The 57,671-nt window shown below is 42.6% G+C and carries 25 protein-coding genes, 1 pseudogene and 1 riboswitch (2 of these 27 running past the window's edge); of the genes and pseudogenes, 20 read left to right on the top strand and 6 right to left on the bottom strand.

Annotated features, from left to right (window positions below):
* From AC5FX4_RS12290 to AC5FX4_RS12235, 12 genes are all read left to right on the top strand, one after another.
* A protein-coding gene (locus AC5FX4_RS12290) for a S9 family peptidase (protein ID WP_493606673.1) crosses the window boundary here: on the top strand, positions 1 to 110 show its end. 2,377 nt of this gene lie to the left of the window's left edge; the window shows 110 of its 2,487 coding nt (coding positions 2,378-2,487); its start codon lies beyond the left edge, outside the window; the stop codon is at positions 108 to 110.
* A 154-nt stretch (positions 111 to 264) separates the two neighbouring features.
* Complete coding sequence (locus AC5FX4_RS12285) at positions 265 to 1,665, top strand: metallophosphoesterase (protein WP_493606672.1); 1,401 nt, start codon at positions 265 to 267, stop codon at positions 1,663 to 1,665.
* 815 nt (positions 1,666 to 2,480) lie between these two features.
* Positions 2,481 to 12,419 (top strand): amino acid adenylation domain-containing protein, encoded by a 9,939-nt coding sequence (locus AC5FX4_RS12280; protein WP_493606671.1) that lies wholly within the window; start codon positions 2,481 to 2,483, stop codon positions 12,417 to 12,419.
* A gap of 2 nt (positions 12,420 to 12,421) precedes the next feature.
* On the top strand, positions 12,422 to 22,297 hold the full coding sequence (locus tag AC5FX4_RS12275; RefSeq protein ID WP_493606670.1) for an amino acid adenylation domain-containing protein: 9,876 nt from the start codon (positions 12,422 to 12,424) through the stop codon (positions 22,295 to 22,297).
* Entirely contained in the window at positions 22,297 to 34,392 is a 12,096-nt protein-coding gene (locus tag AC5FX4_RS12270) for an amino acid adenylation domain-containing protein (protein WP_493606669.1), read from the top strand. The genes AC5FX4_RS12275 and AC5FX4_RS12270 overlap by 1 nt, the downstream gene beginning before the upstream one ends.
* A 59-nt stretch (positions 34,393 to 34,451) precedes the next feature.
* On the top strand, positions 34,452 to 35,420 hold the full coding sequence (locus tag AC5FX4_RS12265; RefSeq protein WP_493606668.1) for a TauD/TfdA family dioxygenase: 969 nt from the start codon (positions 34,452 to 34,454) through the stop codon (positions 35,418 to 35,420).
* A gap of 87 nt (positions 35,421 to 35,507) precedes the next feature.
* A complete protein-coding gene (locus AC5FX4_RS12260) occupies positions 35,508 to 36,887 on the top strand; it encodes a serine hydrolase domain-containing protein (RefSeq protein WP_493606667.1) in 1,380 nt (459 codons plus the stop codon).
* Positions 36,888 to 37,091: 204 nt separating this feature from the next.
* Positions 37,092 to 37,631, top strand: a complete 540-nt coding sequence (locus AC5FX4_RS12255) for a YcjF family protein (protein WP_493606666.1) — start codon at positions 37,092 to 37,094, stop codon at positions 37,629 to 37,631.
* A gap of 71 nt (positions 37,632 to 37,702) precedes the next feature.
* On the top strand, positions 37,703 to 37,879 hold the full coding sequence (locus tag AC5FX4_RS12250; protein WP_493606665.1) for a hypothetical protein: 177 nt from the start codon (positions 37,703 to 37,705) through the stop codon (positions 37,877 to 37,879).
* Positions 37,880 to 37,990: 111 nt separating this feature from the next.
* Positions 37,991 to 39,658 carry a cyclic peptide export ABC transporter gene (locus AC5FX4_RS12245; protein ID WP_493606664.1) on the top strand — a complete coding sequence of 556 codons (1,668 nt, stop codon included), beginning with the start codon at positions 37,991 to 37,993 and terminating at the stop codon, positions 39,656 to 39,658.
* Entirely contained in the window at positions 39,655 to 40,764 is a 1,110-nt protein-coding gene (locus AC5FX4_RS12240; protein ID WP_493606663.1) for a prohibitin family protein, read from the top strand. The genes AC5FX4_RS12245 and AC5FX4_RS12240 overlap by 4 nt, the downstream gene beginning before the upstream one ends.
* Positions 40,765 to 40,889: 125 nt before the next feature.
* Positions 40,890 to 42,848, top strand: coding sequence for a YHYH protein (locus AC5FX4_RS12235; RefSeq protein WP_493606662.1), 1,959 nt, complete (start codon positions 40,890 to 40,892; stop codon positions 42,846 to 42,848).
* Between the two features lie 57 nt (positions 42,849 to 42,905).
* On the opposite strand, the gene AC5FX4_RS12230 is transcribed toward AC5FX4_RS12235, so the two are convergent.
* Entirely contained in the window at positions 42,906 to 44,189 is a 1,284-nt protein-coding gene (locus AC5FX4_RS12230) for a hypothetical protein (protein WP_493606661.1), read from the bottom strand.
* A 158-nt stretch (positions 44,190 to 44,347) separates the two neighbouring features.
* On the opposite strand from AC5FX4_RS12230, the gene AC5FX4_RS12225 reads away from it, so the two are divergent.
* On the top strand, positions 44,348 to 44,989 hold the full coding sequence (locus AC5FX4_RS12225; protein ID WP_493606660.1) for a hypothetical protein: 642 nt from the start codon (positions 44,348 to 44,350) through the stop codon (positions 44,987 to 44,989).
* A 4-nt stretch (positions 44,990 to 44,993) separates the two neighbouring features.
* Here AC5FX4_RS12225 and AC5FX4_RS12220 read toward each other — a convergent pair whose 3' ends face one another.
* On the bottom strand, positions 44,994 to 46,115 hold the full coding sequence (locus tag AC5FX4_RS12220) for an ISAs1 family transposase (protein WP_493606659.1): 1,122 nt from the start codon (positions 46,113 to 46,115) through the stop codon (positions 44,994 to 44,996).
* A 350-nt stretch (positions 46,116 to 46,465) separates the two neighbouring features.
* Here AC5FX4_RS12220 and AC5FX4_RS12215 point away from each other — a divergent pair, with 350 nt between their 5' ends.
* The 3 genes from AC5FX4_RS12215 (at position 46,466) to AC5FX4_RS12205 (ending at position 47,927) form a co-directional block, all read left to right on the top strand.
* On the top strand, positions 46,466 to 46,750 hold the full coding sequence (locus AC5FX4_RS12215; RefSeq protein WP_493606658.1) for a hypothetical protein: 285 nt from the start codon (positions 46,466 to 46,468) through the stop codon (positions 46,748 to 46,750).
* Between the two features lie 142 nt (positions 46,751 to 46,892).
* Complete coding sequence (locus AC5FX4_RS12210; protein ID WP_493606657.1) at positions 46,893 to 47,573, top strand: hypothetical protein; 681 nt, start codon at positions 46,893 to 46,895, stop codon at positions 47,571 to 47,573.
* A gap of 102 nt (positions 47,574 to 47,675) precedes the next feature.
* Positions 47,676 to 47,927: a YkgJ family cysteine cluster protein gene (locus AC5FX4_RS12205; protein WP_493607815.1), complete on the top strand. Its 252-nt coding sequence runs from the start codon at positions 47,676 to 47,678 to the stop codon at positions 47,925 to 47,927.
* 45 nt (positions 47,928 to 47,972) lie between these two features.
* Here the strand turns inward: AC5FX4_RS12205 and AC5FX4_RS12200 are convergent, their stop codons facing one another.
* From AC5FX4_RS12200 to AC5FX4_RS12185, 4 genes are read right to left on the bottom strand one after another with little or no spacing between them, the layout of a single operon-like run.
* The gene (locus AC5FX4_RS12200) at positions 47,973 to 48,521 is read right to left on the bottom strand and encodes a DUF4136 domain-containing protein (protein WP_493607814.1); all 549 of its coding nucleotides are present in this window, start codon (positions 48,519 to 48,521) and stop codon (positions 47,973 to 47,975) included.
* A 46-nt stretch (positions 48,522 to 48,567) separates the two neighbouring features.
* A complete protein-coding gene (locus AC5FX4_RS12195) occupies positions 48,568 to 51,360 on the bottom strand; it encodes an Mks condensin complex protein MksF (protein WP_493606656.1) in 2,793 nt (930 codons plus the stop codon).
* Complete coding sequence (locus AC5FX4_RS12190; protein WP_493606655.1) at positions 51,357 to 51,908, bottom strand: condensin complex protein MksE; 552 nt, start codon at positions 51,906 to 51,908, stop codon at positions 51,357 to 51,359. Before AC5FX4_RS12190 ends, AC5FX4_RS12195 begins: the two co-directional genes overlap by 4 nt.
* Positions 51,895 to 53,169, bottom strand: coding sequence for an MksB family condensin complex protein (locus AC5FX4_RS12185; RefSeq protein ID WP_493606654.1), 1,275 nt, complete (start codon positions 53,167 to 53,169; stop codon positions 51,895 to 51,897). The genes AC5FX4_RS12190 and AC5FX4_RS12185 overlap by 14 nt, the downstream gene beginning before the upstream one ends.
* A gap of 146 nt (positions 53,170 to 53,315) precedes the next feature.
* Here AC5FX4_RS12185 and nhaD point away from each other — a divergent pair, with 146 nt between their 5' ends.
* The 4 genes and pseudogenes from nhaD to AC5FX4_RS12165 form a co-directional block, all read left to right on the top strand.
* Positions 53,316 to 54,563, top strand: a complete 1,248-nt coding sequence (nhaD, locus tag AC5FX4_RS12180) for a sodium:proton antiporter NhaD (protein WP_493606653.1) — start codon at positions 53,316 to 53,318, stop codon at positions 54,561 to 54,563.
* 118 nt (positions 54,564 to 54,681) lie between these two features.
* A riboswitch (Lysine riboswitch) is annotated at positions 54,682 to 54,854 on the top strand.
* Between the two features lie 83 nt (positions 54,855 to 54,937).
* Positions 54,938 to 56,284, top strand: coding sequence for a lysine-sensitive aspartokinase 3 (gene lysC / locus AC5FX4_RS12175; protein ID WP_493606652.1), 1,347 nt, complete (start codon positions 54,938 to 54,940; stop codon positions 56,282 to 56,284).
* A 94-nt stretch (positions 56,285 to 56,378) separates the two neighbouring features.
* Positions 56,379 to 56,908 (top strand): annotated as a pseudogene (locus AC5FX4_RS12170) (DUF924 family protein).
* Positions 56,909 to 57,012: 104 nt separating this feature from the next.
* Positions 57,013 to 57,671, top strand: the 5' portion of a protein-coding gene (locus AC5FX4_RS12165; protein WP_493606651.1) for a sodium-dependent transporter. Its footprint extends 670 nt past the window's final position; only the first 659 of its 1,329 coding nucleotides appear in the window; it begins with the start codon at positions 57,013 to 57,015; the stop codon falls past the right edge of the window.

Below are 57,671 nucleotides of genomic sequence, written 5' to 3'. Positions count from 1 at the left end.
AAGATTTTGAAACAGCAATTTACCCAGTTGAACCACATGGCTTTAGGCAACCATCTAGTTGGCTAGATGAATACCGCCGAATTTATAAACTGTTTAAAGAAACACTTTAATATACAAGGGCCAGCGTTAAGCTGGCTTTTTTTATATTAAAAACGGGCAGTTATGTAAAACTCTATTACACTGTATAAAAAATTTAATTAAGGATAATGTTCAATGCGCTTGCTCAAATTTTTACCCCTTACATGTCTTGTTCTATCTGGATGTATGACTAACGGTTCACAACCCTCAGATCAGGAAAATAGTGTTGTTGGCGCCTACAGTATGCTAGCTCCAGCCAGCAGTGGCGGGTTTATTGTTTATGGACGTTTAATAATTAATGGCGTTTTAGCGTCGTCAGATCAATGTCCAAATTTGACTGATACTCATGGTAACGTAGTGAAAAGTACCATTCGTGCGCTCAGACCAGATGAAACGCTATTCCCAGTGACGGTTTGTGAATCAACACTAGCGCTAGACACGCAGTACCAAGTTGAAAACTCAGAATTTATGCTCTCGAGCGTATCTAATAATCCAATCAAGATACAAGTGTTTGGTGATACGGGTTGTAAAACTAAAGATTGTAACAGCGAGCCAGCACAGCCGTTCGCAAAGTTAGCTGAATTAGGCGCTAAAGCTGGTGCTCATGTTATTTTGCACATGGGCGATTACAACTATCGTGGCACCTCTGGCAGTATAGAAGGGGATACATACGCCTATGATGCGGGTGATGGGGGCTATGGTGGTCCGTCATGCGGCTTAGAGGAAACCTATTATAGTCAAAATGCAGTGGGTAGTCCGAAACCTGATTCGTGGCAAAGTTGGCAACAAGACTTTTTTGAGCCAGCAAAGCAGTTGATGCAGTCAGCACCCTTTGTATTTGCGCGAGGTAATCATGAACTGTGCTCGCGAGCGGGAATTGGTTGGTTTTATTTCTTCGGCCCAGGCTCCGAATTAGAAGGCGGTATTGAACAGCAAGTATGTCCTGCTCAAGGTAACTTTAATACACCACCTAAGGCTGCGAAAGATCACATAGTGATGATCAAACCCTACAATATTGGCTTTGATAATATGAATATTTGGGTGTTTGATTCAGCCAATGCCTGTGATGATAGAGATACAAATTCACTCACGGCACAATATACAAAACAGTTTAACGAAATCAATGCGTTTGCTAGTACATCATCAAAACCAACGTGGATAATGACACACAGGCCGATATGGGGGGTTATTGAAGGCACACCGTTAACCACTATCAATAAACAGTTACAAACCGCTTTAGCTAATACCAAGCAAGGTAAACTCTCTGAGAATATTGGCTTGTCTTTATCAGGGCATATGCATATTTACCAATCTGCGACTTTTAGTGCGGACTCTGGTCGCCCTCCACAATTAGTTGTTGGTAATAGTGGAGTGAGCTTAAGCGATAAAACCAAAAACGTGAGTTTTCCAATGCTAGTTGACGGACAAAAAGCACTGATGAATGTTGAAGGCAAGCATGGCTTTTTGAACATTGAATTGTCACCGGATGCACGTCAGTGGCAAGGGGAGTTTATTAATAAGAAAGGCAAGGTGTTTTTGAAGTGTGACACTAAAAATTTGGCCCAAGAAAAACGCCTGTGCGAGTAATAGGTTAAGTTGTCAGCTCTCAGAAGTTAGGTGTACTCATAGGCACTGAGTATATCTAACTCCTCTCTATCCAATTCCCCAAACTTTTGAATTAAAAATTGCAACTTATTAAGCACTGACAAATAGATGAAATACTGAAGTGTTAGCTTCCTTATCAAGTCACATGCTAATTGTGTTGTCGACAATGTAGTTTTTAGACATTGTTCACATATACTGATTCTGAAATTTTTTATGAATTAAATTTAGCAAAATAAATTAGTTAGACTAGACTCTTGTTGTAAACGAGGTGTTTCATGTATGTAGCTTTCTAGCTATCTATTTTGACCAGTCAAACGTGCAGAATATGGTGAGTTAGTGCTGGTTAAATTTTGTTCTTTTTATGTGTCATTGTCATGGCTCGTATTTTAGACCGTCCTAACACACAGGTTTGCAGCCAAGTAAAAATACGCAAAAGTTAAAAAAATGTATCTTTTTTGGTGTTTTTTGGATCTGAATGGTGATAGCATCGTTTTAAAAGCACTTATTGAAAATGAATATTTTACGATAGAAATTGTTTGAAGTTCTGTGGTCGTTAATTCGAGATTTTCGGTTTCTTACTAATGACTTTTAGATATTAATTATCAATTAAAAGTCAGTTGGTTGGGGCAGTTTTTTAGCGCGTGCTCTTGGCGCGTTGATTACCCATTTGGTTAGTGGTGTTGATGGTGTAGTTCAGCATCGCTTGGTTGATAAAAGAGTATTATTTCGCTTTTTCGACTATTTGGTGTATCAAAACGGTTCCTGTAAGGGCTGTGGTAATCGTTAATGGGCATGGAATGAAAAACAATATAGTGGCTTCTTTAGCCTTTTTGGCTGAAACTCGCGGCAATGACGTTGCATATCAATATTTCTTCGAAGATGACCAACCAGCAAAAGTGCTGACATATTCCCAACTTGACTCGAACGTTAAACAAATAGCTACTGAACTATCCACTCGTTTTGAACGAGGAGATAGAGCGTTGTTGTTGTTCAATTCTGGTTTTGAATTTATAGAGGCGTTTTTTGCTTGCTTGTACGCCGGCATCATTGCAGTCCCTGCATACCCGCCGAAGAAAAACCAAAATATCGATAGGCTTCGCGCCATCATTTTAGATGCAGGAGCGAAAGGCGCGTTAACAAGCGAGAAAATCAGCGAAATCGCCAGTCCTCTACTTGAAGCAGAACCAACCTTACGTGATTTACCCATTCTTACGACTGATAAATTTGTACGTCCTACAGAAGCAGTACCTGCGTGGCGGCATATCGCTATACACCAGCAAGATCTGGCATTTTTGCAATACACCTCTGGCTCAACGGGTAGCCCGAAAGGCGTTATGGTTAGTCATGGCAATATCATCGACAATGAAGAAATGATGAAGATTGCTTTTGAGCATGACAGCAATAGTAAAATTGTAAGTTGGTTACCGCACTTTCATGATATGGGTTTGATCTTTGGCATTATGCACCCGGTCTATATTGGTGCTCCTGCGACGTTGATGAATCCCACTTATTTCTTACAAAAACCGCTGAGATGGTTAAAGCTGTTGAGTGAAACTAAAGCGGTTACATCAAGCGCCCCCAATTTTGCATACGATTTATGTGTAGACACGATAAAAGACAGTGAACTTGCAGAGTTAGATTTATCAAACTGGCGTTCGGCACTCAACGGTGCTGAGCCTGTGCGCGCAAATACGCTAGAGCGCTTTTATCAAAAGTTTAAACAGTGCGGCTTGAGACGAAATAGTATTTCACCTTGCTACGGTATGGCCGAAACAACCTTGTTTGCTACAGGCCACAAGCTACTTGAGCGCACACCGGTGTTGAACCTCGATGCACAACAGCTGCAACGTGGCAAAGCAGTATTGCTTAAAGAACAGCAAGATGCATTTTGTTATGATGATAATGGTTATTACGCCGTATCTTGTGGCCAAAGTTGGCAAAATCATGAAGTAATAATCGTTGATCCACAAAACAAAGAACGCTGTTCTGATAGTACCGTTGGCGAGATTTGGGTTAAAGGTGCAAGTGTTGCACAAGGGTATTGGCAAAAAGAGCAACAAACAAAAGAAACATTCCATGCCTATACCGCCTGCGATAAGGCCGGGCCATTTTTGAGAACGGGTGATTTAGGTTTTGTTGCCAACGGTGAGTTATACGTTACTGGACGCTGTAAAGATGTGTTGATCTTTAAAGGCAAGAATTACTATCCGCAAGATATAGAACTCAGTGTCAGTGAATGTCACGAGGCGTTAGATAATAATGGCGGCGCTGCGTTTTCAATTCAGTTGCAAAATGGTGAAGAAGGCCTAGTGGTTGTGCAGCAAGTTAAACGCACATTTGTCAGAAAACTCGACGCTGAAGCTATTTTTGCTGCAATGAATGAAGCCATTGTTGAACACCATGGCGTTGTGCCATTTGAGTTGGTGTTGATTAAACCCGGCCGCATTTTAAAAACATCGAGTGGTAAGATCCAACGGCAAGAAAATAAACGCCATTATTTAGCCGATGAGTTTGAAATATTGGCGCGAAGTAGAGTTGTAGCAAGCACGGATGACCCGCAATCGGAGCAGCAAAATCAAGGGGACAATAGTGCGCTGTATACGCACCTTATTGCAATTGTTAAAGAGCATATCGCATTTGAGGTGGATAAAGACTCATCTTCACTCGATGCGAACGCATCTTTTGTGTCTCTAGGGGTAGACTCCGTCAAAGCCGTACGCATTTCCGGCGAATTGATGGAACACTTTGACATAGATCTCGAAGCGACCGTTTTGTACGAATATCCGTCCATTGCTCAGCTAGCAGCGTATTTGTGCCAAATTGATAAAATTCAGCAAGGATTTGAACAACAAGCCTCATCTAACGCTGATATTGAAAGCACTCAACAAAGTACGCATAGTGAGGCGAATAAACATCCCGATGGTGCCCACGATATTGCTGTGATTGGTATGGCTTGTCGTTACCCTGATACAGACAATGTCGATGAATTTTGGCAATTACTGGTTGACAAGGGAGATGCTATATCTCTGCCAAACACGAATCGTTTGGCACTTTGCCCAAGCATCGCGGCAACGAGAATGGGCGGTTATGTTAAAGACATTGCCAGTTTTGATGCACCTATGTTTTCAATATCGCCGACTGAGGCCAAGCACTTAGATCCCCAGCATCGCTTGTTGTTAGAAACGAGCTATCATGCAATACAATCTGCGGGATATCAGCCTTCAGAGCTTTCTGGTAATAACATCGGCGTATATGTCGGTATTTCTCAAAATGATTACTTTTTACTGTCAAAACAAGCAATAAAAGATAATCCATATTTAGGCACGGGCACGGCGCTGAGCATCGCTGCCAATCGGCTATCGTACACATACAATTTTACTGGACCGAGTGTGGCGATTGATACCGCATGTTCATCGTCACTGGTGGCCTTGCATCAAGCAGTACAAGCGATCCGTAATAATGAAACTGACGCGGCTTTAGTTGCTGGGGTTAATCTAATTCTCAGTGATGAAGTGACTAATGCCTGTGATAACGCGCAAATGCTCGCAGAAGATGGGCATTGTAAAACCTTTTCTGACTCTGCCAACGGCTATGTAAGAAGTGAGGGTATTGGCTGCATCTTACTGAAGCCTTTGGCAAGCGCGCTTGCTGACCAAGATCATATTTATGGTGTGATCAAAGGCAGTGCGGTTAATCAAGATGGCCGCAGTAATGGGATCACAGCACCAAATGGCCTCTCTCAACAAGCCGTGATCAAAGATGCCTTACAAAATGCGGGGGTTGCCGCGGCGGATGTTCAATATGTTGAGTGCCACGGCACGGGTACTGAGTTGGGCGACCCAATTGAAATTTCAGCGATAAATAAAACCTATGGACAAAGCAAAACGAAGCAAGCGCCATTGCTACTAGGGGCTGTTAAGGCCAATATTGGTCATTTGGAGTCAGGTGCTGGAATTGCTGGGGTGATTAAAACGCTGTTATGTTTGCAACACCAACAGATCCCAGGGCAGCGCTATGTTGAGCGCCTCAACGCACACGTGAAATGGTCGCAGCTACCATTAAGCGTGAAAGGCGAGTTACAACCTTGGCCTGAATCAAACAATGGGCAAATGGTTGCAGGTGTAAGCTCGTTTGGCTTTGGTGGCACAAATGCTCACGTTATTTGTGCGCAAACACCCGCTTCTTTTGACTCTCCAAAACTCAATATTGAAGCTAACAAAGCTTTGTATGTTTTGCCGTTATCGGCAAAAAAACCGGACAGTTTGAAAGCGCTCGCTGCAAGTTATGGGCAGTTGCTAGCAAACAAATCAGACGATGAGTTTGATGCGCTGATTTACAACAGTGCGCTAAAACCGCAATTTTCAGACTATCGTTCGGGCTACTTTGCCACTTCACGAAACGATTTAATTCAAGCGTTAAAAACTGCTTCACAACCTGCACAAAAAGCGGGAGACAAACCGCAAACATTAATATTTGCGTTTACAGGTCAAGGCGCTCAGTATGCAAAAATGGGTTTGAGCCTATACCAAACTCAGGGCGTTTTTAAATCGGTTATTGATGAATGTGACTGTTTGCTTGCACCTAGCTTCGGTGGTTCGCTAATTGATGCGCTGTTTGGCGAAAACTCTCAAGCGCTGTTAGAGCAAACACAATGGACTCAGGTCGCTTTATTTGCGCTTGAATATGCGCTGGGCAAATTGTGTTTGAGTTTAGGGCTTGAACCGAAAGTGGTGCTTGGTCACAGTGTTGGGGAATATGCCGCAGCTTGTTTGGCGGAAGTGTTTTCGCTGACAGATGCGATAACGCTTATTTGTGCGCGTGCTAAATTGATGCATGAGCTAGAAGCCGCTGGAAGCATGGTGTCAGCGCGTTGCGTTGAACAGTTAGCCAAACAACTAGTCGAAAAATATCGCAATGAAGCTACGGTTTCTGCTTACCATGGTCTCAGTGGGGTGGTGTTTTCAGGCAGTGACCAGGCTATTACCGCGATTTGCAAAGCGCTTGAAAGTCAGCAAATCAAATACAAGCAATTAAACACCGCGAAGGCTTTTCATTCACCGTTGATGCGTCCAATGCTTGAGCAATTCGCTCATGTTGCTCATTCCATTCAATATAATGTGCCGAAGATAGCATTTTTGTCGTCGGTAACGGGCGATATCGAAAGCAAACTCATTACCCAAGCGCAGTATTGGATAGATCAAATCATCCAGCCAGTGGAATTCGCAAAAGCGATGGATGAGTTGAAGTCAATAGATGCCATGTGTGTGTTGGAGCTTGGCCCTAAACCTGTTTTGTGCGCATTGTTAAAAGAAAATGTAGCACGTAGCAATGACGAATTGCTCAATATGCTGACGCATAAGCACACTGATAATAGTTGTTTTGCAAACGCACTGGCGCGTTTATATGAATTAGGTTTTGAGATTAATTGGCAAGCGTTGTATGGCAAATTTGATACGCCGAAAACACCTATGCCGCTTTATCCTTTTGCGAAAACACCATACTGGATAACTGACGCTGTCACTCATACATCGCAGCAAGCAATGGTCACGGTTGACAGTTCAGACAGAGTTGAGGCAATTCAGGGCTTTGTACTTAATACGCTTGCTAAGCAGTTATCAATGAGTGCCAGTGACATTCATCTGACTCAACCGCTATTGGAAATGGGCGTTGATTCGTTAATGATCATGCAAGCGGTTCGGTCATATGAAAAAGAGTTCAACATAGAGTTTAGCGTTAGGCAGTTCTACGAAGAGTTGAGTACCGTTGAGCGACTGGTTGAGTATATCGCTATTCACAGCGATTACTTACAGGGACACGGTGAGCCTGTCGCGCCAATCGTGCAAACAAATACAGTTAACATCGCACAACAACCTCTGTTAAGTAGTGATTTTGCACAAATTTTTAATGCACAATTACAAGCGGCAGCGAGCGTTACGCACGAACAAGCAAGACTCAGTGTAGATTCCGTAGTTGCGCAACAATTACGGGTGATGCATTCAGGCGGCACACAAAACGAGGCTTCACCTCATTTAAAAGTAAACGCCACTCATAATGCGCCTAGCACATTTAAACAACCAGCGACCAGTAAGCAAACCACCAGCGTATTACCTGGTTTCCAAGCTAAGCAAATTAGCGCGCTTCATATGTCAGCGCAGATAGCCGAACATCAAGCGCAGTTGGCTAAGAGATTTGTGGCAAAAACCAATAGCTCAAAAGCGCTGGTCGCTGAACATCGTGCTCATTTAGCTGATTGCAGAGCCTCCGCTGGATTTAGGCTTTCGAGTAAAGAGATGTTGTATCCAATTTACTCAAAGCGCTGCCATGGTTCGCGTATTTGGGATATTGATGACAATGAATATATTGATATCACCATGGACTTTGGCGTGAACTTGTTTGGCCACAAACCTGAGTTCATAACACAAGCACTCTACGAGCAAGTAGATGCGGGTTTGCAGTTGGGTTTAGCGAGTACCAATGCTTGTGAAGCAGCGAAACTGGTTAGCGAATTAACCGGACTTGAACGGGTTACTTTTTGTAATTCGGGCACTGAGGCGGTCATGACTGCCGTGCGTTTAGCGCGCAGTAAAACCAAGCGCGACAAAATAGTGCAGTTTAATGGCGCTTATCATGGCCATTACGATGGCACGCTGGCACATCCCAGTGAACAGGGCGTTGAGCCGATGTGCTCAGGGGTTAGACAGGGCGCGATCAGTGATAATTTGGTATTGGACTATGACGACGATGCGGCTTTAGAGATCATTCGAGGGAACGCCAGTTCAATCGCTGCGGTATTGGTTGAGCCTGTGCAAAGTCGCCACCCAGATCTACAACCTTGGTCATTCTTACACAAGCTAAGAGAGCTGACAGAAGAGCTAGATATTGCCCTGATATTCGATGAGATGATCACTGGCTTTAGAGCGCATCCAGGTGGCGTACAGGCGTTACTAGGCATTCAGGCCGATATGGCCACGTACGGAAAAATCGTCGGGGGCGGCTTACCAATAGGTGTGGTTGCGGGCAGTGCGAAATATCTAGACGGTATTGACGGAGGTGTATGGCAATACGGAGATACCTCATTCCCACAAGCCGACACGACGTTTTTTGCGGGTACATTTTGTAAACACCCCTTGGTGATGGCAACAGCCAAAGCGGTCCTGAGTGAAATTAAACACAGAGGTGCACGCCTGCAAGCCAGTATTGAAGATAAAACAACTTATCTGAGAGAGACACTCAATGACTTCTTCAAGCTAGAGCAGATCCCAATCACGATTGAGTCGTTTAGCTCTTTATTTAGATTCAAGTTTAATCAGAACTTAGACGTATTCTTTTATGAAATGCTGACGCGAGGCGTGTTTATTTGGGAAGGGCGCAACTGCTTTTTAAGCGATGCGCATTCTACTGAAGATGTTGAGCTGATCATTAAAGCGGTCAAAGACAGTGCGTTAACGTTGAAAAAGGCAGGGTACTTTGGCACTCCAACAGAGCCTAATCGCCAAGTGACGGAATTCCCGTTGACGCAAAGTCAACAGCAGTTACTAGCATTGGCGCTAAGCTCTGAGCAAGGCGCAAAGGCTTATCATCTTCAGGCAACACTCAAGTTAGGTGGACAACTTGATAAGGCCAAACTAAAAAATGCCATACAACAAGTACATGCCCAATTTGAACTGCTTAACTGCGGCATCGATACAGAGCGTTTAACGCATCAACTAACTAGTGCCAAGCATGAGCTGTGTGGTGAATTTACAATCACTGACACACAGGAGTTAATACCGTTATTGGATGAGTTGAGGTATCACCCTTTTAGCTTTGATAATGAACGCTTATGTCGATTTTCAGTTATCTCACTTACTGATCAAGAGCACTATTTAACCCTTGTTGCCCACCACGTTTTATATGATGGGATCTCTTTATCATTAGTTTTGGATGCGGTGGCCAACCAGTACAGTCAGTCAGCAAATATCGCTTCTGAGCAAGGTGTTGCGTTTAGCCAGTATGTTGCCGCTCTGGAGCGCTATCTTGCATCCGATAAATGTCTGGAAGACCAAGGTTATTGGCGTGAGCAGCTAGTTGATTGTGAGCAAGTATTACCACCGGTTATGTCAGCGCAAATTTCAAAAGACACCTTTGACGTTGAAAGTGTCAATATTCCGCTAAACGCTGATGTAATGGAAAATGTGTCAACGCTTGCAAAACAGCAAGGTTGTGGCCAATTTGCAACGATGCTGGCGCTGTATATGTTATGGCTGAATAAGTTAAGTCAAGAAGCAATTGTATCTGTGGCTATTCCATCTTCCGATAGGCAACTACCCAACTTGGTAAAAAGTGCGGGTGTTGATGTTGATAAACTGGACACACACTTGGTTGGCTATTGCACGAATTTACTATCAATCGTTGTGGATTTTAAAGAGATCACAACCATCGGCGCGCTAATCAAACGCGTTCAGAATACCTTGCTCAATGCGTTTGAACATCAGCATTATCCGTACGCCCAACTGGTAAATAGTGGCGAAAACACGCCTAGTACGCTGTTCAACTTAGATAGGGTGGCGACGTTACCGATTTTTGATGGGATGCGTACAAGCTCAATTACAAGCAAGGCGCGGTATGGTCAATTTAAGTTCAGCTTAAACGTACTGACAGTCAATGCGCAAAGTACCTTACAAGTTGAGTTTAATCGCAGTTCCTATGAGTTGGCACAAATACAAGGTTATCTCGATAGCTTAATTGGGTTGTTCGCTAATTTGCGAAGCGATGACGCAATTGATTCTGATGTTTGTTCGTTGTTGAGTAATGCTGATAGACAAGTCTTGGTATCGCAACAGCTTGAAAATACACACGGGATGTCGTTCAGTGAGAAAACCAGTTTTATCTCAGAGTTTGAACAGCAAACAAAAGCCAACTCTCAGAAAGTTGCACTTGTATGCGAGCAACAGCAACTGAGTTACTCAAGCCTGTTGTCAAAAGCCAATCGGCTTGCTCATTATCTAATAGCGCAAGGCGTAAAAGAGCATGATTTAGTGGCGATAGCGCTGCCTAGACGTGCCGAAATGCTCGTTGCATTGCTGGCCGTTATGAAAGCGGGCGCGGCTTATTTGCCAATTGACTTAGCTTATCCTGCTGCACGAGTAACTGACATTTTACAAGATGCCAATGTCACCATGGTGCTCTGCGATAGCACAAGCAATGACAGCGAGATACTGTCGCATGCCCCATTTAAAGTGTTAGATATTGACAATGAGGCACTTGAAATTGAAGCGCAAAATGATGACTCACCTAAGGTCAATTTGACCTCGAGTCATACCGCCTATGTAATTTATACGTCAGGCTCAACGGGTAAACCAAAGGGCGTTGCAATCAGCCACGGTAATTTACTTAATCTATTAAATGCAATGCAAAAGGCTCCAGGGATAACGGCGCAAGACAAGCTGTTAGCAATCACAACCATTGCTTTTGATATTGCGATGCTGGAGCTGTTCTTGCCATTGTGCGTGGGTGCTACGGTGATCTTGGCGAATGAGCAAGAATGTAGCGATCCAAGTGCGCTCATTGACGCTATGCAAACACAGCAAATAAGCATGATGCAAGCAACCCCGACGTTATGGCGACTTCTACTTAAGACCAACAGCGAATGTATGCAGGGTATTAAAGTGCTTTGTGGTGGTGAGCCATTAGATAAACCCCTTGCTGACGAAATTTTGTCGAATGGGGCGGAGCTTTGGAACATGTATGGCCCGACTGAAACCACGATTTGGTCTTCGGTTAAGCGGATCACAGACAAAGAAACTATTACGGTTGGTCAGGGCGTTGCCAATACTAGCTTGTTTGTAATGGCAAATGATGCGCAACAAAATTCGTTACCTCTTCCCATTGGTGTTTGGGGCGAGCTTTGGATTGGTGGTGCAGGCGTCGCGAAGGGTTACACGAACCGTGACGAGCTAACCGCAGAGCGCTTTATTGAACATCAATTTGCAAATTCAGCACATCATCGCGTTTATAAAACAGGTGATAGGGCTAGGCGTTTAGTGAGCGGCGATATTGAAATTCAAGGTCGATTAGATCAGCAAGTCAAATTGAATGGTCATCGTATCGAACTTGGGGAAATTGAAAGCCAGCTAACCAAGCTGATTGGCACGCAATATGTCAAAGCCTTGATTGTGCCAGTTAATAACGACGTACGTGCGTTAAGTATTTATTGTTTGAACGACAACCAACAAAAAGCGGACTGGACGCTAAGTCATTTGCGTCAAGCGCTTGCAAGCTTTTTACCTAATTACATGCTTCCAGAGCACGTATGTTGGTTGGATACATGGCCCACTACCGCCAATGGCAAGCTTAATGTCAAGGCTCTGCCAGCTGTTGAAGCCGAAGTACATATAGAAAACGACGTAATAGCGCCTTGTAATGAAACCGAGCAGACGCTGCTGCAATGCTACTTAGGTGTTTTAAACCGTAGTGTATTGAGTACACAGATGAGCTTTTTTGACGCCGGTGGTAATTCGGTGCTTGCGATGCAATTGGTCTCTAAAATTAATCGCACATTTGGCATACGCGTAACTGTGGCGGATATTTTCGATTACCCCAGTGTTATTCATTTAGCACAACGCATAGATGATTTAAATCAGGCGCATATGGCATCGGGTGGCGCACCGCGTGTACAACAAGTGAGTGATATAGCCAGTGGCCGTGATATTAGTGACGCGCTTAATGATCAATCCATGACTGAGATGGACTTATAAGAATGGATAATTCAGCAATTAAAAATCTGTTGGACGAGTTAGATAGTTTAGGCATTTATGTTTATCTGCAAGATGGACGTTTAAAGCTGCGAACCAAGTTAAGTGCAGTGCCCAGTGAGCAATTGGCGCGCATTAAAGCAAATAAAACGGCACTAATTGCTTATATGCAACAGCACGATCAAAAACAGGGTCCGCTATCAAGCGCCCAACAGCGCATCTGGTTTATCTCAGAATATGAAGAACACTCGTCTGCTTACAATATGTCTGGTCTCATTGAGTTTTCACAACCGCTAGACAAAGCGACCTTAGAGCTGGCACTTAATCGTTTATTGACGCGACATCAGATATTGAGAAGCAACTATGTCATGGCTGAAAACGGCCCAATGCAAAAGGTAAACGATGCACATCATCTTAGCCTGAATGTACTGGAAACAACGGATTCAGATTGCAAAGAAAACATCGCTAGCTTATTGCAAGATGAACTGACATACAGCTTTGATTTGAGTAAAGAGTTATTGCTTCGTGCGGTTTTAATCTCGGGGGAAAGGCAGGCACAGGGACGTTGGCTTTATATCGCGATGCACCACATCATCGCCGATGGTTGGTCTGTGGGGCTATTCGTACAAGCCTTACTTGATGAATTGGCAGAGTTATCACAGGATGACGATGGTGCGTTGCAATACTTAGATTATGTGCATTGGGAGCGACAATATCGCCAAAGCGATGAATATCAAGCCCAGCTAACTCATTGGCAAACATCGCTTTGTGGGATGAGCTTATTTGAATTACCCACTTGTTACCCAAGGCAATCAAACAAAACATATCACGGCAGTCACGTCAATTTTGCGCTTAATCAAGATTTACTCACACGTGTTGATACTGCCTGTGTCCATTTAGGTGTAACACGGTTTGTTGTGCTTATTAGCGCTTTTTATGGGTTGTTGCATCGCTATAGTCAACAATCTGACATTACGATTGGTGTGCCAGTTTTAAATCGTGCCCAACCCGAGTTCGAGTCGATGATTGGTTGTTTTATCAATACGTTACCTATGCGTCTTGAATTATCAAGCGAGCAGAACTTTGCACAACTCGTTGCGCTGACCCAGCATGTGGTAAAGCAATCGTTGGCAAACCATAATGTCGCCATAGAAGACATTATCAGCACGCTTAATTTACCCAAATCCAGTGCTCATTCAGCGCTGTTTCAAGTGTTGTTTAATTACAACGGGGTAACGCTTGATACCCTATCAGCCGATGGCTTATCGGCACGTTTACATCCACTCGATAATCAAACGGCTAAGTTTGATCTGACTTTGACTATCAGTGAAAACGTCCAAGGCTTGGAATGTGTGTTTGATTACAGTGCATCATTATTTGACGACGCATTAATAGGCCAAATGGCCAGAGACTATGAAGCTTTGGTTAAAGCCGTTTGCAGTGATACAAACTCAAACTTGGACGAACTTGTGCTGCCAAGTAGTCAATCACAGCAGATACAAACTCTCGAGCACGTGTTATTAACGCCTTTGCCAGAACTTATCACTGTTATTGCTCAGTCTAAGCCAAACCAAATTGCCCTAGTAGACGGGGATAAATCGCTAAATTACGCGCAACTTATATCGCAAAGTTCAGCATTAGCTAACAATGTTAATCAAAAGCGCTCATTTACCAATGAGCGCTTTATTGCCATTTTGGTTGATGGTCATAGTGAGTCAATTGTTGCCATGTTGGGCGTTATGCTCAGTGGCCGTGCATATTTACCTATTGATATAAACACACCGACTGAACGCATTATCGAGTTGCTCATGCAAGCCAATTGCAAAAACGTGATTACGTTAAACGAGTTTGCAATCAACCAACACATTCGGGTGGAGTTAGATGAAGTCGATGTCATTGTTCACGCATTGAACGAACTCGTTGCACATAACAATGGGCAAGCGCGTACAGAGGTAAATTTAAACAGCGATGATTGCGCGTATGTGATCTTTACCTCAGGTTCAACCGGCAAACCAAAAGGTGTCATGCTCTCGCATAATGCGCTATCGCACTATGTGTCGAGTATCTCGCAGGCCTTATCCTTCGACGAAAATACACGCTCAGCGGTCGTGACAGGGTTAGCAACGGACCTTTGCTTAACCGGTATTTACCCTGTGCTAGCAAGTGGCGGCACGGTCATACTAAACCAAACAAAATCAGGTCAATTAGAGCCTGATGATATGGTTGCACAACTGGCGCGAACACAAGCAAACTTTATAAAAATAACGCCATCGTTTGCGTCAGAGTTGTTGCCATTTTTACGCGATGCCGATGATTTACCACCAATAAAACAATGGGTGTTAGGTGGTGAGCCGCTAACTCAACAGGTCGTTACACAAATTCAATCGCTTTACCCTGATGCGGTGATCGCAAACCATTATGGCCCAACAGAGACTTGCATTGGCGTTACCTGTAATGTGCTGACCCCTAGCTCAACAACTAATTGGGGTAGCTTTAGCATAGGTAAGCCGCTCGCGCATGTGCAGATGCTAGTGCTAGATGTATCACAGCGGGTCGTCACACAGGGAATGCCGGGTGAGTTATACATTGGTGGTGCAAGCTTAGCGCTTGGTTACATTAACGAAGTAAAACTCAGTGAAGACGCATTTGTAACTTTAAGAGATAACAGCAATGAGCCGATGCGATTTTATCGCAGTGGTGACAAGGTGCGAGTTAATGCGTGTGGTGAGTTGGAGTATCTTGGTCGCTTGGATAACCAGCCCAAAATACGGGGTTTTAGAGTTGATATATTAGATGTCGAAGCCAAGCTAAAATCACTTGCTATGGTGGGCAATGCAGCCGTGACATGCCAATTCATTGCTGAGCAAGCCGTGTTAGTCGGTTTCGTTGTTACTGATGATAAAGACAGAAACGACACGCAATTGTCGCGTGACATCAAAATCGCGCTCAAAGCTTTGTTGCCAGAGCCCATGATCCCAAGCGTGTTGGTGCTCTGTGAGCAATTGCCGATGCTCAGTAATGGTAAAATTGACCGTAAAGCACTGGCGCAACGCACCGTTCAAGTAACCAATTCGGTTTATGTGGCGCCGACTACGCCACTGCAAACGCAGCTGACGGAAATATTTAAACAGCTCACGGAATGCGTCAATGTAGGAATTCAGGATGACTTTTTTGCCATTGGCGGTCATTCATTGTTGGCGATGAAGTTAATCAATCGTATTCGCGATGAATTGGGTTACGTAATGTCACTTAAAGCGGTATTTGCGAATCCTACAGTGGCTGAGATTGCACAATACCTCGAAGCTCAACCAACCCACGTTACCAACGACTCATTACATGTTGTGAGCAGTTTCGATGGTCAGTATCCGTTGTCTTTTTCACAACAGCGTTTATGGTTTGTGGATCAAATGCAAGGGCACAGTCGTCAATACAACTTACAAGGTGTGTTTACTTTGTCTGGCGTGGTCAATGTGCCAGCGCTGGAGAGCGCATTTTTAGATGTGATAGATGCTCATAAGGTCCTTGCTTTTAATTTTTCTACCGACGCCAATGGTGAGCCGACTCAGCGCTATAACCCACAATGGCAATTTAGTTTGAAGACGCAGTCATTGAGCGATTTGTCTGATACCGCACAGAAGCAAGCAATTGATGAAGTTATTGAGCAGGACTATCAACTCAGTTTTGATCTAAGCAAAGATTTACTGATAAGAGCTCAGCTTATTGAACTTGGTGATTTTAATCATTTACTCATTGTCACTATGCATCATATTGCGTCTGATGGCTGGTCGATTGCTTTGTGCTGTAATGCGCTTTCAGCGGCATATCAAAGGCGTTTACTCAATGAACATGCGCAAATAGCTAAATATTCACATAGCTATCTTGATTTCGCACTTTGGCAGCGGGAACAAGCACAAAAAGGAATGTGGCAAAGTGACCTTGGATATTGGAAGGAACAGTTAGCACAGCTTCCTAAAGTGCATGAATTACCGACCGATTTTGATCGTTGTAATGCCAAGCTTCAAGGCGGAGGGCTGCTAGTTCGTCATTTACCATCGTCGCTATCGTCTTTGCTTAAGCAGTATGTAGCACAGTCAGGGAACTCTTTATTTTTGGTGTTGCACAGTGTATTCAATATCTGGTTAAGCAGAGCCACAGGTCAATCATTTAGCATCATAGGCACGCCGGTATCGGGTCGAGTACGTAAACAGTTTGAAGGTGTTATTGGTAATTTCATCAATACCTTGGTGCTCAAAAATGAGTTTTCAGACGAGACAACATTTGAGCAAGCGTTGGCAAATTGCAAAACCACTTTATCGGATGCGTTCGATCATCAACAAATTCCTTTTGATTTACTTGTGGATGAACTATTGGGAGAGCGCAGTATTGCAATTCATCCGCTGATGCAAATTGTATTTCGTGTTAATAATCAAGTGAATGAAACGCTTAAACTCACTGGTTTAGAGGTCGACAATTACGACACGGCGATACGCCATGCGAAACTCGATTTAGAAGTTAGCATCATTGATGAAGGCGAGGAACTTAAAGCGGAATGGTTGTACGATAGCGCACTTTGGTCAGACTCAAGCATAGTGCGATTTTTTGAGCAGTACTGTTACGTACTTGAACAGTGTTTAGGCAATGTTCAGAAATCGTTTAATGAAATTCAGCTATGTCCAGTATATGAACGCAAACGTTTATTAGAGTTTGCGCAAACCCTGGATATTGAGTTGCCTAATGCTCAGCGTTGGGAGCAGAGGTTTTCGCAGGTAGCTGAATTGCATTCTCAGCAAGTGGCCGTGCAATGTAACGATACAAAGATAAGCTACTCGCGCTTAGAGGAGAGTGCAAATAGGCTTGCCCACTGTTTTATGGAAATGGAGTTTGAGCCGCAAAGTCGTATTGGTGTCTTGCTTCCATCATGCCCTGAAATGGTGGCTGCGGTGTTAGCGATATCAAAAGCGAACCATGTCTATGTACCGTTACATATGGATACGCCGGTCAATGGATTAGCGGCTATCGTTGACGACGCGCAAATGTCGATGATTTTGGCGTTTAGCGCAGACAGTGAAAAATTGATTGATAGCGGTACTGACTTTTTGTTGCTTGATGATTTATTCGACGAAGAGTCAAACTTTTCAGGTTATCCAACTACCGTTGTACAACATGATGCACCAACTGACTGCACGCAACTGTGTTATATCATTTATACCTCAGGCTCAACAGGGCGACCTAAGGGGGTCGCGATCAGTCATGATAATCTCAATACCTATCTAGAACATGCAATTGACCAATATTTACAAGGTGAGGCGCAGCTAAGTGCTTCCGTCGTCAGTACGCCTTTGGCATTTGATGCCACCGTGACCTCATTGATCCCACCATTAATTAAAGGTTTGACGGTGAATATCGTGCCTGCTGGTCCACAGCAAATGTCCAACTTGCAAGCGCTGTTGATGAATTCATCGCAACCTATGCTCTTTAAAGTCACGCCTGCACACTTGCGTATTATCAATCTACTTTCTACTGCAAAGCCGTGTATAAATGCGCACACGTTAGTCGTTGGTGGACAGGCCTTGATGAGTGAACTAGTTGTACAGCTAAGAAAGCGTTTTCCAAATTGTCGGATCATTAATGAATATGGGCCGACTGAAACAACGGTAGGCTCGAGTATTCATATTATTGAGCCATCGGTGCCAGTAGCGAAAATTAATTATTACACCGATGTGCCGATAGGTTTGCCCATAAATGGCGCGACGATGATGGTTGTTGATAAATTTGATAAACCAGTACCGATTAATGGTGTTGGTGAGCTACTCATTGGTGGCAGCGTCGTCAGCTCGGGGTATCTCAATCGAGATGATTTAAATGAACAGGCATTTATTGATTTTTCTTTAGACGGTCAAGACGTTAATCAGCGCTTTTATCGTACTGGTGATATGGTGAGATGGGCGCAAGATAGTCAAACTAGCGATGTATATTTAAGATATTGTGGTAGAAAGGATGAACAACTTAAGTTACGTGGCTATCGCATTGATGTTGGTGCCATATGTCATTATGCAAATTCATTTCCTACGATTAAAGACTCAGCAGTTACCCATGATAAAGAGCAAGAAACCTTGTGTTTGCACTTTTGCACTGAGGCCGAACGCTCGGTAGATGTAAAACACCTAAAAGCTTATTTAGATACTTGTTTACCCGCTTATATGATCCCCAATCGGTTTGAGCAAATTAGCGAGATCCCTATTAACCGTAACGGCAAGGTTGACCTAAAAGCACTGCAAGCTCGATTGACGGAAGAGGATCAACAAGTCTCTGAAAGAGTGGACTTGAGCACGCTAAGCCCTTTACAAGCGTACTTATTACATACCTACACAACGCTTTTAAATCGCCAAAACGTGACGCTCACGGACAGCTTTTTTGAACTTGGCGGCCATTCGTTACTTGCCATACGGCTGATCAATCAAATCCGTCTCGATAAGCATTATGACATTACCCTTGAGCAACTATTTAAAACGCCAAGTGTGAATACATTAGCGATGGCGCTCGAGTCGTGTGACCTCATTAAAGATGAGAGTTTAGTTGTTCCGGTATCACGAGCTCAGCGCTTACCACTTTCTTACGCTCAGCAACGAGTTTGGCTAATTGACCAGTTACAACAAGGTAGTAGTCAGTATCATATGCCAGCAACGTTTGAGATCTCTGGCAATCTTGATATTGACGCGATTTCCAAAGCGCTTAAAAAGATAATTCAGCGGCACGAAGTGCTGCGCACAATTATTCTGCCAGGAAGTAAAGGGGAAGAGCCTGAGCAAGTGGTGAACGATAAATTTGAAGTGCCGCTACTTGTCACCGATCTGCCAAATCTGAATACGTATGATCAACAGACGAAATTACAAGAGTTGATCCTTGCTTGTGAGTCTAGGCCCTTTGATTTAACGCGTGATGTACTGTTAAGAGTACACTTATTTTGCTTATCGCCACAGCGTTACTGTTTACACTTCAATATGCATCATATCGCCAGTGATGGATGGTCTATGTCCATATTGACGAGAGAGTTTATTGCTTTTTATCGTTATTACTCATCAGAGCCTAATTTTACGTTACCGCTAGAACAAGCTCATCCGCTGAATGTTCAGTATGCTGATTTTGCCTATTGGCAAAGAGGTGCGGCTCAGAACGCCAAAATACAATCTTCGCTCTCGTACTGGCAGCAACAACTTGCAGATTGTCCATCTCTACATCAATTACCCCTAGATCACGTAAGACCAAAAATACAATCATTGTCGGGTAAAAGTGATGTGCGCTTTATTCCTCGTGATGTACTGGCGGCAATTAATGAACAGTGCAAAACACATGATGTGACTTTATTTATGTGGCTGCAAAGTGTATTTGCGTTATTTGTAATGCGTTACAGCGGCATCAATGACGTGCTGATTGGTTCACCCGTTGCTGGGCGAGAGCAAAGTGAAGTGAAAGATTTAATCGGTTTTTTTGTCAACACGATTGTGATCCGCTCAAAAGCACACACGGACATGCGTTTTAGTCAATTTTTACAACAACAAAAACAAGTCATTATTGACGGCTTTACGCATCAATCCGCACCATTTGAAAAGTTGGTAGAGTTAATTCAGCCGCAACGTGATTTAAGTCATCAGCCACTTTTCCAAATATTGTTTGCGCTGCAAAACAATGAACAAACAGCATTTAAATTGCCAGAGATAGATATTTCCCTTATTCAATCAGAGCATCACCGTATGAAATTTGATTTAGAATTGAACGCGACTGAATGCGATAAGGGGATTGAGCTTAAATGGAACTATAGCACCGCGTTATTCGAGGCAGGTACTGTTAGCGCAATGGCTGATTCATTTGCCACTCTTGTTACTCATTTAGCTGATAACTGCGAACTGGCCGTACACGAAGTACCTTTGCTCAGCCCAAGCCAAGCAAATCAATTAATTAATGCACATCAAAAGCATAATCAATATGACACAGCGCCAATCCATGTTCGTTTTGAGGCTATAGCGACGAGCTGCCCCGATAAAATAGCGGTATCCGATGCCAAAGGGGTGCAGCTTACGTATCAACAGTTGCAACAAAAGGCAATTCAATTAGCAAGTTACCTTGTGACTCACAATGTAAAACAAGGTGATTATGTGGCCCTTTGTATTCCACCATCGAGTGAATCAATTATTGCTATGTTGGCTATTTTGCAACTTGGGGCCGCGTACATTCCCATCGATCCTAAGTTACCAAAATCGCGCTGTGCATACATTTTAGAAGATAGCCAAGCGCGCCTATTGCTCACTACTTCTGAATTATTAAGTGATACACCCAATATTAGTGCTATAGCGATGGATGAACCGTCTGTGTGGGAGAGCGCACCGTGCGTAACTTCTTGGTCAAAGGTAAGCTCAGAGCAACAAGCTTATGTTATTTATACGTCGGGGACCACAGGCCAGCCCAAAGGTGTAGCTATTACTCATGCAAATCTTGCACTTTATCTTAGTCATGCAATGACACAATATTTGCCGGATCATGTAACACGCAGTGTTGTGAGTACGCCCCTTGCGTTTGATGCAACGGTTACAGCAATTTGGGCGCCTTTGCTAAAAGGACTGTGTGTTGAAATGCTCAGTGATGGTGATGAACTCTTAGACGTACTGGCTAAAAACTTGTTTGATACGCGGCCCGCGTTATTCAAGCTAACACCAGCGCATTTACAAGGTATGTTGGAATACGCACCAAAAGAATGCGGCAAAGCGTGGCACCAGGTTGTTGTTGGTGGTGAAGCGTTTAGTATGCAGTTGCTCAACGAATTAGTAGAAAAACTGCCAAACTGTGATTGGTACAATGAATATGGTCCAACAGAAGCAACGGTTGGTACTAGCCTATTTCATTGTGACGCGGATAAACTCCCTGGGTTAAATTGCTTGGCTGACACTTCGGTCCCAATCGGTACACCTATTGCCAATACGCAGTTGTTAGTTTTAGACGAAAATCAGCAACTCGTTCCCATCGGTGTGGTTGGTGAGTTGTACATTGGTGGAGATAACCTTTCTTCTGGTTATCTTAACCAAAACACGTTGACCGACGACAAGTTCGTTATGTTACCGTTTGGCGATAACGGCAAGTTAAAGCGGTTTTATCGTAGTGGTGACAAGGTGAGTTGGGTAGCCGATAACAACCGAGAACCAGCATATCTGCAGTTTTTTGGACGTGTGGACCATCAGATTAAGCTACGAGGCTATCGCATTGAGCTAGCCGATATTGAAAGTCAGTTACATAAGCTTGCACAAATAGAGCAAGCTTATGTTGCGCTTGATGATAAGGGCGACAACCTTGAGGCCTTTGTGGTGCCAAGCGCGCAGTTCTTATCATCGCTTGAAAATAGCAGCATTGAGTTACCGCACGTTCTGACCACAGCAGAGGCTGAGCAAATCACCTCACTGCTATTACACTCGCTACCAAACTACATGCTGCCAAGTCGTTTTGTTGCACTAGACACGATGCCAATCACCAGTAACGGCAAAATAGATCTTCGAGCACTGAAAGCCGTATCGGCTCAGTGTTTACCGCCGACGCAAGACATAAGCCCTCGTAACGAGTTTGAGCAATCACTGCAAAGCATCTTTATCTCAGTGCTTAATGTGCACTCGGTGGGGATCACAGATAGCTTTTTTGCGTTGGGTGGGCATTCCTTACTGGCAACGCAATGCGTGGCACTCATTAAAGAGCAGCTTGATATTGATATGCCGACCAGGGTGTTATTTGAGCGCCCAACGATCATGGCGCTTTCCCAATGGTATGCCATCTCTCAAGCAGTCAATGAGGCAAACCCCAAAGACAGTGAAACGGACAATTCTGAAGAGATGTTTTTGTAATGAATGAACAAACTTTAATGATAGAAAGCTTGATAGCTGAGGCGCTCGATGCCGGTATTACGCTATACGAAAAAAATGGTGGGCTGGCATTTAAGCAAAAGCAGGACTTTCCTGAAGACTTAAAAGCGCGGGTTGTTGCTAACAAAGCGGATATTATTGAGTACTTTCAGAAGCAGCATTTTAATCATGCTAATAACAAAGTGAGCCAAGTCGAGCAGCTTAAAAAGGTCTCTAGACAAGCGCCTATTCCTTTAAGCTTTGCACAAGAAGGGCTGTGGTTTATTGAGCAGTTGCAGGGTACAAAGCAATATTACATGCCAGCCACGTTCAAACTGCAGGGCAAGTTAAATGTTGCTGGGTTTGAGCATGCGCTATCTAAGGTCATTGAACGCCATGAGATCTTAAGAACGAATTTCATTGAGGACGACAAAGGGTTACCGTGTCAGGTGATATCAGAGTCAATGCCAACGCCTTTTACTTGGCATGACATCAGCGATCTTGAGGAAACGGACAAACTTAGCATTTTAAATAAGCTTATGCAGTCGCAACTAGACGAGCCGTTTGATTTATCGACTGGTGCTTTGTTGCGTGTGTTACTTGTGTCGGATAATGAACAGCATTGGCTCGCTTTTAATATGCATCACATTATTTCAGATGGTGCATCTTTGGCGTGTTTAGTTGCCGAAATTGTTGCGTTTTACAGTGCTTTTTTAGCTGGAGAGCAAAGGCTTACTTTGCCAGAACTTGAGCTTCAATATGCGGACTACGCAAACTGGCAACGGGAAACTTTTACGCCACAGCGACTACAGGAAATCAGTGCATTTTGGCAAAAAAAGCTTGCCGATCTAGAGCCGATTCAATCTTTGCCCGGTGATAGAGCAAGGCCAGCAGTTCAACAGTTACAAGGTCAGATTTTCCGTCAACACGCCAGTTCTGTGTCTATCTTGGATTTACAAACACAAGCGGGCAAACTCGGTGTTACACCGTTTATGTGGGTGTTAAGCTGTTTTATGCTGTTTATTGGGCGGATTAGTCAAAGCGACAGCGTGGCTGTTGGTACCCCCGTCTTGGGCAGAAGCCAACCTGAGCTGGACAAGCTAATAGGTCTATTTGTAAATACACTCGTGTTACACGGTGATGTGCACGATGAGTTACCGTTTAATGAATGGCTAAAAATTCAAAAAGAGACCATTTTGCAGGCATTTGAGTATCAAGATATGCCGTTTGATAAATTGGTTGAAGGATTGAAATGCGAGCGAGACTTGAGCCACCATCCTTTGGTACAAATTCTATTCACGTTAGAGCAAAATCAAGAGCGTGCGTTTAACCTACCCGGTGTGGTAGTTGAGCCAATCGCGAGTTCCTCGACGCAAAGCTGTGCGATAAAATGTGATCTAGAGTTGAATGTTCAGTTAGACCACGATGGCGCAACGTTTAACTGGAAATTTGATAGTGCACTTTACGATTTAGAAACGATACAGCACTGGGCAAACAGTTTTGAAGTAATGCTGAGTCATACGCTGTTAAGCCCGGGCGCACTGTGCGCAAAAATCCCTTTGTTGAACGACCACCAGCGCGATGAACTATTGCTAAAAAGCAACGCTCAGAGTGCGCAATGGCCTCAAAACGAGACCCTTGTTAGCTTGTTTGATAAAGTCTGTAAAAAACATCCTAACAATATCGCCCTCATTGATGAGCAAACGCAGCTAACTTACAGTCAGTTGGCACTCAAAGTCGATCATCTCGCTGGTTTGTTGGTCGAGTATGGCGTCAAGCCTGGGCAATGTATTCCAATCAGCGTCAGTCGCACAAATGAGTTAGTTGTCTCCTTATTGGCCATTATTAAGGTAGGTGCAGTTTACGTACCGATTGATCCACAGTACCCGCCCGAGCGGATCAACTACATCATCAAAGACATTGATAGCGACATACTCATTTGCGATCAAACTTGCGCCGAAGAATTTTTGCAACTTGCTAATCAGGTTATCAATATTGATAACCTAGAGCGTCAACAAAACATCGTAAAAACTGCACTTGATGTTGATGTACAGCCCGAAGATCTGGCTTATATCATTTACACTTCTGGCACCACAGGCCAGCCAAAAGGTGTGCAGATTGAGCACCGTCATGTGGTGAGGTTACTGTTTACTGAGCCCAGTTTGTTTGATTTTAGTAGTTCAGATGTATGGACTCTATTTCATTCATTCTGTTTTGATTTTTCGGTATGGGAAATGTACGGCGCGTTGTTGTTTGGTGGCAAGTTGGTTGTAATAAGCCAAGAAACAAGTAAAGACTCGCAAGCATTTGCACAATGTTTGTTGGATAACCAAGTAACCGTATTAAATCAAACACCTAGTGCGTTTTATGTGCTGCAACAGAGCCTTTTGGCTATGCCTGAAGAAGCGCTGCTAGATTGCCATATTCGTTACGTTATTTTTGGTGGCGAAGCATTATTGCCATCGAAAATTAAGCCTTGGTCAGAACAGTTTGCGCAGTGTCAGCTCATTAACATGTATGGGATCACAGAAACGACAGTACATGTGACATACAAAAAAATCGCACAGCGAGAAATAGAGCAAGGGAGCAGCAACATCGGCAAGCCTATTCCGACAACATTTTGCTATGTGTTGGATAAATATCAGCAATTGCTGCCCGTAGGTGCAATAGGGGAGTTATATGTCGGTGGAGAGGGTGTTTGTAGAGGTTACTGGCAACGAGAAGAACTCAATCAAACACGCTTTATTGAGGACAAGTACTCTAATGGATCAGATAAAAAGCTGTATAAATCGGGTGACCTTGTACGTTATTTACCAAATGGTGAGCTTGTTTACATAGGGCGTGCGGATGATCAGGTTAAGGTGCGAGGATACCGCATTGAGCTTGGGGAAATTGAAAATCAGCTAAGAACGCACCCTTGGTTAGATGAAGTCGCTGTATTGCTAGATAAGACACATCATACTGGCGCGCGGATCTGTGCTTTTGTAGTGGTCAACAAACAAGCGCAATTTGATTCATTAAGCAGTCAGCTTAAACAATACCTGCGTTTAACACTGCCTGAATTTATGTTGCCAAGTGCTTTTGTGAGCGTAGAAAGCATACCTTTGACACACAATGGCAAAGTGAACAAAAAGGCACTATTGGCGCTGGATTTCAGTGATGATGAACAGGAGCAATTTTGTCCGCCTAGAAGCCCCATTGAACAAATTATCGCTGAGTGTTTTGAACAGGTTTTACAAGTATCAAAAGTCGGGCGAGAAGGTCATTTTTTCCGCTTGGGCGGTCACTCTTTATTAGCCACACAGCTAGTGACGCATTTACGTGAGCGAGCAAAGCTAAATATTTCTTTGAAGGATTTATTCCAGCAACCTAAAGTCAAAAGCCTTGCGCTTTATGCTCAGCAAAGTAACGATGCCCATGAGTTGGCAACTCAGATCCCTGAAGCATCAAGAGCGCAGCCATTGCCACTGTCATTTGCGCAACAGCGGTTGTGGAGCATAGATCAAATTCAACAAGGTAGCCTCGAGTATCATATGAGCGCTGCATTTGATATTGACGGCATTTTAAATGTGGATGCGTTTACACAGGCTTGGAACGCCATTGTAATGCGTCATGAAGTGCTAAGAACGAATATTGTGTGCTCGGACAATGGTGAGCCACGTCAGATCATTGCTGAGCAACCTTTAAACCCGGTGCAATATGTTGATGCGAGTGCGCTCAATGAAGTACAAACACACAGGCTGTGGTTAAAAGTATTACGAGATGACAGGCAAACACCGTTTGATTTAGAGCAAGATTTAATGCTCAGAGTGGTGTTGGTCAAGGTAAGTAGTGAGGCATACAAGCTACTGATAAATATGCACCATATCGCTTCTGACGCTAAGTCGTTAGATATTTTAGTTAAAGAATTCACGCACTATTATCAAAGCTTTGCTCATGAGCAAGCGTTACCTGAGTTTTTACGCGAGCCTCTAACCATACAATACGCTGACTACGCCTGTTGGCAGCGCGATAATTTAACCGGAAGAAGACTGGAGTCACATAGCCAATTCTGGCTAACCCATTTGAAAGGTGCGCCACCAATTCATCAATTACCTTTGGATAAACCTCGCGGCAAACAACTAAAAACCAATGGCGATGTCCATATTCAGTATTTTGATGAAACACTTACTGCGCAGCTCAGAGCGCATTGTCAGCGTTTGGATGTAACCGCATTTACGTGGTTACATAGCGCATATTCATTGCTGGTGGCACGTTTAAGTCAAACTAACGATGTGGTTATTGGCTCTCCTTTTTCTGGTCGAGAACTCGGTCAATTGGACGCCCTTATCGGTTTTTTTGTGAATACGCTACCTGTAAGAACACAGTTTAGTGACTCTATGAGCTTTGAAGCTTTGTTGTTGCAGCAAAAGGCGATTTTGCAGGAAATACATCTGCACCATGCCATGCCCTTTGAGCAAATAGTAGAACGCTTAGCGCTTAATCGTGACTTATCTCACCAAAGTATTTTTCAGCTTTCTTTTTCACTTAATCCAGCGATTGATACTCAGTTGCAATTACCAAACATCGTGATCAATGCACAATCGACGCCGACTGCAAAAGTGAAATTTGATATTGAACTGAGTTGTTCAAAACAAGATAAAGGATTGCGCTTTAGTTGGGCTTATAACACGTCATTATTCGAGAGAAAAACCATTGAGACGCTTGCTCAGGCATTTGAAGTGCTGGTTAAGCAGATACTTAACAGACCGCAACAAGCCGTGGGTTCAATTTCGTTGACGGATGAGACGCATACGAATGATTACGTAATGTGTGGTAAACAAACGGGCTTACCAGAGTTTTCCTCGGTGGTTGAATATATTGAAGAACTTGCCAGTGCCGCAGATAGCCGTTCGCTAGTTGCTCTAAAAGAGCCTCATTCAGGTCAGGAAATAAGCTATCAACGATTACTCAACCGTAGTGATGAGCTGGCAAAATATCTTGTGTCGAAGGGGCTGGTATTTGAAGAGCGTGTGCTTGTCAGTATGCATGGTGGAATCGACTTGGTGGTAGCGATGCTCGCGGTCATGAAAGCGGGTGGTTGTTATGTACCTGTTGACCCGAATTACCCGCCATCTCGCATTGAGCATATCGTTCAAGATAGTGGTGCAAAGTGGCTCATTTCACAAACTGAACACGTTGATAAACTGATAGAAATTAGCCCAGAAAAGGACTACTTTCTATGCATCGATGATTACCAACATGAGGCCAGAATACTCGAAGCGACAAGAAGCTTTATTCAACTTCCGAATATTCGTGCCGATCAATTGGCATACGTGCTGTATACATCGGGCACAACAGGGAAACCTAAGGGGGTCATGATCCCCCATCAAGGGCTGGTTAATCTTTGTAATTGGCATAAAAGGGCCTTTGATTTAACTGAGCAAAGTGTTGCGACACAAACGGCGAACACCGCGTTTGATGCAGCGACATGGGAAATATGGCCATACTTGTGTGTTGGTGCAAGTGTGGTAAGCGTATCTAACGCACAACAAAACGCGCCTGAGCAACTATCTTCGTTGCTGAGTCAATACAAAGTGACACACTGCTTCTTGGCAACGCCTATCGCGGAAGTTGTGTTGTCGGATAATAATTTTACCCCTCAGTTCTTAAAATATCTTTTGGTTGGTGGTGACAAGCTAGGACCTTTAAATACGCAACAATTCCCATTCAGTGTAGTGAACAATTATGGACCAACTGAAACATCCGTAGTTGCAACGTCAGGCGTTGTAGATCAAGCGGGTGAAGCGGCGCCAGATATCGGCCTGCCTATTGATAACACAGAGCTATTTATCTTAGACAACCATCAGCAATTGACTCCTTTGGGCATGGTCGGTGAGCTTTATATTGCTGGGCGAGGCTTAGCCAGAGGCTATTTAAACAATACGCGCCTAAGTGAAGAGCGCTTTGTTACACTCAAGCTAGCTAATAAACGGCCAATTAGAGCCTATAAAACTGGCGACTTAGTGCGTCGCCTGCACAATGGCCGAATTGCCTATGTTGCAAGAAATGATAGCCAAATTAAGCTAAGGGGCTATCGAATTGAGTTGAGCGAAATTGAGCATGTACTTGCACGAGTGAGTGAAGTAGAAGAGTGCGTAGTGCAAATCTTTACTGAGGGTAATACCAATAACTTGGTTGCATTTGTAACGACAACCTTAGGCGATGAGAAAGCATCATTACCAGAAAAATTGGCAAAAGTTGCGGATGGATCATTACCTCGATATATGTGTCCTACGCATTACTTCGTGCTAGATGACATTCCCTTAACACCACACGGAAAAATAGACGCTCAAGCCCTAACGGAGTGCGTGAAGGGTCAAAAGCAAAGCGCAACGATAGGCGGTTCTGAGCTAGAACCGTCGAAGCAAAGTGAACATCAAAAGACAGGGCCTAGCAGTCAGCTTTTGGCCATTTATCGCGATGTGCTCAACATGCCAATGTTTGGCTTGCATGATGATTTTTTCGCATGTGGCGGTGATTCAATTTTAAGTATTCAAATAGCAAGCAGAGCACGTGCGGCTGGACTAGAAGTCAAAGTTGTAGACATTTTCAATTATGGCAGTGTGTATCAATTACTAGAAAATGTCACACTTTTGGCGACGCCAACGGAGTCATACCAGGAAGAGTCGCCTTTTACTGGGAACATTGAACCTCTTCCTATTCAAAAGTGGTTTTTTGAGCAAAACTTTGAACAACCTTCGCACTGGAATCAAGCGCTACTGTTGTCTATTGATAAAAAGGTGACGAGCGAACAGATAGAGCTTGCTTGGCGTGCTTTGGTTGCACAGCATGACTCGCTGCGGTTAGTGGCAAACGCGCAACCAACAGGCATTGCTTTGGCAGTATTGGCGAGCGGCGAATACGATTGTGAGGTGCTGCATCAAGACTTATCGTTAGAAGATAATTGGTCAGATGCCTTTGCACAATTAGCTAATCAGCTACAGGCGAGTTTTTGCTTTAACGGCTCGTCATTGACAAGAGTTTGTTTAGTTAAAACCCCGGATGAAGAAAGTCAAAATCGGTTATTGCTAGTCGGCCATCACTTGTTGATAGATGGCGTGTCGTGGCGTATTTTGTTGGAAGATTTACAGCAAAGTCTTTATCAGCTTACTCATAATTTGCCAACTCAGCTGCCAAACCGAAGTGCGAATATCGCAAGCGTGAGCGAGTTTTTTAAACAATTAGCGAATGACGAGACCAATCTAGCCCGTTGGCAGTCTTTGGCAAAAACGAGTAGGGAAACCCGATTATTTGCTAATAAAGCAGCGGCTCCTAGCGATGGACATAGTCTCAGAAAGGTGCGTTTTACTTGCACTAAACAGCTAACGCAAAATTTGATAGCTAAAGGGAGTGCTGAATTTTCGGCTGATCTTCAAGTTTCTTTACTCGCAGCGTTACAATGGTGCCTATATCGACATTATCAAACTAAGAATCAAGTTGTTATGTTAGAGGGGCATGGCCGAGAGTTATTGAGCCATACTCTGGATTGTACGCGAACTACGGGGTGGTTGACGTCTCTCTATCCTGTGCATCTTTATTGCAATACCGATGATATGTCGCTTTTGATATGTGACATAAAAGAACAAGTGGCCCAATTATCTGCAATAGCCAGCAGTTATGGTGCACTGCGATACAATCATACTAGCGATGATGTGCGCGCATCTTTATCCATTGATACACAAGATAAGATATTTTTTAATTACTTGGGCCAGTTAGACGGCTCTTTACAAAATGCAGGTTTATTGTCAGACGCCCAAGAGCATATTGGTGCACTGCATAGCAAAGCTAACCATCAATATTATGCGATGCAACTCACTACAGCTGTCAGTAATGAATGCCTCTCTGTTGCCATCGACTACGATCGCAACAATTTTACTGATGATGAGATAAGCCAATTTGCCGCCTTACTCAATCAATCTATCGAAGATATTGAACGGACCTATTTAGCAACTGACGTCAAAGTGTGCTCGCCTAGTGATTTTAAATTACTAGAGGGTGTATCAAATTTGCAGCTACAAGGTTTACTTGCGCCATATAGTGGTATGCGGATTGAGGATATTTACCCACTGAGTGCATTGCAGCAAGGGATGTGGCTCCATAGTCAAGCAGCAGTATCTGGGCAAACGCCGTATCTAGAACAAACAGCCATGATGTTTTCAGGTGATTTTGACATTGAAGCATTTTGCTATGCATGGGAGCAAGTCATCGCTGAGCATAGTATTTTAAGAACAGCCTTTGTCAAAGCAAATCCCGAACCTTTGCAAATGGTGTTTGTGAAGCCAAGTATGCCCTTAGCGATTGCTGACGTATGTCATGTGATGAGCGATGACGAAGCACAGCGATATTTACATGTGCAATCTGAAAAAGAGTACAAGCACGGAGTGTCACTCGACACGGCTCCCGCCATGCGACTGCGCTTAATCCCGTTTAGTAATGAACGTTGTGGATTTATTTGGACCTATCACCATATGATTTTAGATGGATGGTCGGTACCGATACTTTTATCCAAACTATTAGAGCATTATCAAGCGCGTATCGAAGGCGTACGAGCGAGCCACAAGGTCGATAGATTTAGTGACTACATTAGCTATTTGAAAGAGACCAGCAAAAATCAAGCTCAAGATTTTTGGCAAACCTACTTAAAAGGGGTTGATGAGCCGACGTTACTGAGCGTTGCAATTACAAACCAAGCTAAGGGAACGCAAGGCAAACTTGAGGAACTTCAACTAACACTGAATGCTCAATTAAATAGCAAAGTAAATGAATTCGCTAAACAGCATAGCATCACAGTCAATCACTTGATCCAGAGTGTGTGGGCTTATTGGATAAGCGTTTGCTGCAATACGCCATATGCATTGTTTGGTCAAACAGTGTCTGGGCGACCCACTGATCTAAGTGCAGTAGAAACGCGGGTAGGTATGTACATCAATACTCAGCCTGTAAGGATAAATATTCCTGAGAATTCGAGCGTTTTCGACTTTTTACAAGCAGTTAAACAAAACAGTGCGGGTTTAAATCAACACGCTCATAGTGCATTAACTGATGTACATGGTTGGAGTGATATACCGAATGGTACAGAGTTGTTTGATGCGCTTTATGTGTTTGAAAATTTCCCTACAGATCCATTAAATAATACAAACCAGTTGCCATTTGATGTCGTTTATCAAGCAAGTCAGGATAATACGCACTATCCAATATCTTTGATCGTAGGTCTCGGTGAATCATTGTCACTGACATTGTGTTACAACACAGCTTTGTTCAGTGACCAACTTGCGCATGATGCGCTAGGGACATTGCAAAGTTTGCTTGAAGCTTTTATTTGCGATCCAAATGCATCGCTTTGTCAAATACCTTTGCGCGGCGAAGATGGCATCTCATTGGATAAATCATTACACCTACCAGAATTTCGTTTGCATGGAATTCAAGGTGATAGTGGTTTTAGCCAACCTTTTAAAGACACACTTCAACAGCAATTTGAACTCATCGCCGAGCAGTATGCTAAACAAGATGCGTTAATGTTTTATCACAATGATGGCGTGACGAGCATGAGTTATGAGGAACTCAATATCCGCGCCAATCAACTGGCCCATTATCTTAGTCAACAGCTAAAACTACCCAAAACACAGCCCATTATTGGTATATGCCTAGAAAGTAGTTTTGAACTCATCGTCTCTATTTTAGCGAGTTTAAAATTGGGCGCGGCTTATTTACCCATATCACCTTCATTACCGTTGCAGCGTAGACGCTTTATGCTCAAAAACGCAAAAGCAAGTGCGTTGATCACCAATCGAAATGAACAGGCAGAATTTGCGTCAACTCAAGTCATTGATTTAACAAAGATTAAACCATTATTAGAACACATGCCAAAAGTGTCGCTTAATGTTCCTTATCATCGCGATGATCTGTGTTACGTGATTTATACATCAGGCACAACGGGTACGCCAAAAGGAGTCATGGTTGAGCAGCAAAGTGTGGTGAATTACGTCGAGTTTTTAACCCAAAATTATGGTATTTCATCGTCCGATAACTATCTACAATTTGCTAGTTGTAGCTTTGATGTATTTGCTGAGGAAGTCTTTTGCACTTTACTAAACGGCGCAACACTGGTGATGTCTGAGCAAAGTGAGCTACTTAACATGGAATCACTGGGGGCATTGAGTCGCGATTGTGAAATTTCCCTGATGAGTTTACCAACGGCTTATTGGCATCAGCTATGTAATATCCGTGTTGATTTCTCAAATAAATTACGAGTCATAACCGTGGGTGGTGAAGCGATGCAAAGTCGTGCTTTGGCTGCTTGGCAGCAAAATTATCACGCGAACATTCGCTTGATAAATGCCTATGGCCCAACGGAAGCGACTATATCTGCAACACTCAAAGATGTGACGACTTATGAGGGTGAGCAGGTACCCATTGGTCTACCTGTCGCTAATGTCAACTTACATGTCCTTGATGCGCATCAACGTGCATTGCCGAATTACATTGCCGGTGAGCTATACATAAGTGGCATCGCGTTGGCTCGGGGATATTTAAACGATGAACAAAGAACCGCTCAGAGCTTCATTGTTGATGAACAAACTGATAAAAGGCTATATAAAACAGGCGATAAGGTAAGAGTAACTGGCAATGGAGAAATCGAATATATTGGTCGAGTTGATAAGCAGGTCAAAATAAGGGGGTATCGCATTGAATTGGGTGAAATCGAAAAATGCATATTGAGCTGTGAACATGTGCAAAGGTGCTCTGTCATCGTGCATGAGGACGCCTCAAAAACCAATCAATTATATGCATTTGTTGTTTCAAGCAACCAAGCGCTACAAGAAGAAACAATCAAAACCCAGTTATCAAGTCAACTACCTGATTACATGGTGCCAAACAAGTTATCGCTGATTGACGAGTTACCCATGACCGATAATGGCAAGGTTGACCAAGTCACATTATTGGAACAAGTGGTGCATCATTCGGTGAATATAAGCGCACACGTTGAGCCTCAAACCCCTGTGCAATTAGCGATTGCTGAACATATTTCTAGTCTTCTTAACATTGATCTTCCAAGCATCGATGACGACATTTTTACGTTAGGTATGCATTCCTTATTGATGATGCGTTTGCTTGGTGAGATAAGCCATCATATTGGTGTGTCACTACCCGTCGAATTGCTCTTTAAAAACCGTACCATTCGAGCTTTAAGCCAAGTGGTTGAGCAAATTCAACAAGACACAAATCGAGACACAATAGATAGCCCTCCCACGACGTTAGTATGTTTACAAGCGGGGCAGAAAGGGTATACGCCCATTGTTTTGATTGCCGGTGCTGGTGGCTTATTAATATCATTTCAAGCGCTTATACAGCGCCTAGATGAGCGCATTCCGGTGTACGGATTGCAGCCAGATGAAATCGCACACAATGATGATTCAATCAGCTCGCTAAGCGCAACGGCTAAACACTATGTGAATGCGCTTAAAAAAGCACATTTAAACAATAAACTGAGTCTTGTTGGTCATTCCTTTGGGAGTTTTATTGCCCATGACATGGCGTGCCAGCTTCAACAAGATAAGGATAGCGCGGTGTCTGTGTATGTTTTGGACACCCCAGTTCCGAAACTAAATGTCACCCAAGTGGCGCGCGATCAGAGCGATCAGTATTTGTTTAATAACCTATGTGACTTTTTCTCATTGAAACCAGAGCAATCAGAACTCTCTGCTTATATCAAGCTGCCTGTAATGCATCGATGCGCGTGGTTATCTAATTATTTGAGAAACAAAGGTTACTACTTCTCAGAGTCTCAGCTTGAACGTTTTTCACAGGTTTTTTATGCGCAGCTTAACGCGAATATAAGCCTGCAAAAATGCGAATTTGATTTTCCAGTTCAAGTGATTAAAGCGAAAGAAACCCGTGTTTTTGAGGGCTCAGAGGTGACGACAGACATGGGCTGGGCGTACCTCTATGTGAATTTAAAATGCCATGAGATAGACGCGAGTCATTTTTCTATGTTGCTACCTGAACATGTCGGTCAAATTGTAAACATTTTAGAAAATAATTATGTACTCGATTAACGTATTTTAAATATGTGTTCTACATTGTAGGCCATACCTAATTAAAGGATGGGAAGGAAATGGATCAGTTATTAACGAATAAGGTCAGTTCACAGTCTGAGGTTATCGATCAACGGATCCATAACCTGAGCGCAATCAAGCAGAGTGGCTTGGCGTGGGTTAAGTCGCATGTTAGTGAAATAAACCAATGGGTAAATCGCGATGGTTTTGCCTTGCTCAGAGGCTTAAACATCGTGAGCAGCAACCAGTTCAGTACCATATTGGAGACAATTTTTGGCGAGCCGCTCAGTCAATATATGTATCGTTCTTCACCTAGAACCGCGCTGAAAAACAACATTTACACAACGACCGAATATCATGCAGATCAGGTTATTTTACAGCACAATGAAAACGCCTATTCAAACCGTTGGCCAATGAGAATGGGGTTTTTCTGTGTTGTGCCTGCAAAAGAGGGCGGTGATACACCGCTTGCCGATAGTCGTTTGGTGTATCAAAACTTGCCAGAATCTCTGAGGGAAAAGTTCGAGCGTTTGGGTGTTATGTATGTCAGAAACTATGGTTCGATAGATTTACCTTGGCAAGAAGTGTTTCAGACTAACAGCAAGATTGAAGTGGAATCTTATTGTAAAGCAAATGACATTCAATTTGCGTGGCTGGATGAGGATAGGCTGCAAACCAAGCAGATCCGTCCAGCTGTGGCAACTCACCCTAAAACGGGTGAAAAGGTTTGGTTTAATCAAGCACACCTATTTCACAGTTCCAGTATTGACGCCCATTTACCCGAAATGATGCGCACAAGTATTGGTGAAGACAAATTACCAAGAAATGCCTACTTTGGCGATGGAAGCCCAATTTTGGATGAAGACATCAAAGTTATTAATGATGTTTATGAAAAAGTGACATTTTCTTATTCATGGCAAAGAAACGATATTTTGTTGTTGGATAACATGCTGTACACCCATGGTCGACAAGCATACTCAGGTGTGAGAAAAGTTTTAGTGGGAATGGCAAAAATCACTCACGGCTAAGTTTATCGATGCCTTTTATATTAAGACAAAAGTGTTTGTTAGTAGTTGTGTGGTTAGCAGGCAATAAACCTTTGAAGGAAACGAATAATGCAATGGCTTTTACATTCACGTTTTAAAATTTTGGTTTTGTGTTTGATCAGTTTGATCTTGGCGTCCTGTTTACAAAAGAAAAGTGTCGCTAAAAATACCATGATCACAGCAGATCAAATCGAGATGATAGCAACGACGGTTAATGACTACTGCGACAAGATGGTGTTTTTTGGCACTGTGTATGTCACGTCCGCAGACAATGTTGTCTATAAGGCAAACTGCGGTCCGCAAAATATGCAATATGACGTAGAAAATACGCTTCAGTCGAAGTATAGAATAGGCTCAAATACTAAAGCGTTCGCCGCAGCTATTCTGATGCGTATACTTGAAGGAAAAGACCTAAGACAGGAGACTGTAGGTGATTACCTACCTTGGTATCCTAAAAATGAATGTGCGAATGTTTCTTTGCATCACTTATTAACCATGTCATCGGGCATTGATAATTACAGTGATAATGAGGAGGTATATGACAACTATGGTTGGCGTCCATTCCTTTCTGAAACTGATCCCGCGAGCAAATTGACTTTAACTGGACCAGAAGTTTTTAGTAAACGCTTTTGTAGTTGTACGGGGCAAGGTGATAAGCCATCGTTTACTCCTGGCTCTCAATACGTATACAGCAACTGCAATTACTATCTAATCGGTAACATCATTGAAAGATTCTTATCAGGTAATCAAGGGGAGGTTCCTGAAGAATTTTGGTTTAGAAACGTATTACAAGAGCAGATCTTAAACCCTTTAAACATGACCGACAGTGGTTCTTTTAGCGCTATAGGCGTTTATAAGGACATGACCACGGGGTATATCTTCAAAGATAATCAGTATTTACCACTTGCGAATGGCAGACCACCAGAATTGGGCGGACCTGTACCTTACGAAAATATATTAGTTAACCCGTACAGCAATCCCTTAGTTTTGTATTCAGCAGGTGATATGTATTCAACGGTTGAAGATATGCACAAATGGGATCAAGGATTGTATGGCACGCAGATACTCAATGAAGCACAAAAGCTAGCAGCCTTCGCACCGTACTCAAATACTAATAGCAGTGAGTCGTGTGAGTATTATGGCTATGGATGGTTCGTGACTTATATCGACCCCAATCAGTATGGCAAGGTCGCTGATTGCCCACAAAACCCAGCGGATACAAATCTGCGACAGTATGAGAAGTTTCTACAGTACTCAGGAAGTTACCCTTACTCTTGGGTAACAAGCTTTAACCGATTATTGGAACGAGACCAAACAGTGATGGTTTTCAGTAACTACGTAAAAACGGGTACGGAATCGGATTGTATTTCAAGTGAGATCAGAAACATCATTTTCTATAGTGACAAACATCGCAGCATCAGCTGTCAAAATGTCTTAAATGATGCTTAGCATAATGGCTGAAAAGGAAATAGAGCAGTTGTATTTCATTTTCACATCGAGGTACTAAAAATACTTAGTACCTTGTTTTAGTTACTTTTCCATCACAGTGTGATGGAAAGTGAAAAAGGGCAAACTTAAGTTTAGGCTTGAACGTTTAAGCAAAGGTTTGATGTGTTTAACAACTGTTTAATTCAAAATCATAGAGGATTTATTATGACAGCGACAAAAACAGCAAAGGATGAAAAAGCGAGCGAAGTGAAAACGGAGCAAGTTGAGGTGGAAAACCGTTCAGCCGTTGCAAACATTATAGTCGACAAGTATACCAAATGGTCATTTGGCACAGGACTTATTCCAATTCCTGCTGTTGATTTAGTGGCTCTAACTGGTATTCAAATAAAAATGATCAGCGAAATTGCCAAAGTTTATGGTCAGTCGTATAGCGAAAATAAAATACGCGGCACTGTAAGCGCGGTAATTGGTGGTTCATTTCCACAAACGCTTGGCGGCGCAGGCTTAAGCAGCTTTTTGAAAGCTGTGCCAGTGATTGGCACTTTGAGCGCTTTAGCATTTATGCCTGTAGTTTCAGCAGCATCTACCAATGCTGTAGGTACTACGTTTATTCGACACTTTGAAAATGGTGGCACTTTGCTTGATTTAAACCTAGCAAGCATTAAAGGTGACATCTCTGAGATAGCAGCAAAGTATCGTAAAGACAAAGGTAATGCAGACGCTCAAGTGAATGCTGCTAGTTAGTAGTAGGCTGATAAACCAGCAGATTTCTGCTGGTTTATTTATAAAATTCTTGTTAACGTAAGGATATAAATATGTTGGTGGTGTTGTATTTATCATTATGCCTGTTGTCAGGGTATTGGGGCCGAAATACCTTTGCGGGCCCTGTTGGTTTTTTTCTTATCTCCTTGGTGTTTACGCCAATAGCGAGCTTGCTTATTTTGTTTTTGGCAAAACGTCGAGAACCGGAGTCAGAGAACGAAGAAGATTGATTTAAATATCACGAATATGAAAGCTGTTTTATCTCTAAACGCTTGAAAGGAAATGGCAATTAGTCTCGGCAAATTAACGTATGCTGGGTACAAGAACAATAAGATAATGAAATGGTATTATACGATTTAATTAGTCGAAATATAAAAATAAAGAAAAGGACCTTCATAGCGCTCGGCTGTATCTCTGGGCTTGCTAATGCATTGGTACTCGCTTTAATCAATAATGTGGCAGAGAATATTTCTGACATCCATAAAGAAAATCACATTCTCTATTATCTAGTTTTATTTAGTTTAACCATTTTAATCTATGGGCTGACTCAACAGCGTGTGATGACTAAAGCCGCTCGCACCGTTGAGCGAGCCATTGCAAGCCTGCGAGTCGAGTTATTTGAAAGTGTGCGTTACACCGAGCTTTCAACGCTTGAGAAAATTGGTAAAGAAAGAATTTTTAATACGCTTAGCAAAGAACTGCAAACAATCTCTCAATCAGCACAACTTTTTGTGATCATAGGCCAGTCGATTACATTGGTGTTCTTTACTTCTTTGTATATTGCCTACCACTCTTTTGTGGCCTTTTTAGTGATCTCGGTACTCATCATGTTGGGGGCGAGTATTCATCGACTTCGCGCTAATGAAATTCAGAAAAATATGCAATTATCTTTTGAAAGCGAAAACATGCTGATCCAACGTTTATCTGACTTACTTGATGGTTTTAAGGAAGTAAAGTTAAGCGTTCCAAGAGCGGATGATCTTGAGCACGCGTTTGTTACGGACTCCAATCGCGCTAAGAAGGCGAATACCGCCACTAAAACGCTGTTTGCGACCGATTTTGTGATGTCACAAATTACGTTTTTTGCAGCAACGGGCGCGATGGTATTTATCGTTCCTATGATGTCGGAAGTATATACCGACGTAGTTATAAAGGTGACAACCGCTTCTTTATTTTTAATCGGCCCAATCACGAGTATCGTTGGTGGTATACCTATCTATACGACCGCAACAGAAGCTGCAAATAATGTATTAGCGCTAGAAAAAGAACTCAAAGAAGAAAATCAAAAAGACAAAATTAAGTCGGCAAGAGCAGGTCACGGCGCTGAAGTGCGAGCCTTTGAGGAAATTCGATTGGATAGTGCTTATTATCAGCACAACAAAAAAGCTGGGGATAGACCTTTTTTTGTGGGACCGGTGAATTTATCTATCAAGCCTGGGCAAATTACATTTATTACCGGGGGGAATGGCAGTGGTAAAACAACCTTTATTCGTATGCTAACGGGGCTTTATGAGTTACAAGGTGGACAGATACTTTTAAATGGTCATGCCTTAACAAACAACGAGCTGGAGAGTTATCGAAGCTTGTTTACTGCGGTGTTTTCAGATTTTCATTTATTTAAACAACTTTATGGCATTCGTACAGCATCACAACAAGAAATTGATGATTGGTTAGTGTTTTTAGAGATGAATAATAAGGTGAGTGTCGAAAATGGTAAATTCAGTACGGTTGATTTGTCAACTGGGCAAAGAAAACGTTTGGCGTTACTCAGTACCATTTTAGAAAACCGACCAATTTATATATTTGATGAGTGGGCAGCTGACCAAGATCCAATATTTAGACGCAAATTTTATGAGCAAGTACTGCCTAGATTAAAAGCGCGCGGCAATACTATCATCGCCATCACGCATGATGATGCATACTTCCATTTAGCGGATGTACACTTGAAAATGGTAGAAGGACAATTAATGGAACACCATCAAGTTGAAGCTGAGGGGATGCCCTCATGAATATTATAATCCCACCAGATATTGGCTTACTCGCGCTTGGAGCGGTCTGTTTAGTCATTCTAATTTCTAACTTAGCAATGCGCTTGCTTAAGCGATATTGCCCTAACTTGCGTAAGCGGATTTTATCATGGCGTTTTAGAGCAGGTGTTACGCTACTAATTTTGTTGTTTTTGATTGTTGCACTGGTTCCTGTGATATTTATTAAAATAGATTCAGGTCAAGTCGGTGTGCTTTGGAAGCGTTTAGGGGGCGGTACATACTTAGACAAACCATTTACAGAAGGTACAGTACTGGTTATGCCATGGGATAAATTGACGATTTATTCTAGTCGCTTTCAAACTGCACATCGTAAGGTGCATGCCATCACCAAGCAAGGGCTACGTATCTCGATGGATATCACGGTGCGCTATAGGCCAGTTGTGAAGCACATTCCTTATTTACATCAGTTGGTTGGTACCGACTATGTTAATGAAATGGTGATACCAGAAGTAGGCTCTGCAGTCAGGGTCATTGTTTCTAATTATACGGCTGAGCAGGTATACGGCTCACAACGAATGGACGTACAGGCTCAGTTGTTAAGTAAGGTACTCAAAGAATTAAAACTGCAAGAGCAGACGATCCTTGAGGGAGCTGAGAGCGGCATTCGCGGGCATGCACTTGTGAATCTGGATGATGTGCTAATTAGACGAGTCGACGTGCCTGAAAAAGTCCACAATGCGATTATCTCAAAAGTTAACCAGCACTACTTACAGCAAGAATATGACATGCGTTTAGAAGTGGCGGCAAAAGAAGCCAAACGCAAAGAGACAGAAGCAAAAGGTATCGCTGCGTTTCAAAAAGAGGTCAGTGGCGGTATATCAGAAACGTACCTGAGATGGCGCGGCATTGAAGCAACGATTGAACTTGCTAAATCCAATAACAGTAAGGTTGTGGTGATTGGTGGCGGAAAAGATGGGCTGCCACTAATTTTGAATACCGAAAATAGTTTAGGTCCGATAGTCCAACCTGATAATGCAAAACCGGATGAGGCACCAACGAAAGAGTCTATCTACAAAAGCCCAACTAGTAGTACCCATATTCCACTTGAAGAAGTGAGTAGCCCGTAAATTTGGATGCAGCAGGCGATGGCATCAAAACTATCGCCTGTTTGTTTTTTCCTCATTGTTTCCTCATTTCTTTCCTAGCCTATACTCATCAGCAAACTTTAAATCTCCGTTTAGAGGTGAGTTATATGAGATCAGATACTCAAAAAATAGCAATAGTATTGTACTTTTCGATTGTTTTAACTGGCTGTGGTGGTTCGGGGGGCAGCTCCACAACGTCGCAACCAGATAACACGCAACAACCTGTAGCTACAGCCAACAATGCGCCTGTTGCAAATGCCGGGGCAGACCAAAGTGTAAATGTAGGCCAGTCTGTAACGCTTAGTGGTAGTGCCAGTAATGACGTCGATGGTGACGCGCTAAGCTATCAGTGGAGCATTGTATCAGCGCCTTCGGGCAGCCAATCGTCTCTTTCACAAGATACGAGCGTGTCGGCTTCGTTTACGCCTGATATTCAAGGTTCATATCGTATCAAGCTAATTGTGAACGATGGACAAGCCAGCGCCGAAGACGAAGTAGTTATAAATGTGTCTGAGAATTCGTCAAATATAAATAATGCGCCCATTGCCAATGCGGGCCCAGATCAAGCTGTAACAGTGGGCGCAACAGTTATGCTCGATGGCAGTGCGAGCAGTGATGCTGACGGAGACCCATTAAGCTTCCTATGGCGTATTGTGTCATCTCCGTCCGGGAGCCAAACATCTATCACACAAGATACAAGTGAATCACCTACATTTGTTCCTGATATACCAGGAGCTTATCGTATTGAATTGACAGTAAGTGACGGTACTGAGAGCACGCAAGATGAAGTTATTATTAATGTTTCTCAGTCAGTTGAACCAAACAATATTCCTGTTGCAAATGCAGGGGCTGATGAGAGTGTAGATGTTGGGAATCTAGTTACACTTAATGCTAACGGCAGCAATGATGCCGACGGTGATGCATTAACCTACATATGGAGTTTCATAGCTAAACCCGCCAATAGCCAAGCCACGATTGCACAAAGTACCAATGTAGCGGCATCGTTTACAGCTGATTTAGAAGGCACTTATAGAGTGATGTTAACTGTAAACGACGGCAAAGCAAGTGCGCAGGATGAAGTTGTCATTACTGCAACTCAGTCCGTTCCAAATAATTTGGATATTACGAATATTATTTTGACAAAAAATGATGGTTCATGCGCATCTTACGTCGGCACTTATGAGTCGTTTGTTATGGATATACAAAGGGGGCTTGATTTTAATGGTCAAGTTTCAATCACCAACGCAAATAATGAATGTACCTTCGCAGTGAATGAAATACCGAATCACGATTTTAACGATGCCCAAGCCCAGTTTGCGACAAATGTGAGTACGCAAAGTGCAAATTATCGCGTGTCGTCTAACCCATCCATATCACCGACGACGACTGAAGTGGAAATTGGGGTGTCTAATGGGGTGTTTCTCAATGGCGTAAGTGTAGATATTATGGCTGCCGCTTGTTATGGGGTAGGGAATGAGCCGCTAGGTAGAGAGAAAATAGGATGTGGTGGTAATGAAAAAGACCACCCCTGGCGTTATGATCCAATGTCATCATTAAATTCATTTGGTACGGATAGCCACAATGCACATCCACAGCCAAGTGGCCGTTATCATTACCATGGCAACCCAAGAGCACTATTCGACCAAAGTTGTGATGTTATTTCTCCTGTTATCGGGTTCGCAGCAGATGGCTTCCCCATTTTTGGGCCTTGTATCGAGTCGAATGGACAAGTGCGCGAGGCTAAGTCGAGCTACGCATTGAAAAATAACGGCGGTAAGCGTCAAGATGTCAGTGGTTATCAGACGCCTCAAGTCGGTGTAGGAGAGATAGCCAGTGATAACTACGACGGTCAATTTAGAGGTGACTGGGAGTATGTAGATGGACATGGCGATTTAGACGAGTGCAATGGCATGACGGTAAACGGCCAGTATGGATATTACATTACCGACAGTTTTCCGTGGGTTGTAGGATGTTATCGTGGACAGGTGAATAGTTCATTCAGGCCAACCGGTGCGGCATTAGAAAATCTCCTGCATACGCATCATCACAACATCAGTGAGTATTAAAAGTAAAGAGGATGCCTACGTCGTCAAACACAATTTGTCTCGTAGGCTACTCCAATATTAAAGCAAAGACGTTTGCTTCACCCAAGTTAATAAACCAATGTCTTTTGGCACATCTGCATCATCGGCTATGTCATAAAGTTGATGGATCTGTTTTTGTTCAAATGCACGTTTGAACGTGGCTAAATGGCGTTCCATCCAAACTTCAACTGAGTCAGAGGTGTCGAATAGAGCGGGATCATTTTCAACATTTTTGTTTAACGCTTCCCATAAGTTCGTTTGAATTTGTGGCGGTGTTCCTTTTAAGTGTTCTACAACATCTTCCATCCAGCTTACACCTTGGTTTTCATAGGCATCTATCAAACTGCTATAAAGCGCTCGTCGTTGAGAACCAGAAGCCATATTTTCGGTAAACAAAACATGACCTCCTTGTGTGCTTTGATAGGCACTGGTGTACTCAGCCATTTCCAACTGGCTACTTATGTATGTGAACACATTATTATCGTTGTTTTTGTCTGTTTCATCTAACAGGTTGAGAAAAGATGCTCTATCATTGCGCTTGACGTTGTTCGCCATATCAATAATGCCTCGACTCTGATCAAAGTCAGTTAGTGCTAAATGTGCATTGATACTTTGCATTTCATCTTCTGAGAACCGTTTACTGGATAATAAATCAACATATTGATGTGTAATCATATTATTGACTTCGCTTTGTTGCCAAAGCTTGTGGAAGTATGCGGTTTCGTTATATGCAACGAGCTGCAACTTACCGATACCTTTAGGGGGCAATAAAAAGTTTTGGCGTCTTGGTGTATTACTTTCCTGATTTGAAAGTGCCGCTAATGTCTCTACGGTATCTTTAATCTCCTGTTCTGACATTTTACTCATCAGGCTAATCAATTCTTGCGATTTATCTTTATTATTTACAAAGAACTGATCCAAATTAAAAGAATCATTAAGCACAGTAACGAACTTTACAAGCGTTTCGTCATCCATTTTATCGAGTAGAGCTATAAACTCCCGAGAAGGCTTATATTTTCGCAAAATATCATTTTGTTCATCGGTTAGTCTATCTTGGTGGGTGAGAAAAGCCTCTATATCGTTGGGGTCGGTCAGATCGCCAAATTTATATCGGGGCTCCTCATTGGGGTTCGCAAAATTAACGATTTGATACTGTTGTGCTCGGGTGGTGATTGAATACACTGGCGGATTGTTTTCTCTGTCAGATATAACATAAGATTTTATGTGCTCTTCAAGATCTTGCGACGCTGATTCTGACACGTTTATGTTTTGAGACTGTGCAAACTTGAGCAAATTTACACTTTGGCTGGCTTTGATTTCCATGGCAATATCCTTATGTCTTCCATTGGAAATAAATCGGCAAATCGGTATAAAACTTTAATCCGAATTGAGTATATAGCCAAAGAGAAACATAATAAGGCAACAGTGTACCTCTTATGTTATATTGCGCGCTTTGAGTACCATATCTGTAATTTTGAATAATGAATATACAGCCTAAGCAACGTAAAAGTAAGAATGTATGGCGGCTACAACAAAGCATAAGTAAACGTATCCGTATAGTATCAAGTCAATTTCAAATGTTCTGGGGCACTTTAAACGCTGCGCAAAAATTTTACTTCACAGCGTTCGCTATGTTGCCATTGTGTTTAGGTAACGTAATTCCCGTTATCATTATTACCATTGCTGGTTTAGCGATGGACTTTTGGCCTCGCGTATTGAAGTTTTGGGAAACCTTAATAGGTAAGGCTGTCATTCTGTTGTTTTATGCTGGTGTGACAAACTTCGCAATTGCGAGTGCAGAATCACTCGTAAATGAAGTTTTGAAGGTTTCTGCAAGTAATCTTGTCTATACATTGAATTTGTCCATATTGCTTCATCTGCCGATTTGGATTTTTGCTTGTACACTCTGTGCTTTGTTATTATTACAACTGATATTACCTTTCTACATGTTTATTATCGTTGCGCTTAAGCCCTTTAGAAGCAGGGGAATGAGCGTGTTATCACACACGACGTATCCAATTATCACGACCCTGGCGAGAATCATTTTAATCGGGATTATCTTTGCAAAGTTGATCATGTGGGCGACGAACTCCACAGGGGTGAGACCCAGGGCAAGAGCATGAACAATCACTTGCTATTTAATACCTTTTCTAGATAGCACTCGTTTCTAGCTGCTTTTAGCTGTTTAGCGCGTACACCTTTGTTAAAGGATGTCTCTTTCTTTAATAAATTCAATGCAATATGTCTTACACCAGCCAACACTTCTGCTGCTCCGTCGCGGCGTATACGGCAACCATCTTCATTCATTGCCACATCCAAACACCAATGAAGACTGTTCTCAATATGCCAATGCGCTCGTGTGGCTTCCGCTAGTCTTTGCGCACTCAAGTTCGCTGAGCTTATGTAATATCGATAGGTTAATTCACCTTGCTGTTGGTTATCCGATTTACGGTAAGACACTATCACGCCTACACTTTGTAAATTGGGCCAGCCAGCTCTTGCGGGTATTTGAGCCATTTCATGACAGGCAACAGCCGCTCTGAATTCTTCTCGACCTCGTTGATAATCTACTTCACTTAGTAGGCTGTCATTCGCTATTTGGCGTGTGATTTCTGGTTGCAAGAGTTGTTTCACTTGTTCAAATAAGTTGCCCTGATTGGCTTTGAGAGCCAGCAAATAATCTGCTTCTTTTTCTACAATTTGCTTCGCAATCTCCTTTTGACAGCCCATCGCATCAATCGTTACTAAGCAACCTTTTAGCTCTAGTAACTGTAGCAACTCTGGGATTGCGGTGATTTCATTGGACTTCGAGTCGGTCTTGCATTGACCTAACGTCACGCCATTTTCACAGGCAAACGCACTGACAATGTGGATCGCATCTTTTCTATCTGGCTGTTTAAATGAACCTTTTAGCCTTTTTCCATCAATGGCAACCACACTGCCGTCTGTGAGTTCACTACAGCTTTGCATCCATTGAGAGAAACAGGCTTGAAACTGGGTCATATCAATACGACTTATAACTCTTGCAATCGTGTCGTGCCGCGGCACGCCGTTAGCTAACGCTATAAACTTACGTAACCAAGTTAGTTTGTCATGGGCAAACTCTTCAATTTCCTCCCAACCTTGGCAACCTGCGATTACGGCGCTGATTGTTAGAAACAGAATATCAAATAATGGATGTTGCACTTTACCTTGCTGGCGTGGGTCATCAATGGAAGAAAAGTGTTCGAACAACTTATTGGCTGACATAATTGTGCTGCTTAATCTGAAAAGCAGTATAAGATCATAAATTTATGTCAAGGTAAAGTTCATGATCTTGCCCTGATTCATATTCCCGTTGTGACAAAATACCCACGTCTTCAGTTATTGAGCTGAACGACTATGAAATTTTGGAGATCATGCCTGATAAAAGTCAAGAATACGGGTATTTGTTCTCGGTTAAAAAATGTACTTCACCCGCTTTTCCATTGAATAAAAACTCGCATTAGGTTGCTTACTGAGATAATGGAGAGCGAATACTTGTGTTATTATGGATAAAATCGAGTATAAACCAACTCGACATGAAGGTTAAAAATTATAATTGAAATGGAGCATTTAAATTGCTGAAAGTATTATCTCCTATTATTGTAAGTCTCTCTCTTGTGGCGTGCAGCGCAACGACTGATCACGAGCCTTATCAAAAAGATTTAAAACCGGAAGACAGAACTGAGTATGTCGGAGCCGAAGGTTTAATGCAAAGTCAAAAAGACCAAGTTTATCTGATGAATAAAGAACTGGCTGATAAGTGTCGAAATGCGCAAATTGATTTAGCTGTTGCACAAACTAAAGAAGATAAACAAAAAATGGATAAGCAACAAGGCATAATTAAACGCACTTGCCGTTAGTATAGTTATGTTTACTGAGAGCGGGCAGTGGTCATTCTAAACGCCACTGTCTAGACCCATCATGTCAGCGTTTGTGTTCAATCCCATCCATGGCCTATGCTAAAAGAAACCGTTTAAATGAACGTGGGCTCAATTCTTTTCAATGAAACGTTTTTATTTAGGGATTATTCTCTCGATACTACTCGCTTTGTCTATCAAGGCGTGGGCTACAGATAGCCAATTTATAGTGAGTTACGTTGAGCATGAAGGAATTATTCAATATTACGTACCCCTCCTAAACACTGCTTATCGCGATATTGGCATTGAGCCCCATTTTGAGCTTATCAACGATAAAAGAGCACTTAAGCTGCTAGATCAAGGCTTGATAGATGCAGATTCAGCTAAATCACTTGAATTTGTTGATTCATATCCAAATATTTTGGTTGTGCCTACTCCTATTAGCCAAATAGATGTTGTACTGCTGTGTAAACAAAACTTGTTGTGTGATCTGAGTGCATTAAAGCAAAGTAACCGTTCTTTGGGTCTCATTGCAGCGAATGAGTTTTATGCCCAGTTGTTAGAAAAAAGCGTAGTTAGCATTGTTGAACTGACGAGTTTCGATAAGTTGATGAGGGTTTTTGAGCAGGGGAAAGTCGATTATGCGATCGTCGTTTTTGACGACTACACAAATAACATAAGAAAAAAGTACAAAAATCAATATCTAATTCAACAAAAGATTGGCTACCATTTGCTTAATAAAAAGCATCACGCGATTTTACATGAGTTAGACCGCGCAATTCAAAAAGCAAAAAAACAAGGTCGCTTTATCAAACCCGATTTATAGTGACGTTATTCATTTAACGTGATGCAATTATTTTATAAAGTCTTAAAAATGAGTGTCAGTGCTGTTACAATGCTCGGCTTTTACGTTGAGAGGGTTGTCAGTATGGAATGTCGTTTGCACTGTGGTGCGTGTTGTATTGCACCAAGCATTAGCACAAGCTTTCCGCTACATCCCAATGGCAAACCCGCTGGTGAACGTTGCAAAAACTTAACGGATGACAATTTGTGTAAGCTGTTTGGTAAGCCGGAGCGGCCGAAAGTATGTCATGACTTTAAAGCAACAGAGTGGGTGTGTGGTAAAAACTCTACCGAGGCAATGAGCATTTTGACCGAGTTAGAAACACTGACTAATTAGAGAGAGGCAAAAGCCAAGCCTTGTTATTCGGCTTGGCTGATAAGGTTAGTACTGAGATTTTGGTGGGAAGTTGGCTAAAATTTCAGAAACCGTTTTGTTGATAGACTCTGTACGTTGCTCAGGCGTTTGCTTGTTACGCAAACGTCCTTCTTTTGCGCCACGCCAAACAAGCTGTTTAGAGTTATTGTCAATCACGTCTATCACTAGCGTGCCAACGTCATACTCTCTGGTTGTTGTTTGCGCTTGATAGCCCCAACCCCAGTAATTCCAACGAACTCCATATGAAGCACTTAGCGTGTCTGCTTCCAATTTACTTTCAACCGATGCATGGTAATTAATTAAAATATCGGCAGACTTTTCGTCAACTAATTGAATACCTTGTTGTGAAAGCGATGTGCTGATCGCATTTTGCACGCGCTTTTCCATCAAATCATTGATTTGATAATCATGTGCACCGCCTTTAAGGTCTGCATCGGGTGCCCATGCAAACGTTTTGTAGTTTGCAAATTCTACAGACTTATCATAATCCCAGTCGGGAGAACTTGAACATGCAGCAAGCAACATAAATGCTGAAGTAATAATCAATTGCTTAATCATAATAATATCTCCTTGGGTCAGCCGCAGCTGACCATATGTATGATCAGACAGCGGCACTTTGTTTATGTTCCACTTCAATCCAGTCTTTTTCGTCAACCCAGTTTTGGCTACCGTTTTTCACACTACGAATTGGTACCAAATAGTCACAACTGATCTGTGGCTTAACAGACGCGAAAATGGGCACAAAGCCAAAGCTTAACGCGGTTTCAATGATCGCCTTTTGGTTTTGAGGGTCAATATCGGCCGCTTCGTCAATATAAATTGGAATACGATACAAAGCTTGCTCTTGATCAGAGAGTAGGTAACGTATAAACAACATACCACATAACAGCTTGATTGTAATACGTGTTCCGTTTGAACCTGCAGAGTCAATCTTATCAAAGTGTTCTGTTTCACCTGCTCGATTAACCACTTCAAAACGAATATCAAACAAGTCTGTAAGTGTCAGACCCGCTTTTTCACTGGCTAGTTTGATGAGGTGATCTTTTGCTTGATTGACGGCCTTTTCATCAACCGGCTCTGAGGACAACAAATCAAGGTTATCGCCTTTTTCATAGCTATCTGACGTACTGATAATCGTATCAATGCTATCGACTAACATCTTACGCGGTATCACATTAATCTTAAATGACTGTAAATTTGAGATCCGATGCTGACTGATACCTCGGTTAAAACTATTCATTTCACGTCTTAACCTGTCTAAATCTTCGCGCAGTCCTTTAATGGTGGCAGCGACCTCTGTAAGAGCAACGCGCGCGTGCCTGTCGACTGCATCACGCTCGTTGTCGATATTATGGTAGGCACTGATCAATTTAGCGTATTTACTAAACTCGTCAGTTTCATTATCGAACTTGGTGATCCCGGCGTTATAAATATGCAGATAGGTATTACGCACATTGACGGCAAGGTTACGAAGCTCATTACATTCTTTATTAAATTGATGAACAACTTCCGCGAGGTTATCAAAATCAAGCGTGATTTCGACAGGGTAAGGGGTTTGCTTACCACTATACAAATCTAGGGTATGATCAATTCTTTCAGACTTCACTTGGCGTAAACGGTCACTCTGACGCGTTAATAAATCTTGCTTGCTCTTAATGATCGAGCGTCTATCAGAAATGGAGCCCGCGTTACGTTGCACGTCTTGTAAATATTCATCAACTTGCTCACGTTCTGCGTTGAGTTGTTCACGAAGCACTTCTTGTGCGTCAACTGACTGCTGCATAGTTTTGTATTGTTCAAACCGTTTTAATGCGGCTTCTAAAGCCATTAACTCGTCGTACAGCGCGTCACGCTCTTGTTGTTTTTGCGCAACGTTTGCAGCGACTTCGCGTTGCTGTTTAAACTCGTTCAGAGAATTTTGTAATGCGTCAAGTTGTGCCTTCAATTGCTCTTTATTTTCACCACTTTGCATTTGCACTGGGCTAAGCTTTTTCAGTTTAATCGTTGCGCCAGGCACGGTGAGTTCGCCGCCTTTAACATTCGCTGAAAGTTGCTCTAAAAATGCGCCAAATGCATCGTCATCGGTGATTGTAATATCACCTTGGTTGGTTGTGGCAAACGACAGCAAATCCGGGTTCAAGATGCGGGAAATCTCTTCAACTTCTTTCAGCGACAGATCTTCACGCATACGTGTAAATAAATTGAACTCCAAATTTTTAAGCTGTAATTTCAGACTCTTAATTTGCTTCTGTGTTTCATTAATACGGAAGTCAAGAGTGTGTAAACTCTGACCTTGCGCGCTATTAATAGAAAAAGACAGCTGCTCGTACTCTTTTTTGAGTATTTGCAAGTTGGTTTTGAGTGTTGCGTGGTTGGTTAACTCAAACTCATTTTTGAGTGCAACGTAGTCGGTGAACCATTGCTCAATTTGCGTTTGGCGACGTTCAATATCACGAGATTGTTGCAGATAAAGCTGTTGTTTTTGTTCAAAATCATGCTTTTCTTGTTCTATGTCTTCGAGTTGCGCGGCCAATTCAGCCATATGAGATTGTTGGTACTCATCATATTCAACCAGAGCCATATCAATTTTAGGCGCAAATGCGGCAAGCTTACCTTTTATATTTGCTTCACTTTCAAGCATCCCTTCGAGCGCTGCAATCGGTTCTTGCATTGATTCAAGTGCCGATAGTTCACGGCGAGCGTGGTTAACCTTATCAAATGCACGACGCCAAACTTCATAAAAGTCGACTCTGGAGTTTGACATATGACGCTCAAACACTCGTAGCATAAATCGTTTTACGTCACTAGCGCCGAGTTTATGCAGATTTAAAATACGACGAAATATTTCTTTATAGATAGCGGCATCTTGCACATTGTTTAGCGGGATCATTTTGAGGTTTACGTCACCATCAAACTGAGTTGCGCCGCCAGTGAGTAGGGCGTTTAATTCCTGAGCTTTAAGCTCGATGGGCTTTTTACCTTGGCTTTCTAAATGCTTAAACAATTTCGTATATTTGATGATGCTTTTACCTTCAGTAAAGTCATCAAGGCTTAGTTTACCGGGGTAGCAAAAAAATTGGTGGGCAAATCCAGCAATTTTACCAAGGCCAGCAACACCAATCACCACATCACCATGCGGCAGGTTTGCTTCTAGCAATATGTAGGATTGATCGGTAGAGAAGTAGAATTTACGCGTTTCTTCAAGATCGTGGCCATCCCATTCCGTTAAACGAAGGTCGTTGATCAAAGGAAACTGCAGTGCATTAATAACCGAGCTTTTACCTGTGTTATTTGGGGCGCATATCGAGGCACTTTTATCGAGTGGGATCACACATTTGGCGTAGCCTGCAGTATTTAACAATGCGAGCTTACTTAAGCCATATAACTTACTCATACTTCTTCCTCGAGTTCGTCAAAACTGTCTTCATTGACTTCCATTAGCGCATCAATGTAACGATACACTGGCGCTAAGTGCATAAAACCTTGTTCTACCTCTTTGGCTAAACCAAGTCGAACCATGCGTAGATAAACATCCTTACGTAGATCTGAACCCGAAAATATCTCGAGTTGATCAAACAAATGTTTGTTAAGTTGTACTAGGGTTTGCATCAGTTCTAGGTCAGCAACTTCATCAAACAGCGCGCGTAACGGGTCTTTGCCTTGGTTTGCATAATGTTCGATTAAGATAAATACGGTTAAAGCGATCGCTCTGGAAATCTTACCCATGTTGGGTGTGCTTTCGTCGCTCGCGAGGTAATAAAACCCTCGGCCATCATGTTGTAAGTCATGACCTAAAGCGTTAAAAAGCGCTTGATATGCATCAATATGCTGGTCAAGTTGCTGCCACAGGGTCGTGTCTTGTTCACTGATGTGATAGCCACTGACCAACTTTTTATTAATGGCCTGTAATTCGGTGAGTTCGGATAAATTAATCTGCGTCATGATGTTTTTCTTGTGATGTACTTGCGTTGAACGGGTATAGTGCAAACGTATGCTCTGCAATTGTCACTTTACTGCGTTCTTGGTCTTGCTCTAATTCAAATGCGTCGTCACTGATGAGCTTTTGATATAAAAACAACATCTCGTCAGCGTCTAGGCTAGGGTAGGTGTCAGACAAAAAGCCTAGGAGTGCTTTAGGCTTTCGCTGTGACTGTGAGAATGCATTGGCGAAAGCTGATTTAACATCCAGATAGTCTGGAATATTTGGGCTTTGATAGTCCGGCACATCGGTGTGATCGGGTAACTGGTAGTCTTCGTGTTCAAATTGCGCCAGACTGGCCATGTAAGCCACCATATGCCGTTTCTGCCCAAGCGAAAAACGTTGAATGTCTGAAACAAACTCGGGTTGCACGGGGCTCAACATGCGGTCAACGCCATTTTTTCTTATCATGCCGAGTACTTTAGCGGCTTGACGTGTAATAAGCGTATTGCGACGAAGTTCTTCGCGAAGTGGCATTAGCATGTCGGCACTTTTTCGTAAGCTTTCTCTGCCGATTAAATGCATGTCTAAAATGCGTGTTCTGAGTTGTTCTAACATGCGCTTATCGTGTGCACCGCGACCAAATAATTCAATATTATCAATTTGTTGACTTATCTGCAGCTCGATAACGTTAAAGCACGCGTGGAATTCCCCACGAATGTCTACCATTTCAAGCATCGGCTCAATGTATTCGTCAAATGCTTCAATCACGGCACGATAGCGTTTCTTCAAGGATAAGTTAGTGTTATCTGATTTTGCTTGTTCAACGAGATTGAAAATGGCGCTCTCATTATGATGAAATAATTTCACTATTTTGCGAACTCGTTCATCCATAATGCGACTAAAACGCCTTAGTTCGCTAAAATCATCATCGTCACCAGCTTGCTGTAAACGGTCACCAAGGCGCTGTAAATCTCTCACTAACACGGTAATTTCTTCCGCTAAGCCGAGGTGTTCTTCTTGTAATAGAAAACTCGCAAAATCGGCAATAGCACGGTTAATTTCCAATTGCGACGACTTGGCAAGTGGTATTATTATTTCTTGATTTAACAGGCGGTTAGATTCTCTGAATATTCTCTCGCTGGTCCACTGAGGGTTCTTATGTTTTATGATGTTTTGAACATCTTTTATGCTAAAATCGGTCATCTTAAACCGTTTAAAAAGCAACTCTAACACGCCCCAATGTTCGTTGAGCGTATTCAATACTTTTTTTGCTGGGATCATAGCTTTCCAGTTTGTATCAATTTTATGACATGCAGGGTAATTAATTTGTTTGTAGCCATAGCGCATACATGTGGTAAGTGCTAGACTTCGCGCCGACTTACGTTACCTTCGAATTTATTACTTTACTTACAGGTTGTTTACGCAAAATGGTTACGCCTATTATCCTAACCCTGATAGCGATTGCGTTCGTGCTTATCGTTATAGAGGATATCATCCATGTAAACAAGGCCAAAACTACCCTTTTTTTTGGTACTTTGTGTTGGATTATCGCTTTTATCTCTCCTATTCATGGGCAAAGCCCAGAAACTGTACAACATCAGCTTGATCATAACATCCTTGAAATAGCCACTTTATGGTTGTTCTTGATGGCTGCGATGACTTTTGTTGCCTATTTGAATTCCAAAGGATTTATTCAAAATATCGTACACAGGATCATGCCTGCACAAATAAGCGAACGCAAGTTGATGTTTTTAGTTGGTATTTCAGCTTTTGTGTTTTCGTCTGTTTCAGACAACATTACAGCAACGCTAATTTCATTAGCGGTGGTGATGTCATTGAAGCTCGATCCTAAGAAACTGATTAAGTACGCCACACTTATTATTTTCAGTGTAAACAGCGGTGGCGTGTCCTTGATCACAGGTGATGTAACCACCTTAATGATCTTCTTAGCGGATAAAGTCACTATTCCTGATTTATTATTGCTAATTGCACCTGCATTGATGAGTGTGTTGGCTCTCGCGGCTATGTTATCAGTGGGGATGAATCAAACTTTGCAGTTTGATAAGACTGCGCAGCGTCGTATTGAAAAAACGGATATTACAATCGCTTTGATTTTTCTTTCGACGATTTTAGCAACGTTAATTTTAAGCGTGTTATATCAAGTTCCGCCTTTACTTACGTTCTTATTTGGCTTATCGCTCATGTTCTTGGTTGCACAATTCTTAATGCGTAAGAAGGACGTAAACAAGAAGATTATTGATTACATTCGCGAAATTGAGTACGACACCTTATTATTCTTTGTCGGCGTACTATTGTTAGTGGGCGCGTTAAAAGAAGTGGGCGTACTGGCCATGTTTACCGACTTGTATGTGTACATGAGCCCTGAGTATGCAAACTATGTGATGGGTTTATTATCCGCCGCGGTGGATAACGTACCTTTGACTGCAGCATTGCTAAAGGCAGATATCACGATGACGGCACAACAATGGTTGATGTTCACCTATGCCACTGGAGTGGGTGGCTCAATGTTAGTTATCGGCTCTGCTGCGGGTATCATCGCCATGAGCAAAGTGAAAGATCTGACATTTATGAGTTACTTGAGAAACTCAATTTATCTTTTGATTGCTTACACTATCGGTTATGCAGGTGCTTACCTTACCGGTAGCTTTGTGTAAACTTTTCAGGTGTTAAGTTAATTAAAACTTGACACCTAGACGGCTAAAAGATATTTTTTACCAGCCCGCTGCTTATGCGGGCTTTTATTTTGTTTTTATTCAGGTTAGTAAAGGCAAAATAGACAGAAGAGGTGCGATGCTTAGGTATTTAGTGGTAGGTGACGAACGCCTGTGACCATTAAAGAGGGAAGTATTCGCCGAGGAAAGTTTTAGTACGTCACTTTGACTTTTCGGTTTACGAGGCTGAATCCTCGGAACTGTCACCGTTTTAGGTGGAGAGCTTCTGGCAAAGGTCTTATCACACAAAGAAAATTTCCATTGCCAAGTTCTCCTTTTATTTATGATCACGTTGCTTGTGATCACAAGGAGATATCATGAATTCGCAGTACACAGTCGCAAAATTTGGTGGCACCAGTGTAGCTGATCACGACGCCATGCACCGCTGTGCACAAATCATCCACGATGACAGTCAAGTACGCGTCGTTGCTGTAAGCGCCAGTGCGGGTGTTACAAATCACTTAGTTACTCTGACGCAACAAAAAGCCGATGAACAAGAGAGACTCACATTAGTTCAAGCCGTTATTGATATTCAAGATGCCATTCTTGCAAAACTCACTCTTGATCAAGACTTAGCCTCTGGCTTTGAAGAGACTATTGCTCAATTTAAAACCTTGGCTGCATTACCCGCGCTAAGCAATCAACAATGTGATGAAATGCTAAGCTTTGGCGAGCGTTTATCATCTTATTTATTTACCCAGGTATTAAGAGATTTGGGCGTCAATGCTGAGCGCTTTGATGTACGCCAAGTACTTAAAACCGATAATCGATTCGGTAAAGCGTCTCCTGATGTTGAAGCGACTTCAATGGCAGCAAAGCAACACCTAGTACCGCTGCTTGATGAAAAAGTAGTTGTAACACAGGGCTTTATTGGTAGTGATCAATATGGGCAAACAACAACGTTAGGCCGTGGCGGTTCAGACTACAGTGCAGCGTTACTGGCAGAGGCTATTGAAGCGCGAGCCGTGCATATTTGGACCGATGTGGTCGGTATTTTCAGTACAGATCCAAGGTTATGCGCTAAAGCCGCACCAATCGCGCGATTAAGCTTTGATGAAGCGGCAGAGATGGCAACGTTTGGCGCTAAGGTATTACACCCAGCGACCATTCTACCAGCCAGTCGCAGCGGTATTTCGGTGTTTGTTGGCTCAAGTCGAGATCCTCAAGCCGGTGGTACTTGGATTGAAAGAGAAAAATCGGCGCAACCGGGTATTCGTGCTGTGACACAAAGAAAGAACCAAATTCTATTGACTCTGAAAAGTCCGGAAATGTTACTAGCCAGTGGCTTTTTAGCACGAATTTTCACCATTTTAAGTGCTTACAATATCTCGGTTGACTTGGTAACGACGTCTGAAATAAGCGTTGCGATCACGCTGGATAATGCGCAAAATGCATCGCGTCCAGAACTTGAGCAAGCCTGTTTAGATGAATTGAGTGAGTTCTGCCATGTAACGGTTGAAAACAACTTAACGCTTGTTGCTTTAATTGGCTCGGAAATTCAACTTAAGCAACACGAAATGAACTTGATGCAAGTACTGAGTGATTTCAATATTCGTTTAATATGCCATGGCGCAAGTAAACATAACCTGTGTTTCTTAGTTGAGCAGTCAGATTCTGATCACGTCGTAAAAGCAATTCATGCCAAGCTATTAGAAGCTGCATAGCGGTTGTTGGGGGAGCGAGCTACTTGGTTTGCTCACCCCTTGGTGTTATATTTTTTCCAGTACAATTCAATTCGCGACAGCACAAGGAGGCGCTATGCAATCTCAAGATGTTTATCAATTTTGGTTTGAAGAATGCAATGAACAAGATTGGTGGAAAAATCGACTGAATTCGACCGAGCAATTGAAAAGCGATTTGGTCACTTTCACCAAGCGGCAGTTAGAGGTGAATTGGCACATTGGCGTACAGAGCCAATGGGTGCATTGTGTGAGATCATTGTATTGGATCAGTTTTCTCGTAATATCTACCGCGACACGGCAGAGCCGTTTGCAAGTGATCCACTGGCACTGTGTTTAGCGCAACATGCGATTGAAAAAGGGTTTGATCAGCAACTAGCAATAAAAGAAATCAGCTTTTTATATATGCCATTTATGCACAGTGAAAGTGCCATAATTCATGAACAAGCCTTATCGTTGTTTAAAAAACTGCCAAACTATGAGTTTGAAGTAAAACACAAAAATATAATCGATAAATTTGGACGGTATCCTCATCGCAACGCAATATTAAATCGCCAATCAACTCAAGAAGAATTAGACTTTTTAACCCAACCTGGGTCCAGTTTTTAGTTTAGGCATTTGTTGACGCCGCTTGTTTGGACCTATTTCATTCGCATTTTTTAACAACTTCAGTATAATCTGCCGACCAAAACAATAACTAAATTAGACTCTGTATGGCTCAATTGCGTGATGGCTTTCAAAGCCGAATTGGCTTTGTACTCGCGGCGGCAGGTGCTGCGGTAGGACTTGGCAACATTTGGGGATTTCCCACTCAAGCGGCAAACCATGGTGGTGGTGCGTTCTTACTTGTTTACTTTGTTGTTATATTTTTGTTAGCACTTCCCGCGCTTTACACTGAGTTATATATAGGACATCAGGCCCAATCAAACCCTGTTAATGCATTACGTCAAGCTTGGAAAGAAAAAGCGCCAAAAGTAGGCGCGGGTGCAGGATATCTGGGGTTATTTGGTGCCATTATTATGCTGAGCTTCTACTCCATTGTTGCAGGGTGGATGTTGGCATTTTCTCTTGAACCACTGGCGAGATTTTTCGGTTTAGAGGAACTGAGCGCGTTTTTACGGGGTGATTCGACACTTAGAAATTTCATTTTCACGCCACTCATGCTTGCGTTAACTGCAAGTATTATCCTAAAAGGTGTTAAATCCGGTATTGAGGCATGGTCAAGAAGGCTGATGCCAATGCTACTTGTTTTGTTATTAGCGTTGATAGCTTACATTGCAACCCTTGATGGCGCTGCACAAGGTTTTAGTGCCTATCTTGTGCCTGATTTTTCAAAAGTCACAGACCCAGATCTCGTCATCGCGGCAATGGG

Source organism: Pseudoalteromonas sp. ATL1 (assembly GCF_058933015.1).
The sequence above is the reverse complement of the archived record's forward strand: the minus strand, read 5'-3'. Positions and strand labels throughout refer to the sequence as shown.

What these genes read in the sequence shown, in the direction of transcription:
- AC5FX4_RS12285 (WP_493606672.1), top strand. Translation starts at nt 265, where the DNA reads ATGACTAACGGTTCACAACCCTCAGATCAGGAAAATAGTGTTGTTGGC.
- AC5FX4_RS12280 (WP_493606671.1), top strand. Translation starts at nt 2,481, where the DNA reads ATGAAAAACAATATAGTGGCTTCTTTAGCCTTTTTGGCTGAAACTCGC.
- AC5FX4_RS12275 (WP_493606670.1), top strand. Translation starts at nt 12,422, where the DNA reads ATGGATAATTCAGCAATTAAAAATCTGTTGGACGAGTTAGATAGTTTA.
- AC5FX4_RS12270 (WP_493606669.1), top strand. Translation starts at nt 22,297, where the DNA reads ATGAATGAACAAACTTTAATGATAGAAAGCTTGATAGCTGAGGCGCTC.
- AC5FX4_RS12265 (WP_493606668.1), top strand. Translation starts at nt 34,452, where the DNA reads ATGGATCAGTTATTAACGAATAAGGTCAGTTCACAGTCTGAGGTTATC.
- AC5FX4_RS12260 (WP_493606667.1), top strand. Translation starts at nt 35,508, where the DNA reads ATGCAATGGCTTTTACATTCACGTTTTAAAATTTTGGTTTTGTGTTTG.
- AC5FX4_RS12255 (WP_493606666.1), top strand. Translation starts at nt 37,092, where the DNA reads ATGACAGCGACAAAAACAGCAAAGGATGAAAAAGCGAGCGAAGTGAAA.
- AC5FX4_RS12250 (WP_493606665.1), top strand. Translation starts at nt 37,703, where the DNA reads ATGTTGGTGGTGTTGTATTTATCATTATGCCTGTTGTCAGGGTATTGG.
- AC5FX4_RS12245 (WP_493606664.1), top strand. Translation starts at nt 37,991, where the DNA reads ATGGTATTATACGATTTAATTAGTCGAAATATAAAAATAAAGAAAAGG.
- AC5FX4_RS12240 (WP_493606663.1), top strand. Translation starts at nt 39,655, where the DNA reads ATGAATATTATAATCCCACCAGATATTGGCTTACTCGCGCTTGGAGCG.
- AC5FX4_RS12235 (WP_493606662.1), top strand. Translation starts at nt 40,890, where the DNA reads ATGAGATCAGATACTCAAAAAATAGCAATAGTATTGTACTTTTCGATT.
- AC5FX4_RS12230 (WP_493606661.1), bottom strand. Translation starts at nt 44,189, where the DNA reads ATGGAAATCAAAGCCAGCCAAAGTGTAAATTTGCTCAAGTTTGCACAG.
- AC5FX4_RS12225 (WP_493606660.1), top strand. Translation starts at nt 44,348, where the DNA reads ATGAATATACAGCCTAAGCAACGTAAAAGTAAGAATGTATGGCGGCTA.
- AC5FX4_RS12220 (WP_493606659.1), bottom strand. Translation starts at nt 46,115, where the DNA reads ATGTCAGCCAATAAGTTGTTCGAACACTTTTCTTCCATTGATGACCCA.
- AC5FX4_RS12210 (WP_493606657.1), top strand. Translation starts at nt 46,893, where the DNA reads ATGAAACGTTTTTATTTAGGGATTATTCTCTCGATACTACTCGCTTTG.
- AC5FX4_RS12205 (WP_493607815.1), top strand. Translation starts at nt 47,676, where the DNA reads ATGGAATGTCGTTTGCACTGTGGTGCGTGTTGTATTGCACCAAGCATT.
- AC5FX4_RS12195 (WP_493606656.1), bottom strand. Translation starts at nt 51,360, where the DNA reads ATGAGTAAGTTATATGGCTTAAGTAAGCTCGCATTGTTAAATACTGCA.
- AC5FX4_RS12190 (WP_493606655.1), bottom strand. Translation starts at nt 51,908, where the DNA reads ATGACGCAGATTAATTTATCCGAACTCACCGAATTACAGGCCATTAAT.
- AC5FX4_RS12185 (WP_493606654.1), bottom strand. Translation starts at nt 53,169, where the DNA reads ATGATCCCAGCAAAAAAAGTATTGAATACGCTCAACGAACATTGGGGC.
- nhaD (WP_493606653.1), top strand. Translation starts at nt 53,316, where the DNA reads ATGGTTACGCCTATTATCCTAACCCTGATAGCGATTGCGTTCGTGCTT.
- lysC (WP_493606652.1), top strand. Translation starts at nt 54,938, where the DNA reads ATGAATTCGCAGTACACAGTCGCAAAATTTGGTGGCACCAGTGTAGCT.